Genomic DNA, 57,671 nt, shown 5'->3' on the forward strand with positions numbered 1-57,671 from the left:
CCGATAAGAAAATAAAAGATGTTAGGAAACAATACCATAGTAATAAGAATTATACATATTGTGGTCTAATGATCGATTGGGGTTAAATAATCCTCCGTCTTCTCCTTTTCTCTGTGTGACATTTCGTAAGAAACCTAACCTTAAGTGACAAACCTTATCACTCCAAAATCCTGAAGACCCAATAAAAGAACTATAAACGTGTAGATTAAAAATAATAATCGAGTAGAAAGGAAAGGTTTAGTTTTCATTCTACTCGATTTTCACTTGTTAAGGGTTATGCTCTTTTCAAGTACGCAGCAAGACCATGGCGTGGACCAAGATATTTGACGTCTATTGTAGTAATAGGCTTGATTTCTTCTATGACATATTTCTGTCCTTGATAATTGATGATTTGTCCAACTTGATACTCTGCGTTGAAACGAACCATCTGCTTCTTGCAGCGTTCAGAGACACCAAGAAAGAGCATACGTCCAGTTCCATCTGAAAAGATCTCAATCTTTGGTGTAAACTTTCCGTAGTTGATATTGTACCATACCCCTATGACTATTGCTATAATTCCGCACAAGATAACAAGTACAGCCATTATGTAATATGTGTTTATTTCCATTTGTGAATGTTGAAATGTAGGTTAATTCTTTTGATACTTATGCATATCCCAGTTCGCATAGCGTTCAAGATTCTTGTGTAGAACGTCAGCCTGTGAGAAGTACTCCCATGGAATGTTATGGGCTGATATACCCAATACGGCACAATCTATGAAAATGCTTTTTTGATATTTTCCGTAGTGGAAATAAACTTTATTGTGCTCTACACGTTCCAATTTACCAAACATTGTTACAAAGCCGATTCCATCCTCATAGATTTGTAACTCCATGAAGGGCTGTTTCTCTTTCCATTTTATCAGCGTTCCTATTACTAAAAGAATTGCAATTATCCATAGACCATGAATAATAAAGTTTACTCCAGATGAGAGCCAAGCTACGCCTTTCATCGAATTAGCAAAGTCTAACATAGCTTGCTGTACGTTTGGTATGCGTGTAATGCCATAAATAATTAGGAATACAACCCAACCTTGTATAACTCCCTTCCATTTTCCTTTTCCTTCATATTGGCTTGCATCCAATATGTGTTTAGAAACTAATTTGTCTTCCATTTGATTTTTATAAGTTGTTTATTTGCTACAAAGATATAAAAGTTCCTACATATGAGCAATTTAAATAGTTTTTTTTGTTGTAAGATGCTCTCTCTTTTTGTCCATTTGATGTTATTTATTAGATTGAAAGGAATATTTTTTCTTTTATTGTGTAGGATATAACCATTTGTGAATAATTCTAATTCAGTTTCTCAATATGACGATGATAGGGTAATTCCATTAAAAATGCGTTTCCTGTCATTTTTATCATCTCATGTATGCTGTAAATTTGTAAATTTATAATCGGCTTACTTGAGTTGTTATAAATGACAGGAAAAGAATTTCATCGTAATATAATAGTAGTATTGTGTAATTCCTCCTTAATTTGTTTTGGTTTAATCACTTCGTGTTTTGAAAGGCCTTTCCCTATAATGTTTATTTGTTGAGCAGTAACTCAATCTTATTTATGCTTGATTTCAATTCAGCCTCGTTTGGTGTTGGATTTTTGAACTGAGAAAGGGCATCTTCTAACAGCTGCAAGGCTTTCTGATTCCTTTTTTGCTTGTACTCCTTGCGTAATGTCTCAATCTTTGCAACGTTTTGTACACCTCTTATTATATGTTCAAAACGGCGGCTTGAGTGCATTCCTGGATATACGATGTAGGTGTCGCCAGGTGTGAACAACTTAAAGCGACTGTCATACATAGGGTTATCAGTCCAATTCATCCATGCCCAGCGGAGGAAACCATTGAAGCCATTAGCAAGGCAATAGAGTGGGAGATAGGTTGCTTCTATCGGCTCGTTGTTGCTGCCAGCATTTGGCATGGCATCGGGACAGGCGGTATAGGAGGTGCTAATCCAACCTTTTGAATCTCTCAAAGCAAGGTCTTCTTGTGTGAACTGTTGCTTCCAAGCAATACAATAATCATAGATCTTATCGACAAGTTCTTTGTGGTAGTTTCCTGCTAATGACATCTTGATACCCGGTGCTGCCTCCTGCGCAATTCGGTAGGCGTCTTGCATAGCATCGAGGGCGCGTTCGTCCATTGCTATGACGGTTCTGTCAAACCAACCTTTCTCCTTCTGGTGGGCAGCAAAGGAATGTAAGAATGGAATCCATAAGTCGCTGTACTCTTTGCTGTTAGTTGTCGTTTTAAGTTCCTTATAGCTTTTCGAGGCTTCATCATAATAGGTGAAAGTCATGTCCCAAGGCACCATTGAGAAACAATTGATATCTCCATTGATTCCACAAGAGTCGAGGAACGAAATCCAACGGTCGAAGGCAGTATAGTCATACGACCATGTTCCGTCTGCCTTTCGTGTCGTTTCAATCATCGCATCGAACTTGTCATTGCTCTGTACGCCCCAAGGTTCGTAGAAGAGAATAGCTGAAGCGTTACGTTGTCCTGCACGTGCAAGAAGTTGCATATAAGGACGTAGGATATCAAGATGTGCTTGGCTCCAAGGGGCTACACCGTAGTATCTGCTCGCAGCATAGGGTTGTTGCCAGAAGTTGAGATGGAAGTTGTCAGAGAGGGTAAGCTTGCGATTGAGCACTTTGATTATGAATGGGATGGTACTTACTGTCTTATCATCTTGTTGTAGCAGTAAGTTTAATTTGTACCTACCTGCCTTAATGTTTTGAGGAATCTCAACTGTGCACCATGCAGACTTGCCATACATAGAATCATCAGCCTTTATACTGTCATCGCCAATGATGTCGGGCATGAGCCATGTCTGCAAGGAGTCGGGGTGATCACCACAGTTTTGGAAGTCATCAGTGATAACGGCAGAAAGAAAATGAGCTGTAGCAGTCGACAGGAGTCGATTGCTACAGCTCATAGTTAGTTTTAAGTTGCCTTTTACCGATTCTGGTAATAAGAACTCAAGTCCAATACGTTCGCCTCTCCAGGCTGTTATTTCTTTCTTTTCACTTGCTTTTTTTTTACAGCAAGTGGTGCTTTGGCCTGATGTGCCTTAGCTGCATCAACCACGTACTTAGAACGATCAACGTAAGGAAGAATGTCATATTCTCCATTAGTAATCGTCTTCAATGACAAACTCTTGAACTCAATGTCATAGCCGTCATTCTGTCCGCGTACCTCATAGAGGAAGCCGATGCGCTGATTCTTCATAAGAACCATTGTTGAATAGCAAGAAGACTCGTCGGTTACGCGCAGACCTTTCTTCCAGTTGCTACCCAATGCTTTTGCTGTAGAATAGTCAGTGTAAGCTGCCAACTCCTTATAGAAGAAACCTACACTGTCACGACGTGCGCTGAGTGGAACTGACTGAAGGGCTACAAAAAGCTTCTTGCCGTCAGCAACTCGCTTTGCAGGAACAATCAGAATACCACCATTGCAGGCATTTACCTGCTTGCCAGTCATATTCTGTGGCATAACTTCTTCGCCCCAACTACCTGTAGCTTTCGCAGCATCTTTGTAAGTATAGATGTTGAAGCGTCTGCCTCCGTAAACGTCACGGCAGCTAAGCAATACGCTACCATCTGGCATCTCCTCAACCTTTGACTCATCCTGAGCAATAGAAGGAGCCTTTGAAGGAGTACCTAAGACGTGCCATGTGCGACCGAAGTCATCAGAATAGATAACGAAAGTACCACAACGGTCAACACCTTTCTGACGGATAGGATGTGCGATGTAAAGGCGATAGAACTTGCCATTACGGATGTAACGGCTCTGCATAATCTTACCTGATGTGAGGAAGATACCATCTGGGTTGCCACCATTAGGTAGCTTTCCATCGTAGAGACCATGAATCATCTCGGTAAGGTCTGTTCCATTATCCCATGTCTTACCACCATCAGTACTGTGGAAGAAGTAAGCATGCTGTGGGTTCTGACGGGTTGCAGTTTGATAAGCACTCTTACCTGCTACACAATGAAGTAATACATTGTCTGACGTGCGATCAGCAATGATACTTGGGTCACCGAAAGCAGTACGAATTGGGTCAGCCGCATGTTCGTTACCGCGTGCTACGCAAACAGTGTCAGACCAAGTCTTACCAAAGTCCTTACTCGTTCGCATAACAATGTTAATCTGCCACAAACCATTTCTGTTGTTCCATCCCACGTCGGTATGACTAAGGCGGAAGTCGCAAGCTGCTAACAGTGTTCCCTTACGTGTCTCGGTAATAGCTGGGATACGATAAGGAACAGGGCTGTTTGCTCTATCAAAAACGATGGTGGTACAACCATCATCGTTCTTGATATTATTGCTCTTCTCTGTTCCTACTGCACCTATCTGTAAGAGTGAGGCGCAGAGGGAAACAGTTAATAAGATCTTCTTATACATTAATTCTTGTTTGTCTTATAAGTATTAAAACTTGTATTCAACAAATGCTTCCATTGCCTCGTAGCAAGCCAAACCTAAGTCATCATAAAGCTTAGCTGTGCCACGATTGCGGTCTTCTGAACGCTGCCAGAAAAGACGTTCGTCGTTGCCAAGGAATGGCGCACTTTCCATCTGACTCTGGTGTTTGAGGATAGAGTTACGCTTTGCACGCAGCTCCTCAGGGCTGATAGGAACACACATTTCGATGTTCTCAATTTCCCATTCTGCCCAAGCACCACGATACATCCATACACGACAATCCTTCAACCACTCTGCCTTAGCTTCCTTCTCAAGGTCGATAGCAGCCAGAACGGCATCTGTACACTTACGGTGAGTACCGTGTGGGTCAGCCAAGTCGCCTGCTACATAAATCTGATGAGGTTTTACCTTTGTAATGAGTTCTCTTACAATGTTCACATCAGCTTCGCCCATTGGAAGTTTCTCAATCTTACCGGACTCATAGAATGGAAGGTCGAGGAAGTGAACATGGTCGAGAGGAATCTGGTTGAAGGTTGAAGCAGTACGTGCCTCGCCACGGCGGATAAGTCCCTTGATGGTACGGATATCCTGTGAGTCGATGTCACCTTCTTTCTTATTCTTCAAGAATTCCTTAATCTCTTTGTACTTAGATTTAATAACCTCATCTTGCTCATTAGCAAAGAGTTGATTAAAGCCGTTGATGAAGTGCATGAAACGTACAACTTCCTCATCACCTACAGCGATGTTACCAGATGTCTCGTATGCTACATGAACGTCATGCCCCTGCTGTACCAAACGACGAAGTGTACCACCCATTGAGATAACATCATCGTCAGGGTGTGGAGAGAATACAATCACTCTCTTTGGGAATGGATTAGCACGTTCTGGACGATAGGTGTCGTCAGCATCTGGCTTACCACCTGGCCAACCTGTAATTGTATGCTGGAGATCATTGAAGATCTTGATATTTGCATTGTATGCAGAACCATAGAGTGCAAGGAGTTCGCTAAGGCCATTCTCATTATAGTCCTTGTTGGTCAACTTGAGAAGTGGCTTACCTGTAATCTGGCAAAGCCAAACAAGTGCAGAGCGTACTAACTTATCTGTCCATTTGCATGAAGCAACAAGCCAAGGATGCTGAATACGTGTCAACTTAGCGGCTGCAGAGAGGTCAATAACAACATGTGCATCGTTATGTGTCTGCAAGAAAGATGCAGGAACAGCATCACTTACTTTACCCTCAACAGTCTTCTTGATAATTTCAGCTTTCTCTTCACCCCATGCTGTAAGGAAGATCTTACGTGCAGAGAGGATAGTGCTAACACCCATAGTGATAGAACATGGAGGAACTGACTCCTGAGAGCCGAAGCTCATCTTCATCTCCTCACGTGAAGTTTCATCAATCAAGATAAGGCGAGAAGCAGATGTAAGGCTTGAACCAGGCTCGTTGGTAGCGATATTACCCATACGACCAATACCCAAAAGGATAACATCAAGACCACCTAATTCCTTAATATGCTGCTCATACTGACGGCAATGCTCCTGTACATCATTCTGAGCAATAGTACCATCTGGCGTAAAGATGTTTTCTGCTTCAATATCAATATGATTCAGGAAACGCTCTTTGAGCTGGTTGATACCACGATTGACGTTTTCTTCACTCAGTGGGAAGTATTCGTATGCATTGAAGACAACAACATTCTTGAAACTCAACTTACCTGCTTGATGACGCTTGATAAGCTCGTGGAAGATAGGAGTGAGGGAAGAACCAGAGCCAACGCCCATAACATATTTTCTTCCTTCCTGTTCTCTCTTCTTGATGTCTGTCTCAAGGTGGTTGGCAATGTCGATAGCTCCTTCTTCAATCGTTGGGAAGATATCAGTAGGAACCTTCTCAAAACGTGTTATCTCAGAGCGTTCGATAGCTGTTGCAGGACGATAAAACTCCTCAGGTATTTGATTGAGTACAATCTGTGAACTTAAATTCAGTTTCATTACAAGTTCTCCTTTTCTATGTCTTTAAAGTATTTGTATGTTTCTACTGTTAGCTTGTCTGTTGCACTTTCATCACAAACAATGATACCGTGCTCGTGCATCTGTAAAGCACTGATTGTCCATTTCTGTGTGAGTGGACCTTCTACAGCTGCACGCAAAGCTTCTGCCTTGTTGTGACCATTTACAAGAATCAACACTTCCTTAGCATCCATTACTGTACCAACACCTACTGTCAGTGCATGTACTGGAACCTTGTTAGGGTCATTGTCAAAGAAACGTGAGTTTGCAATACGTGTATCTGAGGTCAATGTCTTGATACGAGTGCGTGAACGGAGAGATGAGCCTGGTTCGTTGAAGGCAATGTGACCATCAGGACCGATACCACCGAGGAAGAGATCGATACCACCTGCCTCACGAATCATCTCCTCATAATGCTGACACTCTGCTTCGAGGTTCTCTGCATTACCATTCAAGATATGAATGTTCTCCTTAGGACAGTCGATGTGGTTAAAGAGATTCTCAGCCATAAAGCTGTGATAGCTCTGTGGGTGACTCTCTGGCAAACTAACATACTCATCCATGTTGAATGTAACAACATTCTTAAAGCTTACCTTACCTTCTTTATATGCCTTTACCAACTCAGCATACATGCCCTCTGGTGAAGAACCAGTTGGCAAACCGAGTACAAAAGGCTTGTCTTGATTCTTAGTAGCATTAATACGCTCAATCACGTAGTTTGCTGCCCATTTAGATAACTTTTCGTAGTTAGGTTCTATGATTAATCTCATAATCTTTGGTTTTAATTATTATGTTTTGGTTTGTTATGTTATAAAATTCTTTTCTTATGCTTCAAGTTTTTCTGTCTTCGTATCATCTGTATAGGTGAATGGGACAAACCATGTAACCAACAGTGCTGGAATAGTACATACCAATACGAAGATAAAGAATTGGCGATAACCCAAGAAATCGCTGAAAACACCACTCAACATACCGGGTAACATTACGCCCAAGTTCATGATACCACTTGCGAAAGCGTAGTGTGCCATCTGGTGTTTGCCAGGTGCAATCTGTTGCATCATAAAGAGGGAGAGTCCAACAAATCCGAAACCATAGCCGAAGTATTCCATTACAATAGCACCACCAATCAACCAAAGGCTCTCTGGCTGATAGATTGCTAAGAATGTATAGGCTATGAATGGGATATTGAATACCAATGCAAGTGAGAAGAGACTCTTTTGCAGTCCTCTCCATGCAATATAATAGCCTGCAAGGATTGAACCGATGACAAAGGCAGCGGCACCAAAGGTACCATAGCAAAGTCCAATCTCTTGTTCACTCAATCCTAAACCTTGGTCGGCACGTGATGCCTTGAGGAAGAGAGGAACAATCTTCATTACAAATCCTTCAGCAAAGCGATAGAGGATGATGAAGAAGATATAATATACTATGTGTTTCTTCTTGAAAAAGTCGATAAATACCTCGACAAGTTCACCTAACGATTCTTTTAATGTTTTAGGAGAATCAGTTGTAGTCTTCTTTGGATTTGGGAGTATAATGATGTGGTAACAGCCTATCACTAACATGATTGTAGCGATAATAAACATGATAAACATCCATGCCTTTGTTACTCCGAAATGTTCAATAAACATACCTGCAAGGTAGACTAATCCTCCAGTCGCAGCAATCTTTGCAATATTATAGAATGCTCCTTGCCAACCAATCCATCGTGCTTGCTCTTCGTTTGAGAGCACAGACATATAGGTTCCGTCTGCTGCAATATCATGCGTAGCACCACTCATCGCGATAACTGCAAGTATCGCTATTGTGACGGGGAAGAAGAAAGGAAGATGAAGGGCAAAGGCTACTAAGGCAAAAAGCACACCTGTAAGCAGCTGTGTCAATACAACAAAGAACTTCTTTGTCTTATAAATTTCTAAGAACGGGCTCCATAATGGTTTTAGGGTCCAAGGAAGCATGATTAGAGAGGTCCAGAAGGCTATCTGTCCATCAGATACTCCCATTCCTTTATACATTAATGTACAAACCATATTGAGTACGACGAAGGGCATACCCATGGCAAAATAAAGCGTAGGAACCCATGTTGCTGGACTATGCAGCATCTTGTTTTCCTCTTTTAGGTTCTTAGGGTTTAGACTCATTTTCTTTATATAGGATTTCTAAAGAAAGTAACAGTTAAAGAGAGGTTTTTACTTATCAAAAAGGTTTTATTTAACTTTAATTTACCAATGCAGTGAATCTCTAACTTTGAAAACCGCACTTCTTTGAATTCTTACTATTGTATATATAACGCTTATAAATGTGTTTTATTGTGAACGTATTTGGTTTTCTCGACGAAAATATTTAAATTTGCCGTAGAATATTAAAATTACATTTATAAATCATTACCTATATAATTATGTGGCTGAATTCTTATTCCCATTTTTTTAAGGCAACGATAGCTTGTACAAGCTTATTATTATCGCCGGTAGTTCTTCCAACGCTTCATGCTCAGGAGCAGAACGTTGTAATAATCAATCCGACAGATTCTCCTGCGGAAATTGTTCGTAAGGCAGCAAATGTCGTTCCTTCTGCTCGTCAGTTTAATTGGCAGCGTCAGGAACTTACTGCTTTCTTGCATTATGGTATAAACACCTATACTGGTAGAGAGTGGGGTGATGGTAAGGAGTCACCAGCTATCTTCAATCCTACTGACCTTGATGCTGATCAGTGGATACGTGAGTTGAAGGCAGCAGGCTTTAAGTGTGCTATCCTTACTTGTAAGCACCATGATGGTTTCTGTTTGTGGCCATCGGCTTATACAGAACATAGTGTTAAGAACTCTCCATGGAAGAAGGGTAAAGGTGATGTTGTACGTGAGGTGAGCGATGCCTGCAAGAAGTATGGTATGAACTTTGGTGTCTATCTCTCTCCTTGGGATCGTAATTCAGACCTTTATGGAACTGAAGCTTATAACGACTTCTTTGTTAAACAGTTGACGGAATTGCTTACACAATATGGTAAGGTAAGTGAAGTGTGGTTTGATGGTGCTTGTGGTGAAGGACCAAATGGTAAGAAGCAGGTGTATGACTTCGTACGTTGGTATGAGCTTATTCGTAAGTTGCAGCCAGAGGCAGTGATAGCTGTCATGGGACCTGATGTTCGTTGGGTTGGTACAGAGACTGGCCGTGGTCGTGAGATGGAATGGAGTGTTGTGCCAAAGGACAATCTTGATCAGGATGCTATTGCAAAGAACTCACAGAAGGAAGTACTGACTGCACCTGTTGGTGATATGATGGGGCAAGACCTTGGTAGTCGTAAGAAGATTGAAAAGGCAAAGTCACTTATTTGGTATCCAGCTGAGATTGACGTATCTATCCGTCCAGGATGGTTCTATCATGAGGATCAGGATAGCAAGGTGAAGTCGCCTAAGGAACTGATGGATATCTATTTCACATCTGTTGGAATGAATGGTGTACTCCTCTTGAATCTCCCTCCTAATAAGGAAGGTAAACTCTCTGAGGCTGATATAAGAAGTCTTCGTGGTTTCCGCCAGTTGTATGCAAACACCTTCACTGATAATCTCTTGGCGAAGGCTAAGGTTACTTGTGCGCTTTCAGAGGGTAAGGGTCGCAATGTTATTGACGATAATTATGACACTTCTGTACGTCCAAAGATGAAGGATGGTAAGGCTGTCTTCTCATTCAAACTGAATAAACCTGCTACCTTTAATGTCCTTTCTGTACAAGAGGATATCCGTAAGGGACAGCGTGTAGAGAAGTTCTCACTTGAAGTAAAGGATGCTAAGGGCAACTGGAAGAAAGTTACAGAGGGTACTACCGTTGGTCATAAGCGTTTGTTGAAGTTCCCTGTCGAGACTGCTAAGGAGGTTCGCCTTATCATCAGTGAGGTGCGTGCCGTACCTGCTATCTCTGAGATTGGACTTTATCGCTTAAGAGATTAGAATATCATTCTCAGACTTATTACAACAAGTTATATAGAAAGAGCGTGTGTCAAAATGCAAATTAATAACTTGACAACTTTCAACTAGAAGTAGGTTTTTCCTAAAATAGAGAAAAGACCATTTCTTTACTCAAAATCGAGTAGAGAAATGGTCATTTTTAATGAATTATTTCAAACAGTAAGATTATCAAAATGGCATATGCATTTTACCACAGCCTTTCCCCATCAATTTTATTTGTTAGAATTACTCCTGTTTTACAAATCCATTCTTATAAAAGTCATACCAAGCTGCAATCTTTTCCGAGGTATTGGCTTTCAGAAGTGAGAGCATTTCACGAGTGAACTCCAAGTGACCAGTAATATTTGCTGTAACGATATTTTTATCACTTACAGCCTGTGCGTTCACATATCCTGTTTCGTTCGTGTATCTTTCACCACCCCATTGTTTAAGTTGGTCGAGACCATTACCCGTATGTTTTACGTTGTTCAAGAAGCCATGAGCACACAGAAATGATGCTCCGTTGCATATAGCTCCTACGGGTTTGCCCTTATTCAATGCTTCTTGTACCAATGGCTCAACAAGTTCTGCTTCAGGAGAATCCCATTGATTGCCACCGATAAGCACTAAGGCTGCATAGTCTTTGGGCATATTCTCAAAAGAATAGTTGGGCAATGTTTTGAATCCACCAATGGAACAGACTGCATCTAATGTCGGAGCAACTGTATGCACTCTGTACTTGATTTCACTACCTGGTATTACGCCAACATGAAGGGCTGTAGAGAGAAAAGCACCTTCCCAATCTGTGTATTCATTCAATAAGACAAACAAAACTTTTTGGAGGTTAAGTAGTGCCATTATCTTATTCGCATCTTCATGATTGGCAGTGTCGTATAGCGTGGCATCGTCAACCCGTTTCTTTTCAATGTAATCGTGCATAGGATATGCATTGATAGCAGCTTGAATACTGTCTTTGCCGTAACCGATTGTGCAAGCACAAATAGCTACATCGCATCCCAAATTCTTTAATTCTCTAAGATGGTTCTTTACAGAGCATTCTCCTCTTGAATAATCTCCCTGTGTAACAATACCAACTTTTCTTCCATTGTATTCTATGACATCAAGAAAATCACCATTAGATATTTCTTTAAAATAATTGTTAGACTTTTGAGAGCTTTGTTCCAATAGCTTACCATGCACAATCGTTAGTGTTGTTGTTTTCCCACTGTTTTGGGGACCTCTTAATGAGATAATTTCCATATTATTTATATTTTAATTACAAACAAAATAACTCTTCAGCAATAATGAACGTTGAATATCAAGAACTTATAAACGTAACATTGTAGCAAAAAGGCTCAAAATGACATTCTTTACCAGAACTTGTATGTATCTATTTATGTAACTTGTTGATGATCAACAGTAGTTTATACATCTTATCGCAGAAGAGTTACACATAACCTTATTCATTGATTAAATGCTTTTAAAATATAGTGCAAATATACAAAAAAACAAGATATAAACATCTTATTCAAACTAAAATATATATATTGTTTTAAGAACTAAAATTGTCATACTCTCTTCAATATACTTACGTACAAATGAAGTCTTTATTTTTTTATTTGATATTCCTATTAACTTGTTTCTATTTTGTTTTCTTAAATATAAGTAGGTTATTTCCGTATCCCTTCCAATCAGCCACTCCACAGATGCTATCGGATGGGGTACGATAGAACGTATTGCCATTGTTTCCACCTGTCAGATAGACTGCATCGGTAAAGCCATAGTCGGAAAGGGCTTGTGCGAAGTCGTAGAGGGATTCTTTATGGATTGTCTCAACATACCAAATCATTGTAGAGCCTGCCTTACGTGCTAATGCACAGCGTGTCACTTTTCCCTTTAAGGCAAACTGCTCCTCACATATTTGTCCTGCCGATACGAGGGCAAATTGGCGGAACATACTACCATTGTGGGCTTTGACATACTCCTTTATGGAATCATCTTGACCGATGCCTATTTGCCACTTGTCGCCAACAATAGCCACAAAGCCAGCCTTATTATGGTTGCTGGCATATTCCTTACCATGATCGATAAAGTCGCCAATGTATTTATATTGATGGTTTTCATCCCAATAGAAGTCCCAACCATGTGTGACAAGGCAGATGGTAGAGTCGCTGTCTGAAGGGGCAGTGCGAGATAGGGTAGGTGTGAGTCCGTGCAGTTCGTATAGTCTCATACTCACACCGTAGAGCGAATCTACCTTCATCGTTACCCCTTGTAAAGAGTCTGTTGGCATCTTCTCCAAGTCGCGAATGATTTCTGTTGATGTACGACTTAATGGGTAATCAAAAGCGAGGATACGGCTGTTTGCTTTCTGCCAGAAGTAGAAGGTTGCAGCAGAAAGGGCGATAAAAGCAAGCACGACAACTCCTATCCACCATCTGCGGGATGTTGGTTGCTGCTTGTCTGTTAGCTGAGAAGGTTTGAATTCCGTACCTCCTAAGAACTGGATGTCGTCGTCACTATAGCTCATTCTGCTTTTGTTTTATACCCTCTTCAAGGAGCTGAAGTGCCTTGTGGGAAATAGAGTCGAGTACTATCTTTTGTGATAGTTCTTTTCTCCACAGGCTCAGCTGGTCCTTCTTCGTGTCAATTCTACTGATATAGTGAAGGTTGAGAACGTATTGTTTACCCACCCTTACGAATACAATTTCTTGCTGTCTCATCTGTTGATCAATGAGTTCTGTAATGGCTTTGAGGTTCATCCATAACTGTATCTCCTCACCATTTGAAAGTGTCATCACACAGTAGTTGCCGTCTGATCGGATATAAAGAATCTCGTCAAACGCCAATCGCATCATTTCTGTGCTTCCGTTTTGTATGATTAACAGCTGTTTCACTACTTATTGTCAACAAATTGTTATAGTACTGCAAATTTAGTAATAAAAAGCTATACTCTTGTTGCTTTGTATAGAAAATCTATTTCTTTCTGTCAATCAATGTCTTAGATTGACTACTAACAGAAGTCTTTTCGATGTGTAACATACAAGTCAATAAAGAGTTTAACTCTTGCCAATAACTCCCTTATATGTGTCCATATAGCTCTTGGATGTCGTACGTCATCAGCATTATATCCCACAGCTTTAATATTCATCTTGTCTGCTAAGAAGATGCTACGCTCATTGTGCCACTTCTGTGAGATGATAATCATATCGTTAACCCGAAAGTGTTGTTTGATATTCCTCATAGACAGTAGGGTACGATAGCCTTGTCCGTCCATTGTGATGATACTATCAGGCACACCTCTTTCTATAAGGTCATGGCGCATTGTTTGTGGTTCGTCATAGCCTTTGCGCTTGTCTCCACTAATGATAAGCTGTCGGAACTTCCCATGTTTATATAGTTCTGCAGTCGCCTTGATACGTGCCATATAGAAGGAACTCGGTCTTTTACCTCCCCTTGCCTTTGGGTTAGTGCCGAGCAGTAGGGCTGTCTGCATAGTGGGAACATCATTGATATCATTGAATGTTCTTCCTTTTGCGTTCTTATCAACAATGATGTTGCACAATAAGATTATGGTTCCAAGTAGGGCAATGATAGCGATGATGGAAAGAATGATTTGCTTTTTCCTTTGTTTGTTTCTTTTCATCTGCATTATTTTCTTTATATGTATCAAAGCTTTGCGCGTGTAAGTGCGATAGTTTTGATAGGGTCTTTTAATTATTTCGATGCAAAGTTAATGCTTATCTCTTATCTACTCTTATCTTTTTCTTACCTGCTGATGAAATGGTGCTGAGGGTGTATGAAACCGCAAGTTTTTAATTCATAATTCATAATTCACAATCCATAATTATGATTACTACATTAATTCATAATTCATAATTTATAATTCAAAATTATGATTACTGATGTAGCTTAAGGGTTAAACGCAACTCAAAAAGTTAACTGCAAATTACGCGAATGACACGAATTATTTAGCAAAAATTTTAGCGTAATTAGAGAAATTCGTAGTCGGTAATTGTTCAAAGTTAATAGTACAAATCATAAAGTTCAATGTTCAATATTCAAAGTTCAAAGGATAAAATTGTAGGTATGACGTTTTTATTACAAAAGAGAGTGGCTTGATGAGGTTTATAATCTCTTTTTGGACTGTAAATCGTTAATTATCTTTTGGTAAACTATTAGATACTACTTTCTTATATGGTTTGTTTCTTCTTTTAGTTCGTTATATAAAGAAAGCCGTCACTTCATGATGAAGCAACGGCTTGTGTATATTTGAGAGATAGATAAATCTCTTACTTCTCGATAGCAGCTACACCTGGGAGTACCTTACCCTCGATAGCCTCGAGCATAGCACCACCACCGGTAGATACGTAAGAAACCTTGTCAGCAAGACCGAACTTGTTAACAGCTGCAACAGAGTCACCACCACCTACGAGAGAGTAAGCGCCGTTCTCTTGAGTTGCCTGTGCAACAGCCTTAGCAATCTCACCAGTTCCCTTAGCGAAGTTCTCCAACTCGAATACGCCTACAGGACCATTCCAAAGGATTGTCTTAGAAGCGAGGATAATCTTCTTCCACTCCTCGATGCTCTCCTCTGATGCGTCCATACCTTCCCACTCATCAGGAATCTGGTCGATAGGGAATACCTTACGCTCGGTATCGTTAGAGAAGTCCTTACCACAAACAGTAGCAACAGAGAGTGAAAGGTTTACACCCTTCTCCTTAGCTGCAGCAATTACGTTCAATGCCTCTGGCATCAAATCGTCCTCGTGGAGTGACTTACCAATCTTACCGCCCTGTGCCTTGATGAAGGTATAACCCATACCACCACCGATGATGAGGTTGTCAACCTTGTCAAGGAGGTTCTTGATTACAGCGAGCTTAGAGCTTACCTTTGAACCACCGATGATAGCGGTGAAAGGATGCTGAGCGTTCTTTAATACGTTGTCGATAGCTGTAACCTCTTTCTCCATGAGGTAACCCAACATCTTGTGGTCAGCATCGAAATAGTCAGCGATAACTGCTGTAGATGCGTGCTTGCGGTGAGCTGTACCGAATGCATCGTTTACATATACGTCAGCGTATGAAGCGAGCTTCTTAGCGAAGTCCTTCTGACGTTCCTTCATCTCAGCCTTTGCAGCGTCGAACTCTGGAGTTCCCTTCTCAACACCTACTGGCTTGCCTTCCTCTTCTGGATAGTAACGAAGGTTCTCAAGCAAGAGAGCCTCGCCTGGTTTCAATGCAGCAGCCTCAGCTTCAGCGTTACCAGCGTCCTTAGCGAACTTAACCTCAACGCCGAGGGCATTGCTTACGTTCTTAACAATCTGGCTCAATGAAAGCTCTGGCTTCACTTTGCCCTTTGGCTTTCCCATGTGGCTCATCATGATAAGAGCACCACCGTCAGCCAATACCTTCTTAAGTGTTGGCAAAGCACCACGGATACGTGTCTCGTCAGTTACATGACCATTCTCATCCAAAGGCACATTGAAGTCTACGCGGACGATAGCCTTATGTCCAGCGAAGTTAAAATCGTTAATTTTCATTTGTTCTTTATTATTTGTAACGTTATAATATTCCTATCCGCAAAAATACTAATTTTTGATGGATTGGTGAAATCAAACACTATCTTTTTTGTAAATTTGCAGAAAAATAAGATTGTAATGAAAGATTCGGTTATTATTGTCAGTGGTGGACTTGATTCTATCACGTTGCTTTATGATAAGGCGGAGACGATCGCTTTAGCAATCTCTTTCGACTATGGTCAGAACCATGGGGCTAAGGAACTGCCTTATGCTCAGTATCATTGTGAGAAGTTGGGGATTCCTCATATAACGATTCCGTTGTCGTTTATGCACCAGTATTTTAAGAGTTCGTTGCTTGATGGGGCTGATGCTATCCCAGAGGGGCATTATGAGGAAGAGAATATGAAGTCGACGGTTGTTCCTTTCCGTAATGGCATTATGCTTGCGATTGCAACGGGTATTGCCGAGAGTCATGAGTTGAAGCGTGTGTATATTGCTAATCATGGTGGCGACCATACGATTTATCCTGACTGCCGTCCAGAGTTTATCCATGCGATGAATGGTGCTACGGAGGCTGGAACCTTTGTGAAAGTGCGTGTGGAGGCGCCTTATACGGAGATTACTAAGGCTGAGATTGTGGCGCGTGGTGCTGCGTTGGGAATAGACTATTCTAAGACTTGGAGCTGTTATAAAGGTGCTGATATTCACTGTGGTAAGTGTGGAACATGCGTTGAACGTAAGGAAGCCTTTGAAGCTGCAGGTGTGAAAGACCCAACGATTTATAGCAAGGAATGATAGGATTGTTCTATTACTTTTAGTTTCTTAATTACAAAAACTAAAACAGTCGGATTGAAGAACTCAATCCGACTGTTTCGATTATAAGGTTTCATACTATTCTGTACACGCTTCTCATATACATTGTTTGTTAGTATATTGCTCTTTATTCAGGGTACAGAAAGTAAGCTATTTATACCTCTTTGCACATGTGCTGATGCTTCGCACGAATGGTGCTGTATGTAAACACCATTTGTGCTAAGGCTTAGCACCATTGTTTGTTGTTGTTGGAAAGGGAGTAACTGTCATTAATAAAACATGCTACTAACCAATACAAGCAATAAGCAGGGTGATTATTTTTCTGCTAATAATTGTTCTGCCATGTTTGCAGCGGCTCTTCTTCCGTCTCCCATGGCAAGGATAACCGTTGCACCACCACGTACAATGTCACCACCAGCAAAGATTTCTGGCTGTGAACTCTGCATCTGTTCGTTGACAACAATGGTGTCTTTACGACCTAATTCAAGTCCCTTTACAGACTTAGGTACCAATGGGTTAGGTGATACACCTACGGCAACGATAACCTGATCGCACTCGACAGTGACGGTCTCACCAGTCAATTCTGGTCGACAGCGTCCGCTTGCGTCTGGTTCTCCGAGTTTCATTACGTCTAAGACAGCGGCACATACACGACCTTTCTCATCCGCCTTATATTCCTGTGGATTATGAAGAGTGAGGAAGTTGATACCTTCTTCTTTAGCATGCTTCACCTCTTCAAGACGTGCAGGCATCTCTGCTTCAGAACGACGATAGACAAGTGTGACGTCAGCGCCTAATCGTTTGGCAGTACGACAAGAGTCCATAGCCGTGTTGCCACCACCGATAACCAAAACTTTCTTACCCATAATGATTGGTGTGTCGGTCTCTGGATTGGCTGCATCCATGAGGTTTACACGTGTCAGATACTCGTTACTTGAAAGAATGTTGATAGCGTTCTCGCCTGGAATACCCATAAAGTTAGGTAATCCGGCACCTGAACCAACGAAGATACCCTTGAAGCCTTTCTCCTTTAAGTCTTCTATACTGATGGTCTTACCGACGATAGTATCGGTCTGGAAGTGTACGCCTATGCGACGAAGATTATCTATTTCGACATCAACAATCTTGTTTGGTAGACGGAACTCAGGGATACCATATTTCAAAACACCGCCAATTTCGTGCAGTGCCTCAAATACATAAACCTCGAATCCACGCTTAGCCATGTCGCCAGCAAAGCTTAAGCCTGCAGGACCAGAACCGATAACAGCTACCTTGATACCATTGGATGGCGCAACGTCTGGCAATGCCATGTGTCCGCTTTCACGCTCATAATCGGCTGCGAAACGCTCAAGATAGCCGATGGCTACGGCTGGTGAGTTCATCTTCAAATGAATACAACGGCTCTCACATTGCTTCTCTTGTGGACAAACACGACCACATACGGCTGGTAGGGCAGATGTTTCCTTGAGTATCTTGGCTGCTTCGAGGAAGTCGCCACGCTCTATATTCTTAATGAAGTCTGGTATGTGAATGTTTACAGGACAGCCCTCTACGCAAGAAGGTTTCGGACAGTCGAGGCAGCGTTTAGCCTCTTGCATAGCCATCTCTGGCGTTAGTCCGATATTTACCTCCTCTAAACGGGTCTTCGCACGATAGTCAGCATCCAGCTCTGGCATCTTCACACGCTCAATAGCTGTGCGCTCTTTTGGCTTAAGTTCCTTGCGTAATGTGGTGCGCCAATCGGCTCCCTCCAGCTCTTCTGATACGTGGGCTGTAGGTGATGAAGTGTTTTCGTCGTTATTTGCAGACTTATTTTTTTCACTGTCACAACAATCTCCACTCTTTCCTTGAGCCTCTTTTTCTGACTTGTTTTCCGCCAGGCACTCCCCTCCTTCGGAGGGGTTGGGGGAGGTCTCAATATCCTTAAACGTCCCCATTCGCTTGAACATCTCATCCCAGTCGACGAGGTCGCCATCGAATTCAGGACCATCAATGCAGACAAAGCGAGTCTTACCACCAATCGTTAGGCGGCAAGCACCACACATTCCAGTTCCGTCCACCATAATAGTATTGAGTGAAACATCGTTAGGAATGCCGTATTTCTTTGCTAAAAGAGAGGTGAACTTCATCATGATAGGAGGTCCGATAGCTAACACCTTGTCTACGTGTTCGCGCTGTATCACCTTTTCTACGCCTACGGTGATGACACCTTTCTCTCCGTAGGAACCATCATCGGTCATGATGATAACCTCATCAGAGTATTTCTTTACGTCGTCTACCATGATAACTAACTCCTTAGTACGACCGGCGAGGACAGAGATTACTCTGTTACCAGCCTGCTTCAGTGCTGTAAGGATAGGGAGAATGGCAGCGATACCAATACCACCACCCGCACAGATAATCGTACCGTAGTTCTCAATATGGGATGGGGTACCGAGTGGTCCGACAATATCAACAATCTCATCGCCTTCATTCAACTGGCAAAGTTTTGTTGATGAGCGTCCTACCTCTTGGATAACCATGGTGAGCGTACCCTTTACTGGGTCCGATTTCGCAATGGTGTAAGGTACACGTTCGCTGTGGTTGTCAACACGCACGATGATAAAGTTACCTGGACGGCAGCTTCGTGCAATGAGCGGTGCTTCTACTTCTAAGCAGAAAACCTTCTCTGAAAACTGTTGTTTACGGATAATCTTGTTCATGGAGTGGTAATAGATATTAAAAGTACTGACCCTATGTGTTCTTTATACTTTGGGTGTTCTTCTATTGTAAAGAGTCGTATAAAAGATTGATAAGGGTAAGTAGCTTTTGTTGTTTTATTAGTTGTTCGCGGTAATGATGCCCCTCCTTTTTAAGGGAGGGGCTGTATTTTTTAGTCCATCTTGTCGTCGAGCATCTCGAAACCACAGTAAGGAACAAGTACCTTTGGTACACGAATACCCTCTGGGGTCTGGTTGTTCTCGATGATAGCTGCAACGATACGTGGCAGAGCAAGGGCTGAACCATTCAATGTATGGCAGAGTTCAATCTTCTTGTCTTCGGCATGACGGAAACGACAGTGCAGACGATTTGCCTGATAGCTTTCGAAGTTTGACACGCTTGATACCTCCAACCAACGCTCTTGTGCAGCACTCCACACCTCAAAGTCATAGCAGAGAGCAGCTGTGAAGCTAATGTCTCCACCGCAAAGACGGAGGATGTGGTAAGGCAATTCAAGCTTCTTTAAAAGACCTTCAACGTGGTCTAACATCTCATCCAATGACTGATAAGAGTGCTCTGGCTTATCGATACGTACAATCTCAACCTTATCAAACTGGTGTAAGCGGTTCAAACCACGTACGTCCTTACCATAGCTACCAGCCTCACGACGGAAACAAGCAGAGTAAGCACAACGCTTAATAGGCAGGTCTTGCTCGTTGAGAATCTCGTCACGGAAGATATTTGTTACAGGAACCTCAGCTGTTGGGATGAGATAGAGGTCGTCGAGATTAGCATGATACATCTGTCCCTCCTTATCAGGCAACTGACCAGTAGCCTGACCAGACTCCTGATTTACTACCAATGGTGGCTGTACTTCCAAGTAGCCACTCTTACGAGCTTCATCGAGGAAGAATGCCTCTAAGGCGCGTTGGAAGCGTGCCATCTTACCGATATAGAGTGGGAAACCAGCACCAGTAATCTTCACACCAAGGTCGAAATCTACCAAGTTAAACTTCTTCAGCAAGTCCCAGTGGCACAATGCGTCAGCAGGTAGGTTTGGCTTCTCGCCCCCTTCCTTTACAACAACATTGTCCTCAGCATCCTTACCTTCAGGTACAATCTCGTTAGGGATGTTAGGAATTGTCAGTAACACGTCTGTCATATCCTTCTGAGCCATATCCATTATCTCTTGGAGAGCCTTGTCAGAAGATTTTAATAGTGCTACCTCTTCCTTTATCTTGTCAGCTTCGTCTTTCTTTCCTTCTTTCATCAGTCCACCAATCTGCTTCGAGAGCTGATTCTGCTGCTGCTTGTTTGTGTCAAGCTTCTGCTGAGTCTCACGACGCAAACGGTCATATTCCAATACTTTCTCAACTGCCTCACGTGCACCTTTGAAGTGTTTCTTCTCCAGTCCTTTGATGACGCGTTCAGTTTCTTCACTGATGAGCTTTAATGTAAGCATAACGTTCTAATCTTTATTTTAATTTGTTTCTGAGAGCAAAGTTACGAAAAAACTTCTATAAGTCAAAAACATTTATATTACTTATTTTGTTCTGTGTTGAGTTGAATTAACTATAGTTGTTTTTCTAATGATTGTAGATATTTTCCTGTTAAGAGAAGAGTTTCTTAGATTATATTGGCTATGCTTGATTTATAAGTATTCCTCTTGTCACCTTTTTCATTGTTATTTGGCGGTTCTATTCACCCTAAAGTTCATTTTATTTTTAGTACTTTTATTGTGGGGTTGAGGCTGCGCACATTTGGTGCTTACGCTGCGCACATGTGGTGCTGATGCTTAGCACTATGTAAAAAGGTGGTGAAGAAGATGCAAGTTGTGAGTGATTACCCAGTCTAACTGCTCTTTTTTAGTTTTGGTTTTAACGGAAAGTTGTTTTCTTTATCTACTCCTCTGAAACCCTTCAAGTTGTTCATATTGGTTGTCTTTCATCTTTCGACTGATACTACTAATCCAATGACGATGAGTGGTTATGAAGATGATACCAAGGAGGGAGAGGATAGTATTGGAGAGGATCGGTTGGTTTAGCCACCATGTACCTAATGCGGTAATTGGGAATGGACTGATAATGGTAATGATTGTAACGATGAGTTGTATATAGTTAGTATTCGCATTCTTGCCCGTGTGGGTAGCTTGCATAGAGAATGTTACCTTATTATATATTGCCATTTGAAATAGAATACGATAGGCGACACCAGCCGCAAAGAGGGCATAAGATAGTACTGTCCAAAAGCTTATCTTCCCAATTATAGCTACAGGGAGGAAAGCGAGCAGCGGTATTAAGAGTAGGGCAGTATAGAAATAATACTTTGCAAGCAAAAGGTTTTGGATACTATTGCGCTGCATTAGTAGGCATTCATAGTAATTTCCTTCATAACACATGATTCTTGAGAGTGAGCTTAGTCCGTAGACGATAAAGCTATAGTAGACAAAGCCGTTAATCTTAACCATGTCACTCTCTGGATCAAAGGCTGTGATTAGACTAAAGATAAAGATACCAAAGGTGTTGAGAAAGAAGATCAAACGGAGTCTTTTGTTGCGTAGAATACCCCATACTTCAATCTTAAGATACTCACCAATCTGGTTGAATCGGTCGAAGAAAGTAAGGTTTATGCTATTTTTGTCATGTTTCACTGGTGCTGCTGTGTATTGCTCTTGGAGAATACGATGCTCAAGGACGTTGCGATTTAGCAATATCATTCCTATCAGTAGCAATATCATTACAGCATATATCCACACTTCTCCTCTTATCATTGCATTACCAATCTCTGCCCAACGTTGGAGGTAACTTTGTGGGGATGGGAAGAAGATTGTTATTATGGCGATAGATAAATAGGTAAGAATAGGTACGAGCCAATACCACAGTCCACGTGCAGTCAGTACTTGTGTAAATTGGAAGAACTGTCCATTGATAAGTAGAAGGAGATAAAGTCCTGCAGTATAACCAATCATAGCCGATGCACCCAACTCTGGAATGAGCGTTTTGATACCAAAGGGAATACAGATAAAGAGAAGGTTTACATTCTTGAAAACTATCAGTTGTCGCAGAATCAGATAGTCTGTATAGCTATGTTTGGGAAGCGGTAAGAGTAGGTAAGGACGGATATGCATCAGTAATCGGTGGTCTGTCGTATATCTGAAAAGATAATCAATGAACAGAAATACTGGTATTAGGGCATAGATGAAACGATAACCGCCAAGATTATCCTCGATAACGAGGTCTGCCAATTCACATCCTATCCATACAAAATAAGCACAAAGAAAAATAGCCAACACGTAGTAAAAGTACTTTGCTACGTTGTTGGCTTGCCATATTTTATTTCTTCTACCCGATAGGTAGAAGTGCTTATGCAATGTTTGTATAGCTTCCCAGTAAGTCATTTATCTCAAGTCTATCACCTCAGCAGACGGATAGTTCTTCTTGTTGAAAGTAAAGATATTGTCTGAGAGGTTCTTGCGCTGAATACCAGAAACGGTGATAGTAGTCCACTTATTAGCCTGCTTAATCTTAATCTTTTGTAGCTGATAGGCTTTGTTTACAGTTACATAAGCCTCAGGAATATTACGTTTAGGATTGGTTGCCTTCATGTGTACCACGTAAGAACCACCTTCATTTGTCATTGAAAGGTTGTAACCCTGACGATACAATGTCATCAATGCGTAAGGGTTCATTGAAAGACGCTGTGCTTCTGTAGGTGTAGAAACATTCACTTCGTCAGTAGACTTCATGTATGACCATTGTGTTGTTCCATTAAACCATACAGTTGTCTGTGGTGTTGTGGCAACAAACTTAACACCTTTCACAGAAATAGTACCCGCAGTTCTACCTACAGCACCGGGTCTGGAAAGTGCAAAGTGAGCCGTAAAACCACCCAAGTTAGAAATGTTGGCTGCAGCTTTATCCATACAAGCCTTAGCCTGATTAGCATTCTGTGCGAAAATACTATTTGCCATAAAGATGGCTACGAACAATAGTAAATATTTAATCTGTTTCATTGTTTTATCGTTTTTATTCTGATTTCTTATACTTTTATTCTTAGTTATCCACGTAGGATAGTAAGCATATTGTCAAGACTTACCTCGTCGCTTATCAGTACCTCACGTGGCTTTGAACCCTTTGCTGCACCAACGATACCAGCTTTCTCCATTTGATCCATCAGTCGACCAGCACGGTTGTAACCAATAGACAGACGACGTTGAATCATACTTGTTGAACCTTGTTGGCTGACGACAATAGCACGTGCAGCCTCTTCAAACAATGGATCAAGGTTGTGAGTGTCCAGTGAGCCACCACCTCCAACTTCGTCTTCTGACAATGGTTCTGGGATTTCCAATGGACGAACCGGTCCTGGTTGATTAGCAATGAACTTGGTAATGTTCTCTACTTCAGGAGTATCAACAAAGGCACACTGTACACGAACAGGATCAGCACCATTGAGATAAAGCATATCACCACGTCCAACAAGTTGCTGTGCGCCTGGTCGGTCGAGGATGATACGTGAGTCCATCATCGCTCCAACGCGGAAAGCAATACGTCCAGGGAAGTTTGCTTTGATGTTACCAGTGATAATTGTTGTTGTTGGTCGCTGGGTTGCAATAATCATGTGAATACCGATAGCACGTGCCAACTGTGCGATACGTGTGATAGGCATCTCCACTTCCTTGCCCGCAGTAAGAATCAAGTCACCGAACTCATCAATGATGACAACGATGTATGGCATGAACTCATGACCTTCTTCTGGGTTCAGTTCGTGTCTGAGGAATTTCTGATTATATTCCTTTATATTTCTAACACGAGCCGCTTTCAGTAAGTCATAACGCTCATCCATCAAAACACAAAGACCTTTTAATGTCTTTACAACCTTCTGAACGTCTGTGATGATTGGTTCATCTTCATTCTCCTCAACAGCTGACATGAAAGGTTTGGCTATAGGAGAGTAAACACTGAACTCTACCTTCTTTGGGTCAACCAGTACAATCTTTAGTTCGTTAGGATGTTTTTTATAAAGAAGGGAGGTGATGATAGCATTTAAACCGACTGACTTACCCTGTCCGGTAGCACCCGCAACGAGTAGGTGAGGAATCTTAGCAAGGTCGACCATGTATACCTCATTGGTGATAGTCTTACCCAATGCGATTGGTAATTCCATTGTAGAGTCTTGGAACTTGCGTGAGTTCAGAATAGAGAACATTGACACAATGTTTGGCTTAGCATTTGGTACCTCAATACCAATCGTACCCTTGCCCGGCATTGGAGCAATGATACGGATACCGATAGCCGCCAAACTCAGCGCAATATCATCTTCAAGGTTCTTAATCTTAGAGATACGAACACCTTGGGCAGGTGTAATCTCATAGAGAGTAATCGTTGGACCGACTGTTGCACGAATACTACGAATCTGTACACCAAAATCGTTTAACACCTTGATAATACGGTCTTTGTTTGCTTCTAATTCCTCTTGACTAACGTAGTTGGTCTTAGAATCAGAAGTATATTCCTTTAATAGGTCGAGTGAAGGGAACTTCCACTTTGTAAATGGCTCACGAGGATTGATAGGAGTCAGTGGAAGGTTGTTGTTAGCAAGCGTCTTGCTATTTGCTTTCTCCTCAACTTTCTCCTCCTCAACTTCAAAGCCTGGACCTTCTTTCTCTGCTGTATTCTTAGTCTTGTCACCACCATTAGGTGAATAGAGTGAGTCTGGTTCTTGTAGAACGATTGTAGGTTCTGTTGGCAAGTCGATAGGTTCTGCGAGGGTAGGATCAACATATTCTGTTGGCTCTACAGGCTCTTCCTCAATAACTACCTCGTCATCATAGACGTTTTCAGTGTTGTCTCCCTTACTATCATGTACCACCGTAAACTTCACTTTGTCACGAATATACCCAAATGGGTTAATCATCTTGCGTACGACAGTAATCGTTTCGGAAGTAAGATAAGTGAGGTAAGCCAACATGATAATCACCAATATAGCGATTAATCCCGGTGTACCAACAAGGTTTTCCATGTATTGAACACAGAAAGCACCATGGTCTCCTCCTGGATTATAGACTTGGTCACCCATCAGTGGGGTAAGTGCTTTGGCAAAAGTAATAGACGACCATATCATTACCAAAGCCATACCCATGAACCATTTCGTTAGGTTCAGCTTTTTGTAGGCTCCCATCATGCGGAGACCACAAAGTGCAATGAAGGCTGGAATGATAAAGGCTGGAATACCAAAACAGCGGGAAATAAGTCCGTATGATATGATTGCACCGAGTGAACCGCATACATTTTGGAAAACTCTACTTGTGTTTTCCACCTCTCCAGGACGAAGGTCTGTTACTAAACTTTGGTCTGCTGCACCTGTACTGAAATAGCTAAAAAAAGCTACACAGATATAGATGGCAACGCATAAAAGGATAAGTCCGGCAATAAATCCAGTCTTGTCGTTAATAATGTTATTTAGTCCGATCGCCTCGGTGAAAGTCTTTCTTTTATGTTCTGTTTTCTTCTTTGCCATTTATCGCTATTCTTTTATACTTGCAAAAGTAATAAATTAGTGCCACATAAGTGCCGTTTTTCAAACTTTTTTTTTAATTTTGCAAGTTAGTATGCAATCCGAAATGAGTACAGTATTATACAATAGATTCGATAAGAGTAAAATATCACAGTTGCCAAGGGTTACTTTCCCGGGGAAGATTGTTGTTGTCTTAAATGAAGCTGAAGCTGAGAAGGCAGTTAATTATTTGCTTTCTAAGAACATTATCGGTATTGATACGGAAACACGTCCTGTCTTTAAGAAAGGGCAACGTCGTAAGGTTGCACTCTTGCAAGCCTGCGACCATGAAGTGTGTTTCCTCTTTCGATTGAATCTCATAGGTGTACCTGAATGTATTAAACGTTTTCTTGAAGATACAACAGTGCCTAAAGTGGGACTCTCTTTGGGCGATGATATGTTGATGTTGCATCAGCGACTCGACTTCAAGCCGGGTTATTTTATAGACCTTCAAGATTATGTTAAGTCGTTAGGTATTGAAGATATGAGTCTTCAGAAACTCTATGCAAATGTCTTTCATGAGCGTATAACAAAACGTGAACAATTATCTAATTGGGAGAACGAGATATTAAGTGATAAGCAGAAAATATATGCTTCTACAGATGCTTGGACGTGTATCAAACTCTATGAGCGTCTGCATGAATTGAAACATAGTGGTAATTACGAACTCGTTGTCGTTCCTTCAAAGGTGAAACCTACACCAGAAGAAGTGGAGCATACACCAGAAGTGGCATCAGAATAACGTCTCTATGTAAATTATTATCGTGAAGATAAATGTTTTTTTTCATGAAGAAAAAGATTTCTTTTCACGTAAATAAATATTTATCTTCATGATAATAATTCGCAAATCGGCAAGAAGCGGAAACCAATAAACTCTAAAAAGGAACTTTATGTATAAGCAAGTATATTTGAAAAGGGGCAAAGAAGAGAGTCTTCTTCGCTTCCATCCATGGATCTTCTCAGGTGCTATCAACAAGATAGAAGAAGGACTTGAGGAAGGTGATATTGTGCGTGTGATGACGCATGACAAGAAGTTTATTGCTGTTGGTCATTTCCAAATAGGTTCTATTGCTATCCGTGTGCTCTCATTCCACGACGTGAAGATAGATGATAAGTTTTGGGAAAGTCGTTTGAAAGCGGCTCTTCAAGTGCGTCAGGCGATTGGTTTAATTCGAGAAGAATCAACAGGAACAGGACTGTTCCCAAACACAACTTACCGTCTTGTTCATGGTGAGGGCGACAATCTTCCGGGATTGGTTATTGACATATATGGCAAGACTGCCGTTATGCAAGCTCATTCTGTAGGTATGCACGTATGCCGTGAGGTAATTGCAAAAGCCCTTGTTAAAGTGATGGGCGATAAGTTGGATAGCATCTATTATAAGAGCGAGACAACGCTTCCTTATAAGGCCGACCTTGGTCAAGAGAATGGTTTTATCTATGGAGATACTGACAATAACATTGCGATTGAGAATGGCTTAAAGTTCCATATTGACTGGTTGAAAGGTCAGAAGACGGGTTTCTTTATCGATCAGCGTGAGAACCGCTCTCTCTTGGAGTATTATGCAAAGGGAAGAAGTGTACTGAATATGTTCTGTTACACGGGTGGTTTCTCTGTTTATGCTATGCGTGGTGGGGCAGAAGTGGTACATTCTGTGGATAGTTCGGCTAAGGCTATCGAACTGACGAATAAGAATATCGAACTCAACTTCCCTAATGATTCACGCCATGAGGCTATCTGTGAGGATGCCTTCAAATATCTTGACGATAACGATGGTAAGTATGACCTTATCATTCTTGACCCACCTGCCTTCGCGAAGCATCGTAACGCATTGAAGAATGGTTTGCGTGGTTATACTCGATTGAACGTCAAAGGATTTGAAAAGATTAAGCCGGGAGGAATCTTGTTTACCTTCAGTTGCTCGCAGGTAGTCACTAAAGATAATTTCAGACAGGCTGTCTTCACCGCTGCTGCACAAGCTGGACGTAAGGTGCGCATCCTGCATCAGATTCATCAGCCTGCTGATCATCCAATTAATATTTATCATCCAGAAGGCGAATATTTGAAGGGATTAGTCCTTTATGTTGAATAAAATCAAACGATTCATAGTTTCTGAGCATCTGCTACGGGTAGATGCTCTTTATTTAGTAGCGCTGTCTGGTGGTGCAGATAGTGTTGCCCTTTTGCGATGTCTCAAGGAATTGGGCTATCGTGTTGAGGCTGTTCATTGTAATTTTCATTTACGTGGAGAGGAGAGTTTGAGAGATGAACAGTTTTGTGAGGACCTTTGTCAACGTGAGAATATCCCACTTCATAAAGTCCATTTCGATACACAGGCTTATGCCGATTTGCATAAGGTGAGCATTGAAATGGCTGCACGTGATTTGCGTTATCGTTATTTCTTTCAGTTGAAAGAGGCGTTAGGTGCTGACGGAGTATGTGTAGGTCATCATAAAGAAGACTCTGTAGAGACAATTCTCATTAACCTTGTTCGTGGAACAGGATTGAGTGGTTTGATGGGTATTCGTCCTCGCAATCATGATGTTATTCGACCATTGCTTTGTGTAACACGCCAAGAAATTGAAGATTATCTTCATCAACACGCTGTTTCTTTCGTTACTGATAGCACTAACCTAATAGATGATGTGGTGCGGAATAAGATTCGGTTGAATGTCCTTCCACAGTTATCTGAGATTAACCCATCGGTTACGGATGCTATTCTTACTACTGCCAATCACCTCTCTGAGGTAGATGCTATTGTGCAGGAGTCACTCAAAGAGGCTTTGGGGAAGGCTGTTAGCTTTATTAATTCTGCAAATCAAGTTAGTTCAAACAGTTTAAGTAATGAACCATTCCAGCTCGACTTGTCTGTTGTTCGTGCGTTTCCTTCTCCTTCTTATCTCCTCTTTTATATACTAAAACCACTCGGTTTTTCATCATCTCAGATTGCAGAGATGGTTTCACATCTTGATGGACAGACGGGGCAGCTGTGGTATTCTTCATCGCATGAGGTAACACATGATCGTGGGGTTTTCATGGTTTTACCTCGTGAGAAAACTGAACCGCGTCAGCTTGTTATCCCCGAAACAGGGTGTTATGTCTATGATGAGCAGCTGTCTCTTCGACTGACAGAACGTGCATTGATACCTTCTTCAAACGTTTCTTTCTCAAAGGTTCCTACTGTTGTTGACCTTGATGCATCCTCTATTCGATTTCCTTTGACCTTAAGACGTGTTGCAGAAGGCGATCGATTTACTCCTCTTGGCATGCGTGGTACTCAACTAATGAGTGATTTTCTCACCAATCTCAAACGTAACCGCTTTGAGAAACGTAACCAGTTGGTCCTCCTTGATGCTACTGGTACTATCCTTTGGGTCCTCGGTCTTCGTATCAATGACCATTTTAAGTTGACCCCAAAGAGCACTTCTTGCCTACGCATAGAGATTCTGTAGCTTAGAATATTTTTCTATTTATCTCAATCTTTCATTATTTGTTTTTCCTTTTGGTATTATTTCGCGGTATAAAATATGATTCGTAAGACACTTTGAATTATACTGTTATAATTCTTTATGATGTAAACCTCTGTAATTCTTTATGTTCTTTCGTGGTCAAAAAGCTTCTTTATGCTTAGTAATTGTGGGGCTTATTACCGTCCACACCATTGGTGTTAACCATCCGCACCATTGGTGCTTACTATCTGCACAATGTGTGCGGGGGCTTTGTGTATTAGTAAAGAATGGAGCGGTAAGTTTATTATGACTCATTCTTAACATGGAGTGTAGGGGCATATTGATAAGGTATGTTATCAATGTGGCTATGACTTCTTAATAGTCCTCTATAACAAAGGTTCTAAAGTGTAATACATTATTGCTCTTATCATCTCATATCTCTGCTTTACTATAACAAAAGTGTTTTTTAAAAAGAAAATTTCCTGTCACTCCTGTCAGTTGAAATTCGTTTATAACTTATTGATTCTTAGTGTGATTATATGAAATGTTAAAAGTGACAGCAAAATGAAATTAAAACTATTTTAGTAATATAGTTGTGTTTTTCTTGAGTGGAGAAAATAGCTCTTCTCCTAAAAAATAACACACAAGATGAGTTGTCAGGTACTCTTATAACTCAGATCAAAGTACACCTCCTATTTTAGTGAACTTTGTCATTCCATATTTCGAAAAAGTTTAAAGTATCACCACAGATAGTTGATTAAAATTGACCTAACTATCTGTGGTAATTGATTTTATTGGAGTATAGTAAACTTTATATAGTAAAGAACTACAGACGTTCTGCCTCTTTTACTTTATTCTTGTTAGTTTCAAACTTTCTACTTCCAAAGTTGTAGTTCACACGGAAGATAACTTGGCGGCTTTCACTGTGCCCCCAAATGTCTAAATTCAATGCTCCCTTATGTCCATAGCTATCCCAACGCTCAGTATGAAGTAGGTCGGTAATCATCAAAGATAGGGAGAGCTTGTCTCGGAGTAATTGTTTACTCAGTCCGATATCTATACTTCCACTTGGTTTGAAAACCTCATAACTTCTGCCTTGTCGTTTACTTGCGTATCTTGCTGACAGTTCCATACGAACTTTTGCAGGTAGTTGTATGTCGTTTGAAAGTGAAAGATTGCATGAGGGGCGCCGGTAGTCTTCTCTATAAGATTCATAATCAAGATGGTTGATAAAGTAGTAAGCACCGATGTTTGCACTTACATCCCACCACGAGGTGAGACGTTTGTTATAGATAAGGTCAAGTGCCAGCTGTTTCTGTTTACCAATATTCTTCGTTGTCATGACTATGCAGTCTTTCTTGTATGCATCGGGAAGTTGCGTAAAATAATTGTTTAGCTGATTGTAAGAGAGCATTACACTAAGATTATTCTTTGTGTAATCTAAAGATACCCTATGATTTATTTGTGGCTGAATAAATGGATTCCCTTTCCAATAGGTTAGTTCATCTAACAGATATTCAATGGGGTTAAGGTCTTCGTATCTTGCTTTGTCTTGCCGTTTACTGTAGGCAAGTGTGAGCTTTGCTTTGTTGTTAAGATCATAACTGATAGAAAGATTAGGAAAGAGTCTTGTGTGATTGTTCTTATTCTCCTCCATCAGTTTTCCGTCCAAATAGGATTCTAAAGTCCCGATAGTCTGCATATATTCAATCCGCATACCTGCAGTTGCCTGTATATGTTTCCATTTCTGGGCATATTGTATATAGCCTTCAAGATTTGACTCTTGATAGGTAAACCTGTTAGATCTTGTGTTGTCAAGCACACCTTTTGCATAGAAGCCAAAGCGATTGTTACTTTCTACCTTGGCAGCTTTAATACCTGTAAGGAGCTCTCCGTCATGGCTATTCTTCAGTTTATAGTCAATAGCAGATGATATGATGTTTATATTCTTCTTGGATTTAGCTGGATAGTTGTCTTCTCTTAGTAATGTTCCATTTGGAGAGTAAAACGTATTAGGCTGATTGTTATTACTTGCAACATCAACGTGAATCCAGTCTGCATTTGCAGTGATGGTCTGCTGTTCTGTAATATTGAGCTGATATCCTATGCCTGTCGTATATTTTGTGTTCTCTTGCTTGGTATAATCATTCCTTGCTTTAAGTATTTCATGAAGCGTGTCTCTACCTTTATATATCCAAGTAGTTGTTGCTGTCACTCCGGGACCTGTTAAGGCATCAACTGATGTGTTCAGCATAAGTTTGTGTTTCTTGTTAGGTTGGAATACAAAAGCCAGTCCCCCTGCGTAAGTGTTACGCTTGTCTGTATCATTGGTCTCTGAGAAGTTTCGGTCTCCTTCTTGTATTCTGTCAGTACCATACTCCATGTCATAGTGTCCAATGTTATGGCTATAGTTAATGCCCAGCTGCCATGTCTGTTTGTTATAAGTCATACTAAAATCAGAACTTTGGCGTATGTGATTCCAAAAAGACATTCCATGAGAGGTCGAAATGTAAAGTCCTCGTTCGTTGTTGTCTTTTAGTTTTATGTCAATAATACCACTTGCCCCTTCTGAATCATAACTTGCATCAGGGTTGGTTGAAGTAGTTATGCTTGCAATGTTAGAAGATGGAATAGTACGCAGATAGGCTGTAAGCGTTTCACCTTGAAGTCGTATGCGTTTTCCGTTCACGTAAACGGCGGCATTGCCAAGGGCAGAAAGCGATAGATTTCCTTTATTATCAAGCCTTACACTTGGGGTGTGGCGCAGAACATCTAAAGAGTTGCCAAGGTTAGCAAGATAGGATTCTGCAACAGAAATGCTTATCTTCCCACTTTCCATTTTAATGCGTGAGCGTTGTTTGCGAGCTGTGACAATAACATCTTTTAGCTCTGTACCGTCAGGATATAAATAGATGTTATAAATGGAATGGTTATTTGGAATGGAGAAAAGAATAGTAGTATCACGGCATCCGATAGCTCCGCAGTATAGTTGATAACTACCATCAATAAGGGTGTAATTAAACTTTCCGTCCGTCTCAGTAAGTCCATTGGCAATTACTTTTCCTGTCTTCTGATCAGAAATGATAATTGTTGCTGCATCAATAGGTTCCTTTGTTTGTTGTTGGATACTAAAGGTTACGGTCTGTTGAGCCATAAGATTAGATGGGTTCATTAACAATAGAGTTATAACTAAGATGATGTGTGTTGCGAAAGGTCTTGTTTGTAATCTTTGAATTGTCATGAGGTTTGTTATATTTATAGCTATTTTTATAGTATACTAAGCACTCAACACGCTTGGTGTTTACCATCAACACCACTCGTGCTGGGCATCAACACATCGGTAAAATATGAGAAGTTAGGTTATTATTATCATTATAATATTGTAATACATGAAAGATTAACTTATGTGAGAGATGTTTACAGGATAGCATATTAATTTATTTTTGTTTATAGGCAATAGGTTTAATGATTCTACAAAGATAATAAAATAATATTTTCCTTAGGTGTTTTTTGTATAAAGAATAAACGTTTTGTTTTCAGCTAATGCTTTTTATTGATTTATAGAAAGACTTACTTACTTTTGTTTTGTGAATCTAAACAAATGTTTTATTAGCTCTTTTACTTTCTTGTATATCTTTTGGAGTAATCAAAACTGTATGTTTAAAGATTATACTTGATAATTATTAAATTAAAAAGTAATATTTAGTTAATGAAAATCAATTATGAGTTATTTCTTAACTTTTAGATGTTAATTGTTTAAGGAAATCCTATCTTTGCATTCGAAAAATAAATATATGGTGCTGTGAGTGGAGTCTTTCCATGACCAGTATGAATATAAACAGAGAGTAATGAAGAAGAAAACAATTTGGACAATAGCCATAATCATGGGACTTTCGTTCCTTGGTTTGCTTCTGCTCCAGCTCAACTATATTGAAGAGATGGCTGAGATGAAGAAGGAACAGTTTGACGAATCTGTCAACCGTGCCCTCTATCAAGCTTCTCGAAATATGGAGTTGAATGAGACTCTTCGTTATTTGGAGGATGATGTAAACAAGAAGGAACGCTCACAAGACGACGAGCAGAGCACAGATAAAGATACATCTACTGCTGCACATCAGGCTCCGTCGACAGATAATCAGGGTGATGTCTACACCTCTTTTGAAGCAAAACTAAAGCAATCGAAGCCTTCTTTAGTTCCGAAAGGTTCTATTTTACGGAGTGATAGTAGTTCTTTGTCTGCTACAAAACGTAATATGCAAGAGATTGTTCGTAATCGTTATGTCTATCAGAAAGCTATGTTAGAGGAGGTTATCTATAATATTCTCTATTCTGCTTCAGACAAGCCTTTACGCAATAGAATAAACTTTAAGCTCTTAGATCAAGACTTAAAGGCGGAGATGATGAACAATGGAATCAATATTCCTTATCATTTCACGGTGACGACTCAAGACGGTCGAGAGGTTTATAAATGTCCTGATTATGTAAGTGATGGTGAGGAGAATACTTATTCTCAGGTGTTGTTCCGTAACGATCCTGTAAACAGAATGGGTGTTGTAAAGGTTCATTTCCCACAGATGAACAACTACATCTTCTCCAGTGTACGGTTTATGATTCCGTCTATCATCTTTACTTTCGTACTGTTGGTTACCTTTATCTTCACGATTGTAACCATCTTCCGACAGAAACGGTACAGTGAGATAAAGAATGACTTTATCAATAACATGACGCATGAGCTTAAGACGCCTATCGCAAGTATCTCTTTGGCAGCTCAGATGATGAACGATAAGACGTTGACAAAGAGTCCGAAGATGATAGAACACTTAGGAGGTGTTATCAATGATGAGTCAAAACGTCTGCGCTTCCTTGTGGAGAAGGTACTACAGATGAGTATGTACGACCGCAAAAAGGCTGTTCTAAAGAAGAAATACACCGACCTTAACGAGATGGTTGAGACGATTGCTCACTCCTTTAGTTTACGTGTTGAGCATACTGGCGGTAAGGTGTATACAGAGATAGAAGCGGTTGATTCGCTAATGTATGTTGATGAAATGCATTTCCAGAATGTCATTTTTAACCTCTTGGATAATGCTGTTAAATATGCGAAACCCGACCAACCATTAGATGTCTATTTGAAGACTTGGAATACGAATGAGAATCTCTATCTCTCTGTTCGTGATACTGGTCAAGGAATAAAGAAGGAGAACTTAAAGAAGATTTTTGATAAGTTCTATCGTGTTCACACTGGAAATCTCCACGATGTCAAAGGCTTTGGATTAGGCTTGGCATATGTAAAGAAAATGGTTGACTTACATGAAGGTGAGATTAAGGTGCTGAGCGAATATGGTAAAGGAACAAAATTCGTCATTAAACTCCCCGTTATTCGCGATGAGGAGGATGAATAATAAAAGATAATTAAGAGTATAAACAATTTAATACGTATAAGTTATGGATGATAAATTGAAAATTCTGTTGTGTGAAGACGATGAGAATCTCGGAACACTGTTGAGTGAATATCTGCAGGCAAAAGGCTTTCAGGCTGACCTCTGCCCTGATGGTGAGGTTGGTTACAGAGCCTTCTTGAAGAGCAAGTATGATATCTGTGTGCTTGATGTTATGATGCCAAAGAAGGATGGTTTTACCCTTGCACAGGAGATTCGTCAGGCAAATGCAGAAGTTCCTATCATCTTCCTTACTGCAAAGCAGTTGAAAGAGGATATCTTGGAAGGTTTCAAGATTGGTGCTGATGATTATATCACTAAGCCATTCTCTATGGAGGAACTCGTATTCCGTATTGAGGCTATCCTCCGTCGTGTAAGAGGAAAGAAGACCAAGGAGTCAACAATGTACACCATTGGTCGCTTTACTTTCGATACACAGAAGCAGTTGCTTACACTGGATAACAATCCAGAGAAGGCTACTAAGCTTACGACAAAGGAGAATGAGTTGCTCGCTTTGCTTTGCGCACACTCTAACGAGATTCTTCAGCGTGACTATGCTTTGAAGACCATTTGGATTGATGATAACTACTTCAATGCTCGCTCAATGGACGTTTACATCACTAAGTTGCGTAAGCATTTGAAACCAGACCCACAGATTGAGATTATCAATATCCATGGTAAGGGTTATAAACTCATCGTTCCAGACGAGCAGTAAAAACTTTATTCTGTAAGTTTCTCTTTACAGAACCACTAAATATTAACGCTATTCTTTCCTCTTTTAAGGTGATTGAATAGCGTTTTTTCTTGTTCAATATGGAAGTGGAAGGATAAGGATTTTGTATAAAGTAAAGATGAAAACCTCGTTAGTATATCATAAATTATAGTAAACTTCATTGTGTGTTAGTACTCCGCACCAATGGTGTTAAGCCTTCGCACTATATGTGTTAAGCCTCCGCACTATATGTGTTAAGCCTCCGCACATGATGTGCGCAGTATTCGGACAGCATATAAAAAGCATCAATACTGGGATTGGAAACGTGCTGAAAGAGGATTGCTTATACTTAATTCAGAGAAAAAGGTTCTCGTGTTTGATAGGAGAAGAAAAAGTTTTCTCATGCACGCATAAATATATATGTTCTTTTCTTACCATTGTTATGGTAATTTTTATTACTTTTGTACCGATTAATTTTTGATATCAGAAGGAATCATATTATGATACACAAATTCGAATTCCTGGTTATCGGCAGCGGTATAGCAGGAATGAGTTATGCACTGAGTGTGGCAAATAGTGGTAAGGGAAAGGTTGCCCTTGTTTGCAAAACTTCTTTGGACGAAGCCAATACGGCTAAAGCACAAGGAGGAATAGCAGCAGTAACGAACCTTGCCATTGACAATTTTGAAAAGCACATCAACGATACTATGGTCGCTGGTGATTATATTTCTGACCCTTTAGCTGTAAGACAAGTTGTGTGTAATGCGCCAGAAGCTATCAAGGCGCTTGTTAACTGGGGTGTAAATTTTGATAAGCATAAAGACGGTACATACGACCTACATCGTGAAGGAGGGCACAGCGACTTTCGTATTCTTCATCATGCTGATGATACAGGCTTTGAGATACAGCGTGGATTGATGAATGCGGTGAGAGCTAACCCAAATATTACAGTCTTCGAAAATCACTATGCTGTTGAGATTATCACGCAACACCACTTGGGTATAAAGGTGACACGCAGAACCCCAGATATAGAATGTTATGGTGCGTATATCCTCAATCCTGAAACGAAAAAGGTAGATACCTTCTTAAGTAAAGTAACACTCATGGCTACAGGTGGAGTGGGGGCAGTCTACGCAATGACATCTAATCCTGAGATAGCTACTGGCGATGGTATTGCAATGGTTTATCGAGCAAAGGGAACGGTAAAGGATATGGAGTTCGTACAGTTCCATCCGACGGTTCTTTATAATCCTTCTGAGACGCATCCTGCATTTCTGATTACTGAGGCTATGCGTGGCTATGGTGGGGTGTTGCGACTTCCGAATGGTCAAGAGTTCATGCAGAAGTATGATAAACGTCTTTCTCTTGCTCCACGTGATATTGTTGCTCGAGCTATTGATCATGAAATGAAGATTCACGGACTAAATCATGTTTGTCTTGATGTAACACATAAAGATGCTGAAGAAACGAAGCATCATTTTCCACATATTTATGAGAAATGTTTGAGCATTGGGATTGATATAACAAAAGAATATATCCCTGTTTGTCCAAGTGCTCACTATATCTGTGGGGGTATAAAGGTCGATTTGAATGCAGAAAGTTCTATTCATAGACTCTATGCCGTTGGTGAATGTTCATGTACGGGATTGCATGGCGGAAACCGACTTGCCAGCAACTCGCTGATAGAAGCAGTCGTTTATGCTAAGTCTGCAGCAGAACATACACTACGGCTGATAGACAACTATGACTTTAACACAAATATTCCAGAGTGGAACGATGAAGGCACAATGACCAATGAAGAGCATGTTTTAATCACACAGAGTATTAAGGAAGTTGGCGAAATCATGAGCAACTATGTCGGTATTGTTCGAAGTGATTTACGTTTGAAGCGTGCTTGGGCAAGACTTGACCTATTGTATGAGGAGACAGAAAGCCTCTTTAAGCGTGTGACGGCAACGAAGGATATATGCGAACTCCGTAATATGATAAATGTCGGTTATCTGATAACACGACAAGCCATAGAGCGAAAGGAAAGTCGAGGATTGCATTACACGGTAGATTATCCGAAGCATGCATATGACGAGAAGTAGTAAAAGAGTATAGATAGATGATGAGAGAAGCACAATAACCATTGTACTCTCAGTTTATAATATAAAATAACATGATAGATAAAAAATGGCTGGAACAGGGATTTATAGATGAACCTATTCCTGAAGGGACTGATGTAAAGACTGAAATACGCAGGATGTGTAAAGAGAAGAATGCACTTATCATGGCACATTATTATACAGAAGGCGTAATTCAGGAGTTGGCAGATTTCGTAGGAGATAGTTTGGCTTTGGCACAAAAGGCTGCTACTACAGATGCCGATATCATTGTTATGTGCGGTGTACATTTCATGGGTGAGACAAATAAAATCTTATGTCCCGAGAAGACTATACTCGTCCCTGACCTTAACGCTTCTTGTTCGTTGGCAGAGAGTTGTCCAGCCGATGAGTTTGAGAAGTTTGTAAAAGCACACCCTAATCATACCGTGGTAAGCTATGTCAATACAACTGCAGCAACCAAAGCTGTGACAGATGTTGTAGTGACGAGCAGTAATGCAAAGCAGATTGTTGAGTCTTTACCAAAGGATACTCCTATCATTTTTGGACCAGATAAGAACTTAGGACATTATATTAGTGAGCAAACGGGACGTGAGATGTTGCTTTGGGATGGTGCATGTGAAGTTCATGATAGATTCTCTGTAGAGAAGATTCAGCAGTTAAAACGCGAACATCCTGCCGCAAAAGTACTGGCTCATCCTGAGTGTCCACCTACTGTACTCTGCTTAGCTGATAAGGTTGGAAGTACGTCTGCCTTATTAAAGTATAGTGTTGAGAATGATGCTCAGGAGTTTATTGTGGTGACGGAGAGTGGTATTCTTGTTGAAATGCAGCGATTAGCTCCACAAAAGACCTTTATTCCTGCTCCTCCTAATGATAGCGATAACCCTTGTAATGAGTGTGAGTATATGAAATATATTACTTTGAGGAAGCTGTATAATTGCTTGAAGTATGAGTGGCCTGCTATTGAGGTTGAGCCAGAAATGGCAAAGAAGGCTGTCAAATCAATTCATAGAATGTTGGATATCTCAAACAGATTAGGTTTATAATTTAAAGATATTATTATGTTGTCAGTAGAAGAACTAAACGATAAACTTATCGAACTCGCTTTCAGTGAGGATATAGGTGATGGTGACCATACAACGCTTTGCTGCATCCCTGCTGATGCTAAGGGTGAAAGTAGATTACTGATTAAGGAAGAAGGAGTCTTGGCAGGAGTTAATGTTGCTAAAAGGGTGTTCCATCTTTTTGACCCTGAACTACAGGTAGAAGTCTATGTAGAAGACGGTGCTCATGTGAAGCCTGGCGATATTGTTATGAGTGTGAAGGGCAGAACGCAGAGCCTTTTGCAGACAGAACGCCTTATGCTTAACATCTTACAGCGTATGAGTGGTATTGCAACGATGACCAACAAGTATCAGCAAGCACTCATTGATGCAGGTACGAAGACACGCGTTTTAGACACACGTAAGACAACACCGGGTATGAGAATGCTGGAAAAAGAGGCTGTGAAGATTGGTGGTGGTATGAACCATCGCATTGGTCTCTTTGATATGATTCTTCTGAAAGATAATCATGTTGATTTCTGTGGTGGTGTACATAATGCGATCTCTATGGCAAAGCAGTATTGTAAAGACCATGGTAAGGATGATCTTAAGATAGAATGTGAGGTAAGAAACTTTACCGAGTTGGAAGAAGCATTGAATGAAGGCTGCGACCGTATCATGTTTGATAATTTCACACCAGAGGATACTCGAAAAGCAGTTGAGATGGTTGCTGGACGCTGTGAGACGGAATCAAGTGGTGGAATCACCTTTGACACGATGATTCCTTATGCGCAAGCTGGTGTTGATTTTATTTCCTTTGGTGCACTAACACATAGTGTTAAAGGACTTGATATGAGCTTCAAGGCTGTGGTTTCAAAAGACTAATTCTTAGTTAAATACCAATACCTCTGATTTCTTTTCATGAAGAAAAAGATTTTTCTTCATGAAAAGAAATCTTTTTGTTCACGTAAATAATTATTTTTTTTCGTGAAAATAATTCGATAGATAAGGATTATTACCGTTTTACCGTTGGTAGTTTGAGTTTTTACACAGAGTTTTTTTTAAGTGTAAAGAGGGTGTGATGAATAGAAAAGAACCATAGATGTAAATCTTATTTTTAAAGAGTTTAATCCTTGTTTTGTATATTCTTGGTTCTGATTTATTTGCTTTTTGTTGATTTTTATTTATCTTTGCATCAATAAGAACTAAACATTTTATTGTGAAAGAGTAGTCTACAATACCTATTTCTCGCTTAGTAGCGTGTGTATTAATTGGCTACAAACTTGATTGATAAAACGTATAACTTAATAACTATGACCAAAAAGTTTATTGTATTATTCCTAATGTTGTTGTTGCCTGTAATAATATGGGCACAGAATTCCGTTACATTCGATTTCTCAAGTTCTTCTCCTGCTGATGTTGTACCAACAATAATGGAGAAAAATGGTGTTTCCTTGAAGTTTAGTGCTACTGAAGCAGGTACACAACCTAATTATTTACAAAAAGGTGAAGTTTCTTTTTTGAAACTTAGTTTCAATGGATTGTTGACTGTTGGTGGAGAAGGTTGTACAATTAAGTCTGTTAAATTTGTTACTTTAGATAGTAAACATCGTCTAAAGGTATATAATGGAGATAAGTTATCTTTTCATAAATTTAGTAAATTCAATGATGGACTTTATGGGCATGAGTGGACTGGTTCTACACAAAATATATCTTTCTGCGCTTTTGGTGGGTATGATATGTTAATTAAATCAATAGTAGTGACGTTTAATAAGGACGTCTCTCTTGCTGTTTCTTCTGCTGAGAGAGCAACACTTTATTATAGTGACAGGTCGTTTATTATTCCTGAGGGGGTTGTTGCACGTACCTATAAGATTGAAGGTAATGTCCTCTCTCGAAGTCGGGAATATAAAAAAGGGGATGTTCTTCCCAAGGGTACAGCTGTTGTTTTAGAAGCAAAAGAAGGTAAGTATATCTTTGAAGAAACAAGTAAGACAGGTGAAACAGACCCTCATAATGCGTTGTGTGGCTCGGATAGTACGACTATAACGTCAGGCGGAGAGGTGTACTATGTGTTTGGAAAAGGCAGTAACGGAGTAGGCTTTTATTGGAAAGAAGCAAATGGAAAAGCCTTTATGACCGAAGCACATAAAGCCTATCTCGTTTATACCCCATCAAAGACTACAAACGCAAAGAGCTTCCTTGGCTTTGATGTAGCATTAGAAATACAAGGTCCTATGGTGAGAGAGAAGACAACTTTCGATGGTCCTATTTATAACCTTTCTGGGCAAAGAGTAGATAAAGATTATAAGGGGATTATAATCGTGAATGGTAAGAAGTATCTTAATAGATAAGCCTTCTTGTACTTGTACACAAAACCATGATAAATAATTGATTTTTAATAAGTAAACATGAAAACATATATCAAACCTTTAATAAGTGGATATCACGTTTTAACTTCTTGTCATTTGCTGGGTGGCTCACCTGGGGAAGGAACAAATACATTGACGAATGAAGAAGGACTGATTAATAATCAGACAGGGCCTGGTATTCAACAATTATCAAAAGAAGATTCTTTCTCCGCTTTTAATCTTTCTGACACGCAGATGGATTGGGATGAATGACTATAACTTAAACAATTACCGATATGAAAAAACAAGTAACATGGATTGGACTTTTATTGTGCTTACTATTGTTTGCAGCCTGCGAAAAGCCAGTATTAGACAATGGTGAAGGTGGTAAAAAAACGAATAATGCTAAGCAAAAATTGACAAGAGTCGTGCGTATTCACCCCAAAGAATTACGTATAGAAACAATAGAAGAAGCTATAGGGGCGAAATATCAGCCTTTGAGTAGGGCTGTTAGCGAAGACCAGAAACGAAAGTTTTATGCTGTTAATGTCTACGAGAAGAAACCTAATGATGAAAACTACTCAATGTATGCTTATGGTTTGTTTACCAGCCTTTCAAAGATTGCACTAAAGATGAATGTGAACAATCTTTATAAAGTAGAGTGTTTGATTGTAGAGGAAGGTGATGATGAACTTTTTGCAAATGAAGATGAGTTTTCAGCTCCTTTCTTACATGGGACGAATAAGGGCACCAAAGTATCTAATAGCTTTGTATTCTCAAAAGAAGAAAACTTGAATAGTCTAACAAAAGGCGAAACGACTGTAGCTAAGGGGCGTACTGTTCAATATCCACGCCTTGTAAAACTCTATGGTACTGTTAATGATTTCAGTCCAAAAACATCAAAGGAACTGACCATTGATATGAAAAGGGCGGTGTTCGGGTTGCATTTCAAGGTGTCGCCACCAGAAGAAGGTAGTCTGGTAATTAACTATGTCGGGTGGCGTATCTCTTTAACAAAGGGTAGTGATACATATGATCATAGTTCCGTCTACTCCTTTTCTAACATTCCAAAAGCGTGTGAAGATGGATATCAATTGACGATGGAGGTGAAGGTAACATGGACGAAAGACGATGGAACTGTCGAACAAGAAAGTAAGCAGTTAGTGTTAAAACGTAATGTCATGACCGTCGTTGAAATAAGGGTAGAAGGACAAAAGCCACAGGGTTTTACGTTGAATGAAGAGCCGAATGACATGAAAACAGAGAAAGTTGAATGGAATCTGTTATTATAGCTTTTATTTGTACTTATAAAAAAAGCTCTTTAGAAATATAGAATGGTAAGCTAATGCTATTATAGAATAAGGCACACAAAGCAACGCTAAGTTTGCAATAAGAAACTTAACGATGCTCTGTGTGTTATTTCTCAAATGCTAAACCCAAAAGAAAACCCTTCTCACTCCAAACCTCAAAAGATGCTGTTTTGTTCATATTTTTCATATGTTGATTTTGTAAAGACCACCAAACGGCTTGCAAATAACGCCCTTTTGGATTGCAAAAGATGCCTTTTGAGGTCCAAGTAACGCCCTTTTGAAGTCCAATTAAGCACCTTTTAAAGCCTTGCTTTGTAACATTTTGATAACTAATAACTTACAAATGTATTAAAAGAACTCACATTTTATCCATTTTTCTACCTTTTCCTTGAGTGTTTTGTAAATATATTTCTTGCCGAGAATATTCGTATTTACTAATTGAATGTACGTAAATCTGATACAGAGGCATGGTGTAAACAGAAGTTTTTATTTATGGATACGTAGTCCATAGAGTCATCGGCTGTGTGGGGAGCAAAGGGGCATATTAACTTCATATTTCGAGAGAAACACAAAAAAAGAGCATACAATGCGTATGCCCTTCTCGTTTGGATATATAGTATCATTATATGTTCGCAATACTCATAATGTTTGCAAACACACCTGCTGCGGTAACAGATGCACCAGCACCATAGCCTTGAATCTGCATAGGGTATTCTTTATAACGATCAGTTGTCAGTAGAACTATGTTATTAGAACCTTCAAGATTATAGAAAGGATGGTTAGAATCCACCTCCTTTAATGCAACATTAGTCTTACCATGTTCCATAGTGGCAACGAAACGCCAACGCTTACCCTCCTCTGCTAATAGCTGACGACGTTGTTCAAAGTTAGCATCAAGTTCTGGAAGACGCCTCCAGAAGTCTTCTACTGAACCTTGGAAATAGTCATCAGGAACAAAAAGATGCTTCTCAACATCCTCTTGTTCCACCTTGTATCCAGCCTCACGTGTAAGGATAACTAACTTACGAACGACATCCGTTCCACTAAGGTCAATGCGTGGATCTGGCTCACTATAACCTTGTTCTTTAGCGCGTTTTACAGTCTCAGAAAAAGGAACGTCTGCTCCAATCTCGTTAAAGATGAAGTTCAGTGTACCAGACAACACAGCTTCAATCTTAAGTATTTTGTCACCCGAATTGCGCAAGTCATTGATTGTACCAATGATAGGTAGACCTGCACCCACGTTTGTTTCAAAGCGGAATTTGACACCACGTTGAATGGCTGTCTGCTTTAAATGGTAATAATCATCATATGTTCCAGACGCTGCAATCTTGTTGGCAGCAATCACAGAGATATTGTTTTCCAATAAAGACTGATAGAGTGCAGCCACTTCCTTAGAAGCAGTACAATCCACAAATACCGAGTTAAAGATATTCATCTTTAGGATAACATCACGCAAATGTTCTGGATTAGAAGGCTCACTCTCCTTTAGTTCTTTACGATAATTATCAAGATTTAAGCCGTCGTGATTGAAAATAGCATTCTTAGATGAAGCAATTCCCACCACTTTCAACTTTAAGTTAGAATTTTGCTTCAACTCTTCATACTGGCTCTTGATCTGTTCAATGAGCTTACCACCTACTGTACCAATGCCGCAAATAAAGAGATTCAGCACTTTATATTCCGATAAGAAAAGTGAATCATGGAGTACGTTCAGTGCTTTCCTTAGGTCAGAGCCTTTCACAACAAATGAGATATTCATCTCAGATGCACCCTGCGCAATAGCAATAACACTAATACCAGAACGACCAAGAACCTCAAAGAGTTTACCACTGATACCTGGTGTTCGCCTCATGTTCTCACCAACGACCGCCACTGTTGCAAGTCCACTTTCAGCATGCATAGGGAACATACGTCCATCTTCTATCTCAAGACGGAACTCTTCATTAAGTACCTTCACTGCATTGTCGGCATCTTCATCCTTCACACCGATAGAGGTATTGTTCTCTGAGGCTGCCTGTGATACAAGGAAGACACTAATACCATTGTTGGCAAGAGAACTAAAGATACGACGGTTGACACCAACAACACCCACCATAGAAAGACCTGTCACGGTAATAACCGTAGTACCTTTGATAGATGATAAACCCTTAATAGGTTTTTGATTGTTCTCTATGTGTGCTTTAATAATCGTACCCTGTCCATCAGGATTGAATGTGTTTTTTACCTTGATTGGGATGTTTTTTACACAGACAGGGTATATCGTTGGAGGATAGACAACCTTTGCACCAAAGTTACAAAGCTCCATAGCCTCCGTATAGGAAAGCTCATTAATGGTATAGGCACTCTTGATGACGCGAGGGTCAGCTGTCATAAAGCCGTCAACATCCGTCCATATCTCCAAGACTTCAGCGTTGAGAGATGCGGCAAGGATGGATGCCGTGTAATCACTTCCACCACGCCCAAGATTAGTAATATCGCCAGAGTCACGGTCTTGTGCTATAAAACCAGGTACAAGAGAGATACGAGGAAGGTTAGAGAAAGTATTTACTACAAGTTTGTTAGTTAGTTCTGAATCGAGACTTCTTTTGCCCAACTTCTCTTCAGTCTTGATAAATTCACGCGCATCAAACCACTTTGCTCCACGAATAAGCGTAGCTACTATTCTTGAACTTAGACGTTCACCATAGCTTACAATAGTATCTTCTGTCTTATGACTGAGGTCGTGAATTAAGAATACACCGTAATAAATAGAATGAAGTTGCTCAAAAAGACTATCCACTTTGTTGAATAGCACCTCACGGTCATGTGGGTCGGTAATAATCGCATCAATCATCTTATGATGTCGTGCAACGATAGAATCGAACTCTGTTTTCCAACTTTCATCACCCTTCAAGGCAAGTTGAGAAGTAGCTATGAGCTGATCAGTTATACCACCTAAGGCACTAACAACCACAATAATTGGTTGATGTTTAGCCTCCTTTTTTACAATCTTTTGTAGACTTAAAATACTCGATACAGAACCTACGGATGTTCCACCAAACTTTAATACTTTCATTCCTGATGTTTATTTTGTTATTATTTGGCATCCCCTTTACAATGGGGGAGGTGCAAAACTTAGCCACAAAAATAATAAGAAATATTGCAATAGCCAACGAATTTCTCGATATATTTGAGTAAATTTGTGGCAAAAAGAAGAAGTTATACTATATATGACAGAGGAATATCAGTTACGCGTTTTGCCCCAAGTTGCCTATAATGAAAACAACATGAAGGCATATCTTGCAAAAGAAAAGGGGCTGGATGAGCGTACAATTTATCGTGTTCGGGTATTGAAGCGTTCTATTGATGCACGCCATCGTGACATATATGTTAATCTGAAAATTCGTGTTTATATTAACGAATTTCCACAAGACGACCCTTATGTGAAGACTGAATACCAAGACGTAAGCAGTCGTTCTTCGGTCGTTGTAGTAGGTGCCGGTCCTGCTGGTTTGTTCTCTTCTCTGAAGCTAATAGAGTTGGGTTTGCGCCCAATCGTTCTTGAACGAGGAAAGAATGTACGCGATCGTAAACTCGACATGGCTTTAATCTCAAAGACACAAGAGGTTGATCCTGAGTCAAATTACTGCTTTGGCGAAGGTGGTGCTGGAGCTTATTCGGATGGAAAACTTTATACACGAAGTAAGAAGCGTGGTCCTGTTGATAAGATTCTAAATGTCTTTTGTCAGCATGGTGCATCACCATCTATCCTCGCAGATGCTCATCCACATATTGGTACAGATAAGCTTCCTCGTGTGATTGAGAATATGCGTAACACAATACTTGAGTGTGGCGGTGAGGTTCATTTCCAAACAAAGATGACCTCTTTGATTCTCGATGGTGATAAGGTTGTTGGTGTTGAGGCTGTTGATAACAGTGGAACTGTGAGTGTGAAGCGTGAGTTTCATGGTCCAGTCATTCTTGCTACGGGTCATTCTGCACGTGATGTCTATCGTTATCTTGCAGAGGCAGGAATTGAGATGGAAGCAAAAGGAATCGCTGTTGGAGTACGATTGGAGCATCCTTCTCACTTAATCGATCAAATACAATATCACAATAAGAATGGTAAGGGGAAGTATCTTCCAACAGCAGAGTACTCTTTTGTGACACAAGCACAGGGACGTGGTGTCTATTCTTTCTGTATGTGTCCCGGTGGTTTTGTCATTCCTTCAGCAACTGGTCCAGAACAAACTGTAACCAATGGTATGAGTCCTGCCAATCGTGGAACGCAATGGTCTAACTCGGGTATGGTAGTTCAATTAAATCCAGAGGACGTTGAAGGCGATGATGTATTGCGCATCTTGCGTTATCAGGAACAGTTGGAGCGAGACACATGGCAGCAGGGAAACCGCAAACAGACTGCTCCTGCACAGCGTATGGCAGACTTCGTGAATAATCGTCTGTCGTATGACCTACCTAAATCGAGCTATGCACCAGGACTTATTTCCAGTCCACTTCATTTCTGGATGCCATCATTTATCACGAAACGACTCCAAGAAGCATTCAGAACCTTTGGTAAACATGCGCATGGTTTCCTTACGAATGAAGCTGTCATGATTGCTTCCGAGACTCGTACAAGTTCTCCTGTTCGTATCCTCCGTGACAGAGAACGCCTCATGCATGTCCGCCTTGAGGGTCTTTTCCCTTGTGCAGAAGGTGCTGGTTATGCTGGTGGAATCGTTAGTGCGGGCATTGATGGAGAGCGCTGTGCTGAAATGGTTTCGGCTTATCTCCAGCAATTATAAAGTCGTTTGCTTCTGTTAGTAAGCAGGTCAATAGGCTTTGTTTATAGCTTGATAGAGAAAGTATTAGATTTCTCGCAGTACCTTTTTCTACTTCTATAGACTCTATCTTATCAAATTACTTTCATGAAAAGAAATAATTATTTACGTGAACAAAAAGATTTCTTTTCGTGAAAGTAATTCTTTTTTAGCATGAAGATAAATTGTAGTCTATGGATGTTTTGTTTCTAAAAGTATTCTGTAGGGGTAGCGGGCAAGCGTTACTTGCCATGCTATAAGTAAACTTTTGGTTCTTCCGTTAAATGCTTGGATTGTTAAGAGAATGAGATTAATCCACATAAATGGGATGATTACCTCCAATAAGATGGTCTTATAAAGGAGAATAAACTACATGATAAACGTTATTAAGTGCAATGTCTATTTGTCTTCTACAAACAATTTTCCCTATGTTATTTATTTGTTTTTGTAAACTATTTTCGTGCAGTTCAAAACCAATATATGCTCTTTTGGCTTCTAAAAGATGCCTAATTGACTTGCAATAGGTGCCCTTTTGAGGTCAAACTAACGCCCTTTTGAGTCCCTATTAAGCACCTTTTATTTTGCCACTTTATAACTAATTGATTTTCTGTTGATTGCAAACCAGCTTCGTATATGTGTTTTTGCTGTTAGTTATAGATGTTTTCTTCGAAATTATGTAATGATTTTTCAATTCCCCCGTCTACAGATTCTCGAAGTCTAAAAAGAAATGATTTTCAATATCAGAGGATGATAACAGGATAGATTGTTGACAGTCTTAGCCAAGTTTTTGTTTAATAAGTAACTGTGGTTCTTCCGTTAAAGCAATAGGAAAAGCGTTCACACATTTAACGAAAGAACCATACTTTTAGATGAAGATAAGGATGTTTAATATCCTTAGTCTAAATCCCCTGGTGCAAAGGTTGTTGTATTCCAATCACCAGTATCGATACCTTTCTTTAACCAGTACATACGCTGTTCGGAAGTTCCATGGGTGAAAGTCTCAGGAAGTGCATAGCCACGAGCTTTCCTCTGGAGATAGTTATCTCCGATTTTCTCAGCACAATCAATAGCCTCTTCGATATCACCATCGGTAAGACTTTGATATTTTTCATTGTCATAATGTGCCCAACAACCAGCATAATAATCGGCAAGAAGTTCTAATTTTACGCTCAGTTTGTTCGCTTCTTCCTTACTAACACGTGCCATCTTTGCATGACATTTGCCAAGGATTCCGCGGAGATATTCCACATGATGACCCACTTCATGCGCAATCACGTAGGCATACGCAAAGTCAAGGTCGCCCTTTGCTTGTATTCCTAAGTCCTTACGCATACTGCTAAAGAAACTTAAGTCGAGATAAAGACGTTGGTCAGCAGAGCAGTAGAATGGACCCATAGCAGCAGAGCCATTGCCACAAGCAGTTTGTACAGCACCTGTGAAAAGAACAAGCGTAGGGTATTGATATCTCATGCCGTGCAACTGAAACTGTTCCGTCCATACATCTTCTGTACCTGCAAGAATCTGTTTTGAGAAGTCAGCAAGTTTTTCTTCTTCCTCTGTAAATTGATGTTGTTCTCCACCAGTTTGTACCTCAGTTTGTCCTTGCATCTGCTGTTGAACGATGTTGTTGACTACATCTCCCATGTTTCCACCGCTTAAAAAGGTGATAAGTGCAATGACAATGACACCTCCGATACCACCAATACCAGCTTTTGTGCCAGTACCCATGCCGCGACGATCTTCTACATTATTACTTTCTCTGCGTCCTGTAAGTCTCATTTTATTTCCTCTGTTTTTTAAGCTTAATTGTTTCTATGTTGGCAAAGGTAAGGCATTATCTTGAAATCTGCAAGTATTACAACCCTGTTCCTATAACTTAAATGTATGTCTTATATACTATAAAACTGGTGTTTTCATGGATTAAAGCTATGAGATAACGACTTTGAAAGACAGCTTTATGTGCGTAAAAAATAGTCTACTTTTTCTTTGGTACGATTATAGAAAGAGAGACTTTCTCTATATGCAACGGCTTTTTTCTTTTATCCTTTTGCTATATCTGAGTTTTTTCGTAAATTTGCATGTATTTTCAGAACAAACAATATAACTATATAATGAAGATTTCATACAAATGGCTAAAGGAATACGTTGATTTCAATCTTAGTCCAGAAGAGATTGCAGTTGCGCTCACTTCCATAGGTTTGGAGGTAGGTTCACTTGACGAGGTTGAAACGATACGTGGTGGATTAAAGGGTTTATATGTTGGTAAAGTGCTTACTTGCGAGGCACATCCAAACTCTGATCACCTTCACGTAACAACCGTTGACCTTGGCAAGGGAGAACCACAGCAGATTGTATGTGGCGCACCGAATGTTGCAGCAGGACAGAAGGTAATCGTTGCTGACTTAGGTTGTGTACTCTATGATGGCGACAATGAGTTTACTATCAAGAGGAGTAAGCTGCGTGGTGTAGAAAGTCTTGGTATGATTTGTGCCGAGGATGAGATTGGTGTTGGTACTGCTCATGATGGTATCATTGTGTTGCCAGAGGATGCACCAGTAGGTCAGCCAGCATCAGAGTATTACCAATTAGACAGTGATTGGCTGATTGATATAGACATCACTGCTAACCGTGCAGATGCGTTAAGTCATTATGGTGTAGCTCGCGACCTCTATGCATGGTTGACACAGAATGGTTATGAGACTTCGTTGCATCGCCCATCTTGTGATGCATTTAAGGTAGACAATCATGACCTTCCTATTGATGTGACAATTGAGAACACTGATGCTTGCCGTCGTTATGCTTGTCTGAGCATTACTGATTGTGAGGTAAAGGAAAGTCCACAATGGTTGAAAGACAAACTGAATATTATTGGTTTGCGTCCAATCAATAATATTGTTGATATCACTAACTATATCATGATGGCTTACGGTCAGCCTATGCACTGTTTTGATGCAGACATGGTTAAGGGTCATCATATCATCGTTAAGGATAAAAACGAGGGAAAGAAGTTCGTTACTTTGGATGGTGAAGAGCATATACTTGGTGAGCACGACCTCGCAATTTGCAATGAGGAAGACCCTATGTGTATTGCTGGTGTCTTCGGTGGAAAGGGTAGTGGAACTTACGAAACGACAAAAAATGTAGTATTGGAGAGTGCTTACTTCCATCCAACATGGATTCGTAAGAGTGCTCGTCGTCATGGTCTTTCAACTGATGCCAGCTTCCGTTTTGAGCGTGGTATTGATCCAAATGGTGTCATCTATGCGCTAAAACAGGCTGCAATCCTTTGTAAGGAACTTGCAGGTGGTAAGGTAAGTATGGAGATTCGTGACGAGTATCCAACTAAGATGGAGGGCTTCCCAGTTCGTCTGAACTACGAGTATTGCGACCGTCTTATTGGCAAGAAACTCGGTAATGAGACGATTAAGCGTATTGCTGAAAGCCTTGAAATGAAGGTTGAGAAGGAAGATGCAGAGGGACTCAATCTCCTCGTTCCTCCTTATCGTGTTGATGTACAGCGTCCTTGTGATGTTGTTGAAGACATCCTTCGTATCTATGGATATAATAATGTAGAGATTCCTACAGAGTTGAAATCTTCATTGACAATTGCTGAAGAGGCTGACAAGAACTATCACCGTGAGAACATCATTGGTGAGCAGTTAGTAGGTGCTGGCTTCTCAGAGATTATGAACAACTCGCTCACAAAGAGTTCTTACTATGAGGTGACAGGCCTTAATGCTTATCCTTGGGATGAGACAGTAAAGGTGATGAATCCACTTTCAGCAGACTTGGGTGTGATGCGTCAGACCCTTCTCTTTGGTGGTTTGGAGAGCATAGTACGTAATGTAAACCGTAAGGCACAGAATCTCCGCTTCTTTGAAGTAGGTAATGTCTACAAGTTCAATAAGGAAAAGTGGTCAGAGGAAAGTCCTGTTAAGGCTTATAGTCAGGATTATCACATGGCATTGTGGGTGACAGGTAAGCGTGTACAAGGTTCATGGGCACATCCTGATGAGGAAAGTACATTCTATGAACTAAAGGCATACGTAGAGAATATTCTTCGTCGTATCGGTATTGCACAAGGCTTGCTCGTTAGCGAAAAGTCTGATAACAACGTCTTTGATAAGGCGATAGTACTGAAGACACGTGCCGGTAAGGTACTCGTAGAGATGGGTATTCTTAGCCACAAGCTTTTGAAGAGTTTCAATATTGATCAGAAGGTTTATTATGCAGAGTTGGATTGGGCTGGATTGATGAAGGCCATCCGCAAGAACAAACTTCAGTTCCAGGAGATATCTAAGTATCCTGCTGTAAGCCGTGATCTTGCCTTGTTAGTCGACAACAATGTCGAGTTTGCACAGATTGAGGAGATCGCTCGTCAGGCAGACAAGAAACTCTTGAAGCGTGTCGAACTTTTCGATGTTTATCAGGGTAAGAACCTTCCTGAGGGTAAGAAGAGCTATGCAGTAAACTTCATTCTTCAGGACGAAAGTAAGACACTCAACGACAAGGCAATTGATGCCATCATGCAGAAATTAATTAAGAATTTAACAAATAAACTCGGAGCAGAACTCCGTTAACAAACAAATCCAATGGGTAGAGCATTTGAATATCGCAAAGCAAGTAAGCTCAAGAGATGGGGTCACATGGCCCGTACGTTCACAAAGTTAGGTAAAGAAATCGCTATTGCTGTTAAGGCAGGTGGTCCTGAGCCTGAGAACAACCCACGCCTTCGTGCGATTATAGCAACATGTAAGCGTGAGAACATGCCGAAGGACAATATCCAGCGCGCTATTAAGAACGCAATGGGTAAAGACACCAGCGACTACAAGGAGGTAACATACGAGGGTTATGGTCCTCACGGAATTGCTGTGTTCGTTGAGACATTGACCGACAATACCACACGTACTGTAGGTGATGTTCGTTCAATCTTCAACAAGTTTAATGGTAATCTTGGTACACAGGGTTCTCTCAGCTTTCTTTTTGACCATAAGGCAGTCTTCACCTTTAAGAAGAAGGACGGCTTGGATATGGAAGAGTTGATTCTCGATTTGATTGACTATGGCGTTGAGGACGAATTCGATGAGGATGAGGAAGAGAACGAAATCACAATCTATGGTGAGCCAACAAGCTTCGGTGAGATTCAGAAACACTTGGAGGACAATGGCTTTGAGATTACTTCTGCTGAGTTCACTCGTATTCCTAACGACTTGAAGGACGTAACACCTGAAGAGCGTGAGACTATCGATAAGATGGTTGAGCGTTTGGAAGACTTCGACGACGTGCAGAATGTTTATACTAACATGAAGCCAGCTGAGGACTAATCATCGCCTCTAATACACCTATATATGATAAGGTGTAATTGGTTTTAAGAGTATAGAAAGAGATTATATCAAAAATGTAGTCAGAGTTTTTATAGGGAAATAAAATTTATATTTCCCAATAAAGTGCTACTGGCAGATACACAAATCATGTGTTTCTACATTTTTGATATAGTTTCTTTTTGTTTCTTGTTTGTTGGTGTTTCTACTCCGATTGTTATCCTATAGAAAGATAATTAAAGTCGGTTTTGTTGTAATTTTTCATAATCTTGTTTTTTAAACATGCTCTTTTGGCTTCTAAAAGACGCCTAATTGACTTGCAAAAGGTGCTCTTTTGAGGTCCAACTAACGCCCTTTTGAAGTCTAACTAAGCATCTTTTATAAAGTTACTTTGTAACCTATTGATATCGTGTAAGTTGCAAAGGTACAAGAAATAGCGCTAATATATGACTTTTATAGGTGATTTGTAGCCTATTATGTAAATATATTTCAATTGTTTAGTACGCTTTTTTAATAAGAAAATAAGTACAGAAAGATGAAAAACTTAATTCAACTTTGAATTCTTTTTTTCGAAGATAAAAAAGTAATATTTCTCCTCTTTTTGTTTACTTGGCATATTTTTCTTGCACAAAGTTTTTGTGAATGTGCAGGATTTTATTTAACTTTGCACGCAAATCATATTTTTGTGCAATGGATTCTATTAAAAGTTTCAACGCGTGTATAGAAAAGAGTATCAAGGATAACTGGGATAAAGATGCTCTGACTGATTATCTTGGTGCTACACTTCAATACCATGATGTAGCCCGTAAAATAGAGAAATTACATATTCTTTTTGAGAATAGCGGTTTGAAGAAGGGTGATAAGGTTGCTCTTTGTGGTAGAAATTCCTCGTCATGGGCAGTTGCTTTCTTCGCAACGCTTTCTTATGGAGCTGTAGCAGTACCTGTTCAGCATGAGTTTAAGCCAGAACAGATTTACAATATTGTTAATCACTCGGAAGCAAAACTTCTCTTTGTTGGTGATGTTGTGGCAACAACTATCGATGGAGAACAGATGCCTCAGTTGGAAGGTATAATATATCTACCAGACTTCTCATTGATTCTTTCTCGTTCAGAGTCACTGACAAATGCTCGTGAAAACTTGAATGCGCTCTTTGGAAAGAAGTATCCAAAGTTCTTCCGTGCGGAGGATGTAAATTATTTCAAAGACGAGGCTGACGACCTTGCACTGATTAATTATACCAGCGGAACGACTGGTTTTTCAAAGGGTGTGATGCTCAGTTATCGTTCTGTGCGTAGTAATCTCGCTTGGGCTATAGCCGATATTAAGCCACATATCAAGCCAGACAGTAAAGTTCTTTGTATGTTGCCAATGGCTCACATGTATGGAATGATTTGTGAGTTTATCTGCCAGTTTAGCTTTGGTAGTCATCTATATTTCCTCACACGACTGCCGAGTCCTTCTTTGATTGCTCAGGCTTGTACTGATATTCGTCCTGCTATTATTATTGCAGTACCAATGGTTGTTGAGAAGATTATTCGTAAGAATGTCTTTCCAAAGGTACAAAGTACAGCAACTCGTATGCTGCTGAAGATGCCTGTTGTTAGCAAGAAGGTGAAGGAAAGAATCAGTGCGATTGTTATGGAAGCCTTTGGTGGCAATGCGTATGAACTTGTCACCGGCGGAGCTGCTCTTAACAAGGAGATAGAAGACTTCTTGGTAAGTATTAATTTCCCTGTGACCAGTGGTTATGGAGCAACGGAATGTGGTCCGATGGTAACTTATAGTGATTACAAAGACTTTGTTCCAGGCTCTTGTGGTACACCTGTCTTGAACATGGAAGTGAAGATTGTCAGTCCTGATCCTGCAAATGTTCCTGGTGAGGTTATTACCAGAGGAGAGAACGTGATGCTTGGTTATTACAAGAATGAGGAGGCTACTAAAGAAGTTCTTGATAAGGACGGTTGGTATCATACGGGCGACCTTGGAACGATGAGTACTGATGGTCATCTCTTTCTTCGCGGACGTATAAAGAATATGCTTTTAGGCTCTAACGGTCAGAATGTCTATCCAGAGGAAATTGAAGACAAGCTAAACTCTATGTCTATGGTGAGTGAATGTATTGTTGTTCAGCGTGGTGACAAGATTGTTGGCTTGGTCTATCCTGATTTTGATGAGGCAAAAGAGATGGGCTTCTCGCAATCAGATTTGCAAGAGATTATGGAGCAGAACCGTCTGGAACTGAACAATATGTTGCCATCTTTCTGCCATCTCTCGGCTATAGAGTTGCGTGATGAAGAGTTTGCGAAGACTCCGAAGAAGAGTATTAAGCGTTATCTCTATCAAGAGAAGTAAGATAATACAGCCCTCCCTAACGCTCTCTTTGTAATGTGTTTGCGCTCAGCACTATTCATGATGCGTATTCGCACATGATGTGCTGAGTATTAACACGTTTGAGAGAACTTATCATGAGAGTTATTGTTAGATAATATAATAAGGTAAGGGGCGGCTATTAATCAAATTTATAGATGCTGAATAGAACCCTTATTATGTTTGGGGTAGCTTTTATTCTTCCAATGTATGGAAGAATAAAAGCTACCTCACGTGGGTAATCTTTGTGCATCTTTTGGTGTACACATGGTAGGGTGATTTTTTGAAAACCAATTTTCCTGTCATTTCTGTCATCTGTCTCCGTCACTTAACTTATTGATTAATAGTGTAGATACACGAAATGTTAAAAGTGACAGCAAACTAAAATAAAACTTATTCTTGTATTTTAGTATGATAATCCATCTCTAACTTTAGTAGACTTTATGTCTACATTGCTCGAAAGAAACCGTGATAAATTTGGGAAGTAATAGAGGAGAGTAACTTTGAAACGGTATGTCCTGATATTTTGTTTGCTTCCTATCTATCAACTGATAAGTGTCTATGCTATTTTGAAAGATAAAGAAAGCCACCTCTGAATGGTTCGTTCCCATAAAGAGGCAGCTTTTGTATGTTCAATAGTCTGTGTTACTTTACAAACTTCTTGTTGTTCTGAATGTAGATACCATGAGGTAGGATAGAGGCATCAGTGCCTACGTATCTGCCGTCAAGGGTATAGATACGATTGTCAGAAGTGCTTCTTTCAATGATTGAAAGTGACTGAATGCCAGTAGGAACAAGACGATTTTTGAATTCAAAGCTTACATAGTTGTTGTTTGAATTGCCTCCGTCATTCTCTTTAATATTTATGATGGATTTTGCTAATATTGAACCATCAAACATTTTAAAGCCACTTATATAATCTATTCTATTGTAAGGGTAAAGGTCGCCATTATGTTGATTAACATATTCTAAATATGAGGTAGCATTCTTACCAGCTAAAATTTTACCATCAGCAGGGATAGGGATGACACGTGGTTTACCCTTTTCATTATTAGGATAATCAAAGACATTTACTTTGTTAAACGGATATGAAACGCGATAGGCAAGTAAGCCTTTACCATAGGTTCCATCTCCCCAGCCTTGGTTCCAAGCACCTTTCTGCATACTCTGCAATACGATATACTCATTAGAGTTATTGGGATTGACAATCTTGTATGCCTTTCCACCATTGTCGATACTCTTTAGGTTGTTAATGGTGCTATCGTTTTTAAGTTCATCAATCTTCATCCAACCCATAACTTCACGTTCCCATGCAAGATAAGATGCTGGTACACGTCCACCACGAACACCTGTTCCACCATCCATGATGTCCCAATATTCCATACCTTGATCGTCTTGATCTTCTGCAGGAGTTCTATATGCATAAATATCTGGGAGTCCAAGTGTATGAGAAAACTCATGACAGAATAAGCCTATACCATTAATTTTCTTGTTATTCTTAGATGTCTTGTCACTTCCATTAAGTTCATTGCTGACTCCATAGCGTCGGATACTTTTACCATCAAATGTATCTGAGATAGTAACAGTACCAGACTTTGGCCATATGTTTGAAACTTTATTATCATGGTAATTGGCAGAATGTCCTGCATAGATTATATAAACCAAATCGACGATACCATCGTTGTTCGCATCGTATTTTGCAAAGTCTACCAAATCATCCACAGCAGCACAAGCATCAGCAAGTAATAAGTCCATTCTATCATTACCTGCACCATAGATAGCATGTTTCTTGGGTAATTTGATAGGACCTACAACGTCAAAGACAGGTGTAAACTGTCCATAACTACAATCTTTGAAATAACCACGAACACCTTTGTAGTTCTGATTCTGACCATAACGAGTATCTGAGAAATGACCCTCATTCATCAGATAGTTTGTGAACACCTTCTTTGTATCTTGGATAGTAAAAGTTGTGTCTTGGAACTCTGCAAGAATAACAAGAGCCTTAGGACTACCTGTGTGAGGGAAATAAGGAACACCACCGTAGCCAGTATCTACGATTGGTCCTCGTGTAAGAGGAGAGTTATTATATGCGTTTTCAGATTCTTCAGCAACCTTATTAACGTAAGCAAAGAACTTTTCCTTATCTTGCTTAGCAATCAGGTTACGCTCTGCTTGTGAGCGAGTTAATGCTTCGTGTGCAAGCTGTTGGGTAGCAATAAGGTTGCCACTTTTCTCTACTTTGCCGATATAGTAGTTGTTATCCGTACCTTGTACAAGCAGTACACCGTCAAGGGTTGTGTACCAGTTGATATGTTCGTCACCACGCAAGATGACAGTGATAACAGAACCATCAGTCTGTCTTACTTGTACAGGGATTGATTCTGCTTTTGCTGCCCAAGTGGTAAGGGAACAAAGCATCAGGCATACTATGAGCGATAGTTGTTTTAATGTTTTCATTATATTCGCTGTTTAGTTTCTTTTACTTAATTTGTTATAGAAATATTGTCCCTTCTTCTGTGTACGTTTACCAAACTCAATTGCATGGTGTGGACAGTGATGATAACACGAGAAGCAGGTGAGGCATTTGCCATTGTGTAGCCATTCAGGTTCATAGCCTAAGCCACCTTTAATGTCACTAACAGGACAAACATTAGCACAAATACCACACTTCACGCATCGACGATTGTCTACATGAAAGGGCTTATCTGTGATGAGGAAGCGTTCAAAGAAGCCTCCTACAGGACCAGAGAAGAAAGAAG

39 protein-coding genes (1 of these 39 running past the window's edge) are annotated in these 57,671 nt (G+C 40.2%); 17 read left to right on the plus strand and 22 right to left on the minus strand.

The genetic code is table 11. The features are described 5' to 3' along the window. Positions 1-274: 274 nt before the first annotated feature. The 7 genes from HMPREF1505_RS04590 to HMPREF1505_RS04620 form a co-directional block, all read right to left on the minus strand. A complete protein-coding gene (locus HMPREF1505_RS04590; RefSeq protein ID WP_036923212.1) occupies positions 275-607 on the minus strand; it encodes a hypothetical protein in 333 nt (110 codons plus the stop codon). 21 nt (positions 608-628) lie between these two features. Then, entirely contained in the window at positions 629-1,153 is a 525-nt protein-coding gene (locus tag HMPREF1505_RS04595) for a hypothetical protein (protein WP_004359619.1), read from the minus strand. 414 nt (positions 1,154-1,567) lie between these two features. After that, a complete protein-coding gene (locus tag HMPREF1505_RS04600) occupies positions 1,568-2,974 on the minus strand; it encodes a DUF4091 domain-containing protein (RefSeq protein WP_036923217.1) in 1,407 nt (468 codons plus the stop codon). Between the two features lie 74 nt (positions 2,975-3,048). Continuing rightward, positions 3,049-4,443, minus strand: coding sequence for a sialidase family protein (locus HMPREF1505_RS04605; RefSeq protein WP_036923219.1), 1,395 nt, complete (start codon positions 4,441-4,443; stop codon positions 3,049-3,051). Positions 4,444-4,467: 24 nt separating this feature from the next. Further along, positions 4,468-6,456, minus strand: coding sequence for a glucosamine-6-phosphate deaminase (locus HMPREF1505_RS04610; protein WP_036923222.1), 1,989 nt, complete (start codon positions 6,454-6,456; stop codon positions 4,468-4,470). Further along, positions 6,456-7,244 (minus strand): glucosamine-6-phosphate deaminase, encoded by a 789-nt coding sequence (nagB, locus tag HMPREF1505_RS04615; RefSeq protein ID WP_036923224.1) that lies wholly within the window; start codon positions 7,242-7,244, stop codon positions 6,456-6,458. Before nagB ends, HMPREF1505_RS04610 begins: the two co-directional genes overlap by 1 nt. 54 nt (positions 7,245-7,298) lie before the next feature. Beyond that, positions 7,299-8,615: an MFS transporter gene (locus tag HMPREF1505_RS04620; RefSeq protein WP_036923228.1), complete on the minus strand. Its 1,317-nt coding sequence runs from the start codon at positions 8,613-8,615 to the stop codon at positions 7,299-7,301. 257 nt (positions 8,616-8,872) lie between these two features. Between HMPREF1505_RS04620 and HMPREF1505_RS04625 the strand changes: the two genes are divergently transcribed. Then, positions 8,873-10,417 carry an alpha-L-fucosidase gene (locus HMPREF1505_RS04625; RefSeq protein ID WP_036923230.1) on the plus strand — a complete coding sequence of 515 codons (1,545 nt, stop codon included), beginning with the start codon at positions 8,873-8,875 and terminating at the stop codon, positions 10,415-10,417. A gap of 243 nt (positions 10,418-10,660) precedes the next feature. Here the strand turns inward: HMPREF1505_RS04625 and HMPREF1505_RS04630 are convergent, their stop codons facing one another. The 5 genes from HMPREF1505_RS04630 to pgk form a co-directional block, all read right to left on the minus strand. Continuing rightward, positions 10,661-11,272 (minus strand): type 1 glutamine amidotransferase family protein, encoded by a 612-nt coding sequence (locus HMPREF1505_RS04630; RefSeq protein ID WP_036923370.1) that lies wholly within the window; start codon positions 11,270-11,272, stop codon positions 10,661-10,663. A 784-nt stretch (positions 11,273-12,056) separates the two neighbouring features. Next, entirely contained in the window at positions 12,057-12,944 is an 888-nt protein-coding gene (locus tag HMPREF1505_RS04635) for a hypothetical protein (RefSeq protein WP_036923233.1), read from the minus strand. Further along, positions 12,934-13,311: a LytTR family DNA-binding domain-containing protein gene (locus HMPREF1505_RS04640; RefSeq protein ID WP_226893203.1), complete on the minus strand. Its 378-nt coding sequence runs from the start codon at positions 13,309-13,311 to the stop codon at positions 12,934-12,936. The genes HMPREF1505_RS04635 and HMPREF1505_RS04640 overlap by 11 nt, the downstream gene beginning before the upstream one ends. Before the next feature lie 116 nt (positions 13,312-13,427). Beyond that, positions 13,428-14,060, minus strand: a complete 633-nt coding sequence (locus HMPREF1505_RS04645; RefSeq protein WP_036923373.1) for a vancomycin high temperature exclusion protein — start codon at positions 14,058-14,060, stop codon at positions 13,428-13,430. A 646-nt stretch (positions 14,061-14,706) separates the two neighbouring features. Next, positions 14,707-15,957 carry a phosphoglycerate kinase gene (pgk, locus tag HMPREF1505_RS04650; RefSeq protein WP_013265062.1) on the minus strand — a complete coding sequence of 417 codons (1,251 nt, stop codon included), beginning with the start codon at positions 15,955-15,957 and terminating at the stop codon, positions 14,707-14,709. A 117-nt stretch (positions 15,958-16,074) separates the two neighbouring features. Here pgk and queC point away from each other — a divergent pair, with 117 nt between their 5' ends. Beyond that, the gene (gene queC, locus HMPREF1505_RS04655; protein ID WP_004359607.1) at positions 16,075-16,731 is read left to right on the plus strand and encodes a 7-cyano-7-deazaguanine synthase QueC; all 657 of its coding nucleotides are present in this window, start codon (positions 16,075-16,077) and stop codon (positions 16,729-16,731) included. Positions 16,732-17,063: 332 nt separating this feature from the next. On the opposite strand, the gene HMPREF1505_RS04660 is transcribed toward queC, so the two are convergent. The 5 genes from HMPREF1505_RS04660 to HMPREF1505_RS04680 all read right to left on the minus strand — a co-directional run bounded on the left by HMPREF1505_RS04660 (position 17,064) and on the right by HMPREF1505_RS04680 (position 25,968). Beyond that, positions 17,064-19,451, minus strand: coding sequence for a bifunctional dihydroorotate dehydrogenase B NAD binding subunit/NADPH-dependent glutamate synthase (locus HMPREF1505_RS04660; protein WP_036923238.1), 2,388 nt, complete (start codon positions 19,449-19,451; stop codon positions 17,064-17,066). Between the two features lie 170 nt (positions 19,452-19,621). After that, positions 19,622-20,911, minus strand: coding sequence for a serine--tRNA ligase (gene serS / locus HMPREF1505_RS04665; RefSeq protein ID WP_013265275.1), 1,290 nt, complete (start codon positions 20,909-20,911; stop codon positions 19,622-19,624). Positions 20,912-21,346: 435 nt separating this feature from the next. After that, complete coding sequence (locus HMPREF1505_RS04670) at positions 21,347-22,846, minus strand: DUF5687 family protein (protein WP_036923241.1); 1,500 nt, start codon at positions 22,844-22,846, stop codon at positions 21,347-21,349. After that, positions 22,847-23,461 carry a LolA-like putative outer membrane lipoprotein chaperone gene (locus tag HMPREF1505_RS04675; protein WP_036923244.1) on the minus strand — a complete coding sequence of 205 codons (615 nt, stop codon included), beginning with the start codon at positions 23,459-23,461 and terminating at the stop codon, positions 22,847-22,849. Positions 23,462-23,505: 44 nt separating this feature from the next. Further along, entirely contained in the window at positions 23,506-25,968 is a 2,463-nt protein-coding gene (locus tag HMPREF1505_RS04680) for a DNA translocase FtsK (RefSeq protein WP_036923247.1), read from the minus strand. Positions 25,969-26,071: 103 nt separating this feature from the next. On the opposite strand from HMPREF1505_RS04680, the gene HMPREF1505_RS04685 reads away from it, so the two are divergent. From HMPREF1505_RS04685 to tilS, 3 genes are all read left to right on the plus strand, one after another. Beyond that, complete coding sequence (locus tag HMPREF1505_RS04685) at positions 26,072-26,746, plus strand: 3'-5' exonuclease (protein ID WP_036923251.1); 675 nt, start codon at positions 26,072-26,074, stop codon at positions 26,744-26,746. A 148-nt stretch (positions 26,747-26,894) separates the two neighbouring features. Next, complete coding sequence (locus tag HMPREF1505_RS04690) at positions 26,895-28,097, plus strand: class I SAM-dependent rRNA methyltransferase (protein ID WP_036923254.1); 1,203 nt, start codon at positions 26,895-26,897, stop codon at positions 28,095-28,097. Beyond that, entirely contained in the window at positions 28,087-29,457 is a 1,371-nt protein-coding gene (tilS, locus tag HMPREF1505_RS04695; protein WP_036923256.1) for a tRNA lysidine(34) synthetase TilS, read from the plus strand. Before HMPREF1505_RS04690 ends, tilS begins: the two co-directional genes overlap by 11 nt. Positions 29,458-30,280: 823 nt before the next feature. Here tilS and HMPREF1505_RS04700 read toward each other — a convergent pair. After that, entirely contained in the window at positions 30,281-32,626 is a 2,346-nt protein-coding gene (locus HMPREF1505_RS04700) for an outer membrane beta-barrel family protein (RefSeq protein ID WP_231480337.1), read from the minus strand. 676 nt (positions 32,627-33,302) lie between these two features. Here HMPREF1505_RS04700 and HMPREF1505_RS04705 point away from each other — a divergent pair. The 8 genes from HMPREF1505_RS04705 to HMPREF1505_RS04740 all read left to right on the plus strand — a co-directional run bounded on the left by HMPREF1505_RS04705 (position 33,303) and on the right by HMPREF1505_RS04740 (position 42,398). Beyond that, complete coding sequence (locus tag HMPREF1505_RS04705) at positions 33,303-34,856, plus strand: sensor histidine kinase KdpD (RefSeq protein WP_036923261.1); 1,554 nt, start codon at positions 33,303-33,305, stop codon at positions 34,854-34,856. A 43-nt stretch (positions 34,857-34,899) separates the two neighbouring features. Then, a complete protein-coding gene (locus HMPREF1505_RS04710; protein WP_013265491.1) occupies positions 34,900-35,607 on the plus strand; it encodes a response regulator transcription factor in 708 nt (235 codons plus the stop codon). A gap of 497 nt (positions 35,608-36,104) precedes the next feature. Next, positions 36,105-37,694 (plus strand): L-aspartate oxidase, encoded by a 1,590-nt coding sequence (gene nadB / locus HMPREF1505_RS04715; RefSeq protein WP_036923263.1) that lies wholly within the window; start codon positions 36,105-36,107, stop codon positions 37,692-37,694. Positions 37,695-37,765: 71 nt separating this feature from the next. Then, positions 37,766-38,758, plus strand: coding sequence for a quinolinate synthase NadA (nadA, locus tag HMPREF1505_RS04720; protein WP_036923265.1), 993 nt, complete (start codon positions 37,766-37,768; stop codon positions 38,756-38,758). A 15-nt stretch (positions 38,759-38,773) separates the two neighbouring features. Beyond that, positions 38,774-39,640 carry a carboxylating nicotinate-nucleotide diphosphorylase gene (nadC, locus tag HMPREF1505_RS04725; protein ID WP_036923268.1) on the plus strand — a complete coding sequence of 289 codons (867 nt, stop codon included), beginning with the start codon at positions 38,774-38,776 and terminating at the stop codon, positions 39,638-39,640. A 428-nt stretch (positions 39,641-40,068) separates the two neighbouring features. Further along, the gene (locus tag HMPREF1505_RS04730) at positions 40,069-41,109 is read left to right on the plus strand and encodes a hypothetical protein (protein ID WP_036923270.1); all 1,041 of its coding nucleotides are present in this window, start codon (positions 40,069-40,071) and stop codon (positions 41,107-41,109) included. 57 nt (positions 41,110-41,166) lie between these two features. Further along, positions 41,167-41,379 carry a hypothetical protein gene (locus HMPREF1505_RS04735; protein WP_036923273.1) on the plus strand — a complete coding sequence of 71 codons (213 nt, stop codon included), beginning with the start codon at positions 41,167-41,169 and terminating at the stop codon, positions 41,377-41,379. Between the two features lie 23 nt (positions 41,380-41,402). Next, a complete protein-coding gene (locus HMPREF1505_RS04740) occupies positions 41,403-42,398 on the plus strand; it encodes a hypothetical protein (RefSeq protein ID WP_036923276.1) in 996 nt (331 codons plus the stop codon). 640 nt (positions 42,399-43,038) lie between these two features. Here HMPREF1505_RS04740 and thrA read toward each other — a convergent pair. Then, entirely contained in the window at positions 43,039-45,474 is a 2,436-nt protein-coding gene (gene thrA, locus HMPREF1505_RS04745; RefSeq protein ID WP_036923279.1) for a bifunctional aspartate kinase/homoserine dehydrogenase I, read from the minus strand. Positions 45,475-45,628: 154 nt separating this feature from the next. Here thrA and HMPREF1505_RS04750 point away from each other — a divergent pair, with 154 nt between their 5' ends. Next, complete coding sequence (locus HMPREF1505_RS04750) at positions 45,629-47,203, plus strand: NAD(P)/FAD-dependent oxidoreductase (protein ID WP_036923283.1); 1,575 nt, start codon at positions 45,629-45,631, stop codon at positions 47,201-47,203. A 909-nt stretch (positions 47,204-48,112) separates the two neighbouring features. Here HMPREF1505_RS04750 and HMPREF1505_RS04755 read toward each other — a convergent pair. Beyond that, entirely contained in the window at positions 48,113-48,997 is an 885-nt protein-coding gene (locus HMPREF1505_RS04755) for a neutral zinc metallopeptidase (RefSeq protein WP_036923286.1), read from the minus strand. 332 nt (positions 48,998-49,329) lie between these two features. Here HMPREF1505_RS04755 and pheT point away from each other — a divergent pair, with 332 nt between their 5' ends. The 3 genes from pheT to HMPREF1505_RS04770 all read left to right on the plus strand — a co-directional run bounded on the left by pheT (position 49,330) and on the right by HMPREF1505_RS04770 (position 54,894). Beyond that, on the plus strand, positions 49,330-51,798 hold the full coding sequence (gene pheT, locus HMPREF1505_RS04760; protein WP_036923289.1) for a phenylalanine--tRNA ligase subunit beta: 2,469 nt from the start codon (positions 49,330-49,332) through the stop codon (positions 51,796-51,798). Positions 51,799-51,810: 12 nt separating this feature from the next. Continuing rightward, the gene (locus HMPREF1505_RS04765; protein ID WP_004359579.1) at positions 51,811-52,542 is read left to right on the plus strand and encodes a YebC/PmpR family DNA-binding transcriptional regulator; all 732 of its coding nucleotides are present in this window, start codon (positions 51,811-51,813) and stop codon (positions 52,540-52,542) included. Between the two features lie 687 nt (positions 52,543-53,229). Next, positions 53,230-54,894 carry an AMP-binding protein gene (locus HMPREF1505_RS04770; RefSeq protein WP_036923292.1) on the plus strand — a complete coding sequence of 555 codons (1,665 nt, stop codon included), beginning with the start codon at positions 53,230-53,232 and terminating at the stop codon, positions 54,892-54,894. 660 nt (positions 54,895-55,554) lie between these two features. Here HMPREF1505_RS04770 and HMPREF1505_RS04775 read toward each other — a convergent pair. Then, positions 55,555-57,369: a M6 family metalloprotease domain-containing protein gene (locus HMPREF1505_RS04775; RefSeq protein WP_036923295.1), complete on the minus strand. Its 1,815-nt coding sequence runs from the start codon at positions 57,367-57,369 to the stop codon at positions 55,555-55,557. 12 nt (positions 57,370-57,381) lie between these two features. After that, on the minus strand, positions 57,382-57,671 hold the 3' end of the coding sequence (locus tag HMPREF1505_RS04780; RefSeq protein ID WP_036923298.1) for an EFR1 family ferrodoxin. Its footprint extends 550 nt past the window's final position; the window shows 290 of its 840 coding nt (coding positions 551-840); its start codon lies beyond the right edge, outside the window; it ends in the stop codon at positions 57,382-57,384.

The sequence above is a fragment of the Prevotella sp. ICM33 genome (assembly GCF_000517825.1).
Lineage (GTDB): Bacteria > Bacteroidota > Bacteroidia > Bacteroidales > Bacteroidaceae > Prevotella > Prevotella melaninogenica.

Coding starts and splice junctions, on each gene's coding strand:
- HMPREF1505_RS04590 (WP_036923212.1), bottom strand. CDS start 607: ATGGAAATAAACACATATTACATAATGGCTGTACTTGTTATCTTGTGC.
- HMPREF1505_RS04595 (WP_004359619.1), bottom strand. CDS start 1,153: ATGGAAGACAAATTAGTTTCTAAACACATATTGGATGCAAGCCAATAT.
- HMPREF1505_RS04600 (WP_036923217.1), bottom strand. CDS start 2,974: ATGAGCTGTAGCAATCGACTCCTGTCGACTGCTACAGCTCATTTTCTT.
- HMPREF1505_RS04605 (WP_036923219.1), bottom strand. CDS start 4,443: ATGTATAAGAAGATCTTATTAACTGTTTCCCTCTGCGCCTCACTCTTA.
- HMPREF1505_RS04610 (WP_036923222.1), bottom strand. CDS start 6,456: ATGAAACTGAATTTAAGTTCACAGATTGTACTCAATCAAATACCTGAG.
- nagB (WP_036923224.1), bottom strand. CDS start 7,244: ATGAGATTAATCATAGAACCTAACTACGAAAAGTTATCTAAATGGGCA.
- HMPREF1505_RS04620 (WP_036923228.1), bottom strand. CDS start 8,615: ATGAGTCTAAACCCTAAGAACCTAAAAGAGGAAAACAAGATGCTGCAT.
- HMPREF1505_RS04625 (WP_036923230.1), top strand. CDS start 8,873: ATGTGGCTGAATTCTTATTCCCATTTTTTTAAGGCAACGATAGCTTGT.
- HMPREF1505_RS04630 (WP_036923370.1), bottom strand. CDS start 11,272: ATGGCACTACTTAACCTCCAAAAAGTTTTGTTTGTCTTATTGAATGAA.
- HMPREF1505_RS04635 (WP_036923233.1), bottom strand. CDS start 12,944: ATGAGCTATAGTGACGACGACATCCAGTTCTTAGGAGGTACGGAATTC.
- HMPREF1505_RS04645 (WP_036923373.1), bottom strand. CDS start 14,060: ATGAAAAGAAACAAACAAAGGAAAAAGCAAATCATTCTTTCCATCATC.
- pgk (WP_013265062.1), bottom strand. CDS start 15,957: ATGAAAATTAACGATTTTAACTTCGCTGGACATAAGGCTATCGTCCGC.
- queC (WP_004359607.1), top strand. CDS start 16,075: ATGAAAGATTCGGTTATTATTGTCAGTGGTGGACTTGATTCTATCACG.
- HMPREF1505_RS04660 (WP_036923238.1), bottom strand. CDS start 19,451: ATGAACAAGATTATCCGTAAACAACAGTTTTCAGAGAAGGTTTTCTGC.
- serS (WP_013265275.1), bottom strand. CDS start 20,911: ATGCTTACATTAAAGCTCATCAGTGAAGAAACTGAACGCGTCATCAAA.
- HMPREF1505_RS04670 (WP_036923241.1), bottom strand. CDS start 22,846: ATGACTTACTGGGAAGCTATACAAACATTGCATAAGCACTTCTACCTA.
- HMPREF1505_RS04675 (WP_036923244.1), bottom strand. CDS start 23,461: ATGAAACAGATTAAATATTTACTATTGTTCGTAGCCATCTTTATGGCA.
- HMPREF1505_RS04680 (WP_036923247.1), bottom strand. CDS start 25,968: ATGGCAAAGAAGAAAACAGAACATAAAAGAAAGACTTTCACCGAGGCG.
- HMPREF1505_RS04685 (WP_036923251.1), top strand. CDS start 26,072: ATGAGTACAGTATTATACAATAGATTCGATAAGAGTAAAATATCACAG.
- HMPREF1505_RS04690 (WP_036923254.1), top strand. CDS start 26,895: ATGTATAAGCAAGTATATTTGAAAAGGGGCAAAGAAGAGAGTCTTCTT.
- tilS (WP_036923256.1), top strand. CDS start 28,087: ATGTTGAATAAAATCAAACGATTCATAGTTTCTGAGCATCTGCTACGG.
- HMPREF1505_RS04700 (WP_231480337.1), bottom strand. CDS start 32,626: ATGAACCCATCTAATCTTATGGCTCAACAGACCGTAACCTTTAGTATC.
- HMPREF1505_RS04705 (WP_036923261.1), top strand. CDS start 33,303: ATGAAGAAGAAAACAATTTGGACAATAGCCATAATCATGGGACTTTCG.
- HMPREF1505_RS04710 (WP_013265491.1), top strand. CDS start 34,900: ATGGATGATAAATTGAAAATTCTGTTGTGTGAAGACGATGAGAATCTC.
- nadB (WP_036923263.1), top strand. CDS start 36,105: ATGATACACAAATTCGAATTCCTGGTTATCGGCAGCGGTATAGCAGGA.
- nadA (WP_036923265.1), top strand. CDS start 37,766: ATGATAGATAAAAAATGGCTGGAACAGGGATTTATAGATGAACCTATT.
- nadC (WP_036923268.1), top strand. CDS start 38,774: ATGTTGTCAGTAGAAGAACTAAACGATAAACTTATCGAACTCGCTTTC.
- HMPREF1505_RS04730 (WP_036923270.1), top strand. CDS start 40,069: ATGACCAAAAAGTTTATTGTATTATTCCTAATGTTGTTGTTGCCTGTA.
- HMPREF1505_RS04735 (WP_036923273.1), top strand. CDS start 41,167: ATGAAAACATATATCAAACCTTTAATAAGTGGATATCACGTTTTAACT.
- HMPREF1505_RS04740 (WP_036923276.1), top strand. CDS start 41,403: ATGAAAAAACAAGTAACATGGATTGGACTTTTATTGTGCTTACTATTG.
- thrA (WP_036923279.1), bottom strand. CDS start 45,474: ATGAAAGTATTAAAGTTTGGTGGAACATCCGTAGGTTCTGTATCGAGT.
- HMPREF1505_RS04750 (WP_036923283.1), top strand. CDS start 45,629: ATGACAGAGGAATATCAGTTACGCGTTTTGCCCCAAGTTGCCTATAAT.
- HMPREF1505_RS04755 (WP_036923286.1), bottom strand. CDS start 48,997: ATGAGACTTACAGGACGCAGAGAAAGTAATAATGTAGAAGATCGTCGC.
- pheT (WP_036923289.1), top strand. CDS start 49,330: ATGAAGATTTCATACAAATGGCTAAAGGAATACGTTGATTTCAATCTT.
- HMPREF1505_RS04765 (WP_004359579.1), top strand. CDS start 51,811: ATGGGTAGAGCATTTGAATATCGCAAAGCAAGTAAGCTCAAGAGATGG.
- HMPREF1505_RS04770 (WP_036923292.1), top strand. CDS start 53,230: ATGGATTCTATTAAAAGTTTCAACGCGTGTATAGAAAAGAGTATCAAG.
- HMPREF1505_RS04775 (WP_036923295.1), bottom strand. CDS start 57,369: ATGAAAACATTAAAACAACTATCGCTCATAGTATGCCTGATGCTTTGT.